The sequence below is a fragment of the Achromobacter sp. SD115 genome (assembly GCF_017355315.1).
GTDB classification, from domain to species: domain Bacteria; phylum Pseudomonadota; class Gammaproteobacteria; order Burkholderiales; family Burkholderiaceae_B; genus Achromobacter; species Achromobacter xylosoxidans_B.
In genome coordinates, this window is sequence record NZ_JADIJM010000018.1 from 112251 (window position 1) to 155660 (window position 43410).

Genomic DNA, 43410 nt, shown 5'->3' on the forward strand with positions numbered 1-43410 from the left:
TCTTCCGCCACCACGAAGCCGCTGGTGGCCAGGCGCGACAGCGCCTCCCGCAACGGGATGGCCCCGCTGTCGTAGCGGTCGCACAGATCCTTGATCCGCAGGCGCGCTCCGGGAGGCAGGCTGCCCGTGATGATGTCGGCGCGGATGTCATTGGCCAGGGCCGATGCCGCAGTCCGGAACGGGGGGGAGGCGGAAGTCATGAGGAACGATAGGGGTTTTGTCTATGAAAATCATAGAGGGAAAACCAGAATATATATATTTAATCTGATTACATATTCTCCGGACAAGCACCATCATCCCAAGCGCTACATGAAGGACGGCGATACGGTCGAGGTCGATATCGAACACATCGGCATGTTGCGCAAGCGCATCCGCGACGAGACGCCCTCAGCCCAGGTTTTTCATCAGGTATCCAGAAATTCCGGCGCCATGCATGGCGCCGCGGCGCACGCCCACGATCCCCTCTTGGAGCTCCAGAAATGCGAATCGCAAGTTGCTTGGTGTACCGATCCGTGACGAACCCCGCCCGGCGCCGTTGGGCCAGGCTGCTGTTGGCCGCGGGCCTGGCGTCCAGCCTGGGCCTGGCGAGCGCCGCGGATTGGCCGGCGAGGCCCGTGAAGATCGTGGTGCCCTTTGCCGCCGGCGGAACCACCGACCTGATTGCGCGGCTGATCGCGACGCCCATGTCGCAGGAACTGGGACAGCCAGTGGTCGTCGAGAACCGTCCGGGCGTAGGCGGCCTGCTGGGCGCCGATGCCGTGGCCAAGGCCGCGCCCGACGGCTATACGGTGCTGATGGCCAATATCTCCTATCCCTTGGCGGCGCTGGTGGCGCAGGGCGCGAAGCGGCTCAACTTCGATCCCCTGGCGGATCTGCGCAGCGTCAGCGTGGTGGCCAACGTGCCCTTGGTCATCACATCCACGCCTTCGGTGCCGGCCCGCAATCTGCGCGAGTTCGCCGAGCTGCTCAAGAAAAATCCTGCCACCCATTACGCCTATGGCTCCACCGGCCCCGGCTCCTACATCCACGTGTTCGGCGTATGGTTCCAGGAACAGACTGGCGCCGCCATGACGCACGTGCCTTTCAAGGGCGCCGCGCCCTTGAAGAGCGAAATGCTGGCGGGCCGCATCCAGATGGGCGGCGACCAGCTGTCTTCTTCGCTAAGCGATATTCGCGCGGGTTCCCTGACCGCGCTGGCTGTCACCTCACCCCAGCGTTCGCCGTCCTTGCCGGATACGCCCACCGCCAGCGAGCTGGGCTTTACCGGCATCGACACCGAGGGATGGAACGGCTTGCTTGCGCCGGCGCAGACGCCTGACGCCGTTGTGGCGCGCATCGGCGGGGCGGTGGCCAAGGCCGTCCAGCAGCCCGCCATTCGTCAGCGTCTTGCCGAGCTGGGCGCTGAACCGAGCGGATCCAGTCCAGCCGACATGAACACCTTGTTGAAGGGACAGTTCGCGCAATTCGGCCCGATGGTGTCGCGGCTTCAATTGGAGTGACGTCGGGGCTCTACCACTTGTACGTCACCCGGCCCAGCACAGTCCGGCTTTCTCCGAAGAAGCAGGCGTACGTGCACGAAGCCACGTAGTCCTTGTTGAACAGGTTGCGCACGGTCAGATCGGCCATCCAGCCCTTGAGCGCAGGGCTGTGTGCGCCGAGGTCATAGCGCAGCGCAGCGTCGAACAGCGTGTAGTCGCCCACCTTGGCGCTGTTGGCGCCGTTGAAGGAGGATCCGATGTAGCGCACGCCGGCTCCAACGTTCAAACCCGCCAGCGCGCCGGATTGCACGGTGTAGTCGGACCAAAGCGAGGCCATGTTGCGCGGCACGGCCTCGGGCGTGCGGCCCAGCGTGTTGGAGTTGCTCTTGGTGATTTCGGCATCCGTGTAGGTGTAGGCCGCGATCAGGTTCCATCCCGGGGTCAGATTGGCGGTAGCGGACAGTTCAAGGCCGCGCGACCGGACCTCGCCTTCCTGCACGTTGTAGATGGAGTTGTCTGGGTCGGTCGTGGGAACGTTGGTACGCGTGAGTTCGAATACGGACGCGGTGATGAAGGAGTTCGAGCCGCTGGGCTGATACTTCACGCCAGCTTCCCATTGTTTTCCCTTGGTGGGGTCGAAAGGGGCAGTGCCGCGCGCGGGCGAGGTAGTGCCTGTCTGAGGCTGGAATGAGGTGGAGTAGCTGACGTACGGAGCCACGCCATTTTCCGCCAGGTAGAGCAAGCCGACGCGGTACGTAAACGCATTGTCGTCAGTGCGTGTGTTGCTGTCATTGAGCTTGTTGAGCGTCTTGCTGTCGGCGCTGTCGTAGCGGCCGCCGAGGACCAGCACCAGTTTGTCGTCGAACTTGATCTGGTCTTGCAAGTACAGGCCGACTTGGCTGCGCTTCTCGCTCGTGTAGGTATTGGGCTCGGCCGGAAGGACCACGGACGACCCATACACGGGATCAAAGAAGTTGATCGGCGTCAGGTTGTTGTAGCCGGCATACTGTTTGCGCGTGAAGGAAGTCTCGGTGTAATCAAGGCCGAACAGCACGTTCTGTTTGAAACGGCCGGTCTCCCACTTTGCCTCGAACTGGTTGTCGACGCTGACGCCATGCGCGTCGTCGTCGCGCCGGTAGGCGCCGCGTTCGGCTGTCGACAAATTGCTGCCGGCCACCCAGGTATTCCAGTACACATGGTTCACCCGGTTGCGGGATTGGGCGTAGTTCAGGTTCTGCCTGAATTGCCATGTTTCGTTGAAGCGGTGCGCGAATTGGTAGCCCACGTTGCCCACTTCCTGGTTCCACTTGCTCCAGTCGGGTTCGCCGGTAAAACGGTCGCGCGAGATGCGGCCGTTGGGATTGGGCAGCACCGACCCTTCCAGCGGATACCCCGCGTTGTTGATGGTCTTGTTCTTCAAGTAGCTCGCAAGCAAGGTCAGGGAGGTGTCGGGCGCAATGCGCCAGGTGAGCGCGGGCGCCAGGTAAAGACGATCATCCGGAATATGGTCGATCATGGTGTCGGCGTCGCGCACCAGGCCGGTCAATCGGTAAGTAAGCCGCCCTGCGTCGTCGAGAGGGCCGCCGAAGTCGCCCGCCAGTTGCTTGTTGTCGTGCGAGCCGCCGCTGAGTTGCAGTTCGTGCAAGGGCGTGTCGGTCGGCCGCTTCGACACCACGTTGACGATCCCGCCTGGCGAGGCTTGGCCATACAGGACCGACGCCGGGCCTTTCACGACTTCAATGCGATCGAGCGCATAGGGCTCGGACATCGCGCTGTAGTGTGGCAGCGGCACTTTCAGGCCGTCGCGGAACATGACGCCTGGGTTGGTGCGGACATCGAAGCCGCGAATGATGAAGGGGTCATCGGTGCGGTTGAAGCCTTCCTGCACCACGATGCCGGGGATGTAGCGCACGGCGTCGCCCAGTGTCTGCGGGTTCTGTTCCCGGATCTGCGCGGCAGTGACTACCGAGATCGATTGCGGCACCTCGATCAGCGGGGTATCCGTCTTGGTGCCGGCCAGTGTGGCCGTGGCCACATAGGTTTCGGCGTCGGGCAAGGTCCCCACGACATTCACTGGCGGCAGCGTGGCCGTGTGGGGCTGCGGGGTCAGCGTAACCGTGTCGTTCTGGATCGAATAGCGGATGCCGCGGCCGTTTATCAGGCGTTCCAACGCTTCCGCTGGCTCCATGCGGCCGCGTACGCCCGGACTGCGCAGGCCTTCGACCAGGTCCTGGCTATACAGGACCTGCAGCCGTGCCTGATTGCCAAGCTCATGCAATGCACGTGACAGGCTCTGGGATGGAATATCGATATCGACCGGCGCTGCTTGCGTGGAGGCGGCGCCTAGCCATGCGCATGCCCCAAACAGCGGCAGGAGGAAACGGCGGGGGATGAGGGGAACAAACGGTGCGCGGGAGGACGCGGTCGATCTGGCTCGCATGGGCTGTCCAAAGGGGATTGAAAATAATTACCGTTATCAATCCCTGAGACGAAATCCGCGGCCCCACTAGGAACGGGAAATTGAAACTAAATGAAACTTCAACGCCGAATAGGCGTCAGCCGGGCGCTATGGAGCCGGGCCGGCCACCAGGGCCAGGCTGCCGTCCGGACGCCGCAAGGAGCGGACGGGAAGAATGTTGGGCAGAGCCTGAGCCAGCTCGGCCACATTGCGTATTTCGTAGGTGCCGCCAAGGCGCAGACCGGCGATGGCGGGGTCGATCGAGGTATAGCGCGCCTCGACGGGCAGGTAGCGATTGATCTGCATGATGGCGTCCCGCAGCGTGGTGTTGTCGAGCACCAGCTTGCCGTTGCGCCAGGCTGTCGACGCCGAGCCGCTGACGGTACGGGTCTGCGGCTCGTTGCGTTCGGTATAGCGCGCCTGCGTCAGCGCTTGCATGCTTACCTTCCTGCCGCCTGTGTCGGTGCGCAAGTCGACGCTGCCTTCGAGCAGGGTGACGACGACGGTATCGCCGGATTTCCAGACATTGAACGCGGTGCCGGTAACGGTGATGGTGCCCCGGCCCGCTTCCACCACGAAAGGTTGGTTGGCGTCGTGCGACACGCGGAAATAGGCCTCGCCGTCGCTCAGGCGTACGCGCCGGGTGTCGCGGTAGTTGCGATACACCATGGAGGTGTCGATGTTCATGTCGACCTCGCTGCCGTCGCCCAGTGTAACGGTGGTCATCTGTGTGCCGCTGGCATACCGATGGTAGGCACTGGGGAGCAGGGCGAACCACCAACCCGCGGCCCAACAACCCAGAGTTAGGGCGCAGGCGCCGAGCGCCCAGCGGGTGTAGGGACGCGGCGTGCGCGATGTCGGGGCGGGAGCCGCTCCGGTCGCGGGAGCCGCCGGCAGTTCCCGGGACAGCAACCACAGATCACGTACCGCTTCGTATTCGCGGGCATGGCGTGGATCTGCCTCGAGCCAGGCCTGTAGAGCGGCGCGATCCCGTTCGGAACAGGATTCGTCGTGTATGCGCACGCACCATTCGACGGCCTGCTCGGTCAGGAGATCATCCTGGTTGCCGGAGAAAGTCGTGGGAGGGACGGCCATGGCAGTTAATATGAATGAGATTTGTTACACTTCGGTCGCGCTGCGGCGCCGAGGGGTGGAACGCATGGAATCAGGTGGGATTATCCAGGATTTCACCCGTCGCGCCTTATTCGGAATCATCGCGGGGGAATGTCCGAATGGAGCAGTACTACAAAGAGTTGCTGCGGTTTCTGGGGCGTAAGCTCGGCGACGCGAACGACGCTGCCGACGTGGCCCAGGAGGCTTATGCGCGCGTGCTGGACCGCAACGCTGATTGCGTCATCGCCCAGCCGCGGGCCTTCCTGTTTCGCGCTGCGCTCAATCTTTGCTCTGATCTGTACCGCAGCCGGCGCGGCATTCAGGCGCTGTCGCTCGATGCCGAAGCGGAAGCCGTGCGATGCGAGGCGCCGCTGCAGGAAGAGCAGCTATACCGCCGTCAGCAATTGACGCGTCTGGAGCGCGCCCTGGATGAATTGCCGTCGGCATGCCGCCGTGCATTCCTGATGCGGCAGGTCGACGGCATGTCTCACGGCGAGATCGCCCGCAAGCTCGACATATCCACCGACATGGTGAACAAGCATCTCACGCGCGCGCTGCGGCATTGCCGCACCCGGATGCGTGCCTGGGAGCACGACGCCGGCGTTTAGGCTTTTCCGGCGTCTGCCTTGGAATCGGTACAACAGCCAGCGGGCAATGAAGCATGGGACATGGCCGCCGGCAACGAGTGATGCTCCAGGCGGGCCGGAATCAGTCCCGGTCCGGCGCGCCCAGCGGGAACAGCGGCCGGTATGGCCGCGCTTCTTCCACGGCCCGCGCGAACGACGGACGCGCCAGCAGGCGCGCCCGATACGCGCGCAACACTGGATACGCCTCGGCGATCCGGTGCGTCCAGTCGCCATAGAACAGCGACGGCGCGGCGGCGCAGTCCGCCAGCGTGAAGTTTTCGCCAGCCGCCCAGGTCCTGCCGGCCAGATGCGTTTCCAGCCAGGCGTAGGCGACTTCCAGTTTTTCCACGGCCAGCGCCAGCGTTTCCCGGCGCTTGGTCTCGTCGCCGGACAGCGCGCCGCCGACCGCATGCTGCGTCCAGCTCATGACATGCAGGTCGAAGAACCGATCCAGGAAGCGCACTTCCAGCGCGGCTTTCGGATCGGCGGGCAGTAGGCGCTGCGGACCGGGATGCTCCAGCTGCAGGTGCTCGATGATGATGCTGGTCTCGGCGACGTTGCGGTCCCCGTCTTCCAGCAGCGGAAACTTGTGCAAGGGCCAGCGCCGCAGCCATTCGGCCGCGTGTTGCGGCGTGTCGGGGCCGATGCAGCGGAACTCGAACGGGGTGCCGTTTTCGTACAGCGCGATCAGCACCTTCTGCGTGTAGGAAGAGAAGGGATGGCCGTAAAGCGCGAGCGACATGGTGGGGTCTCCGGACGGAATCGCCACAGACGATACCCGGCATCACCGGGGCGCGAAACAATCGCAACAAAGAATTTCAAACGGCCGGTGTCGCCGGTTCTGGCGCATCCTGGCGGCGGCCAGGCGCGATGCGCCCGTAGCCCGCGCCATTGCTGGCGTTGCGGCCGCGATTCATGCGCGGCCGCTCGCGCGCGGCCGTAACGGCCCGGGCAAGCCCGCCTGGCGCCATGTTTCAGCTTTCACGCAGGTATTGCGATCCGGCCCCGAGCCAGTAGTATCCGCGCTCAACAGACCCATCTGCTTACACCGAGGACCGCTCCATGACCCTGACGCGCCCGCGACTTGCCCTATCCGCCCTGACGCTCACGCTGGCCCTGTCGGGCTGCGCGCAGCACCCGTTCCTGAGCGCCGAGGGCACCAGGAATGATCCGCGCTATGCCCAGCTGCTGGACCTGATCGACGCGGCGTTGAAGGACGATATGGCCGTGGTGCTGGTGGCCGACATCATGCCGCATCGTTCGCTGGGCGACGCGTTGGAAATGACCAAGTGGACCTCGCACGTCATCTGGATGTTTGAAAAGGATCCGCGGATCACCTTCAGCCGCCGTTTCGAGACTAATGCGCTGCAGCGGGACAAGAACGCGACCTATCTGTTCCAGGCCTTCGAGGTGCATATCCTGCCGCCCGGCAAGTACCTGCTGACCGGCGGCGACGACTATAAGCTGAATGCGCTGCTTGAGCAGGTCGGCGCTCCGGGTGGCAAGGTGGGTTCTGGCCGCGGCGCCAACGGCACTGCCTATCTGTCGCCCGAGCTCTACCGCGAGTTCTATAGGGAAACCAGCTGGCGCGACGCTACCTACGGCACCGAAACCAAGACGCGCAAGGTCTGCACTGCCGTGCACATGGCTTCGGGCGCTTGCGTGAGCTGGGGCGAGCAGCAGTACAGCGAGACCACCCAGCTCGGTGCGGCGGGCTACGTCGAACAGACCGATTCCCGCGACATTCCAGCGATCAAGGTGCAGGCCCGCATCCCGCCGCAGCAGGCGCTGGCAAGCTTCACGCTCAAGGGCGGCCAACTGGTGCTGAGCCAGCGCATGCATTTGAAGACGCCTAGCTACAAGTACCGGCAATCCGCCTGCCGCGCGGTCGATCCCAAGATGATCGAATGCCCGCTCGAAGACCTGACCGTCTACACTCGCCCGGCGCCCATGGAGTTCACGCAGAAGTACATCGAGCGGCTTGCGAACGTGAGCGATGAGCACCGTAAACTCTTGTCGACGATGATACCGATGCAGATCACGCCGCTGGGCAAGCAGGGCATGGAAGATCCGGTGTGGGGTGTGCCGCTGTCGTTGCGCAAGGGCAAATAGACGGCCGGCATCGCGCGGCGCAGCGCTGCCAGGCTGCAACTGACGAGGGCGATCGATTTGAAGAAGATCCGGGACTATTGGTTCGGCATCGCGGTTTCCCTCCTGCTGGCGGTACTGCTGGCATTCCTGGGCGTCGTGCTCGTCTCCACCCCGAATCTCGGTTGGGGCGCGCAGGCGTTGTTGAGCTATGGTGTGCTGATCGGCGGGCCGCTGGCCGTGGCGTTGGCGCTATGTTGGATCGTGTACATGGTGCGCGACAAGGGCCAGGTGCCGGGGCGTGTCCATGCCTTGATGTTCCTGCCTGCGGTGCTTGCCCTGGCCATCGTGCCCGTCAGCGACTCCATCGAGCAGGGCCGGCAGGACCGCTTTCGGGCGTCTCACCCCGCGATCGAGGAGGTCCACGTCAATCTGAGCGGGCGCACCATCTGGACGGACAGGCGGGGCGGAAGCTTGTCTTCCGGCTCGTCGCCGTACCTGGAGCCCGGGTCGGTGGCGCAATACATGTTTTCGCGCTTTCATCGCTATCCGAACCAGGGGTCAGCGGCCAGCGAGAATTTCCCCTACGAGGGCGCGCGCCTGAAGGACGGCGTGGACCACTACGTGTACTCAAGCCAGGACGGAAGCCCGGGCGCATCCGTGCCGTTGAAGCGCCTGCCGTATCCCGATCTGGGCAAGCTGCCCTCGGCGTCCTCGCAGGGCGAGGCTGAGGTGGTGGTCTATCACTACTACCACTATGCCGACCACGTCGAGGTTGCGCCTGGCCTCGCGCGCTTCGCCGGCACGACCGATGAGCGGATGGAGGCGGCGGGGATGCCTGGGTTGGCGATATTCGGCCTGCAGAACCTGACGCCGCGGACCATCGCCAGGGTGGAGATCAACGGCCAGGCCTACGACATGGGTTCGTACGCGACGCGCAGCGTGTTGTCGCGGCCTTGCGACCCGGTGCGTGGCGGCAGCCCGGTACTGCTCGATCTGGAGCAGCCCTTGCGGGTGCGTTGGCAGACGCTGGAAGAGCCCGGGACCTGGCGCGAGGCGACGGTTAATGTGCCGGCCTTCAGCGCGGCGAGCAGCAAGGATCCGGGCAAGGGCCTGTTGCGCGTGCGCCTGTACTTCCTGCCCGATGAGACGGTGGCGGCCGAGCGCTATCGGGAGATCCGCGTGCGCGGCGAACTGTCCGTCCGCGCCACCGGGCTGCCCGCCGCCGCGCAAGCCCATACGGGCTGCGGCGGCGCGTATTTCGGCTACAACCCGCAGACCGTGAAGCTGCTGGGCAACTGAAGCCTGCGTGCGCGCTATACGTCTTCAATGCGCCGCGATGGCGCGAGGGGCGTGCCCAGATCCAGCATGGCGTAGAGCCGCTGGGTGAAACGCTGGCGCCGGGTGGGCCGGCCCATGCGCCAGCGCGTGTCCAGCCACAGCAGGGGCAGGGCGAAGCCTAGCCACACGACGAAGAAGAGCGCCAATAGGAAGACCGCCAGTTCGGGAAAGTCCTGGAACGAGCCATCGTCCGATCCCGCGAAGTACTGCAGGCCGATCACGAACAGCCAGGCCGTCAGCAACAGCGCGCCCATCAGCTTGAGCATGCGCGCGCGCTGGCTCATGCCCACGCGGATGGGGGTGTCCCGGCCTTGTTCGCCGCCGTAATAGCGGTGGCACATATAGCAGCGGCCGTCTTCAAGATTGCGCAGCGCATAGACGACGCGCTGTCCGTCGTGGGCCGGAGCCGCGCGCACCGCCATTTCGACGCGGTCGTTCTCGGCCAGGAAGGGCAGCGCGTCGCCGAACGCTTCCTGGGCGATCATCACAAAGTTCTCGCCATTGACGGCGTAGCGGTAGATGCCATAGTTGGGACCTTTGTGGACCTGGCGCATTTCATGCGTGAGGCCGACGAGATGGCCCCGCACATGTCCGATGGGCGGTTCGCCTTCGTCCTGCGTCGATAGCGGCTCCAGGCGTGGCGGCTTGGGCGGCGGGGCGGGCGTGTTAGCTGCGGGCGGTTGCCCGGGATCGAAGAGCGCCTCGCTCGCCAGTATCAGCGGCCGGTGGCGGCGGTTGTGCCAGAGGCCGTGCAAGGCCGACCCCGTCACTACCAACGCCACCATTGCGACGACCAGCGAAAAGACCATCAGGAAAACGCGCGTGAGGCTGGCGATGCCGAGCAGCCACGCCAGCCATACGAACGCCGCGCCGATCGCGCCGCCGATAGCGGCCTCGCGCCGGCCGCGCCGTTTCAGGGTCTGGTAGTAGCGCGGCGGGATGGGATCTCCGCGCGCTGGAACCGCCCAGGAGAAGACCGCCTGCTCTTCTTCGCCGTCCATCACGCCCATGCGCACGGGGATGCCCTGTTGGTGCAAGCGCTGCAGCTGGTTGATCTGCGGCGCCTCCAGCCCGGCGGCGATCACGGCTTCTGTTCCGATGCGCAGGAACGCATCGTGCCGCACCAGAGGCACCGCGGGGCGGATCTGGTCGATGGTTCCTTCGAGGATGCGGGCGGAGGGCTGCGCCATGACGGGGTGCGGGATGAAAACCGTCAAGGATAGCGTAGCGGCCTCCGTGGACTACCAGGCATCCGGCAAGGTCGCCGGCCCTTGATGCGTGGGGAAATGCGGAAGCACATCCTCAGCCAGCTCCTGCAGCACTTCCGCAGCAGGCCGTTGCGAGAACTGGATCCCGAGCGCGGCGTGATTGACCCCGGCCGCCTGCCATTCCTCCAGCAAGGCGATCAAGCCCTTCCTGCCCGTGCGCAGCACAAAGCCGTTGTGCAAGGGCGTGCGCGGATGGTCGGGGTCATCGGTCAAGTCCAGCCATTCGTTGGTCATGTGCGGGCGGAAGCCGCCGTCGGGTATCAGCGCGCGCCAGGCGCGGATTTTTTCCCCCAGGCGCTGTGGTCCCATCGGGGTATCCGTGGCGTCGGGATAGGTCAGCCAGCCATCGGCGTGTTCGGCAATCCACGGCAATGACTGCCCTGACGAACCGGTGACGATGAGCGGAATGACGCCCGCGGCGGGCTTGGGCAGGAATTCCGCGCGGCTGAAGTGCCCCAGCGACGAATCGATCTCCAGGCGTCCTGGGCGCATGAGCTGGCGGAAGTACGAGACAGCTTCGGCGAAACGCGCTGCGCGCTCGTCATGGTTCAGCCCATAAGCGGGAAATTCGACGGGCCGGTCGCCCGATGCAATCCCCAGCACCAGCCGCCCGCCCGACAGTTGGTCGATGGTGCTCGCCGCCTTGGCCAGATCGATGGGGTGGCGCAGGGAAAAGATCGCGCTGCCCGTCGCCAAGGCAATCTTCTTCGTCTGCGCCGCCAAGAAGGCCAGGTAGGTGAACGGATCGAAGACCTGGCCGGCATCTCCGAAGGAAGGCGAGTACAAGGGCACGTCGCGCACCCAGACGGCAGCGAAGTCCTGCCGGTCGATCTGCCGTACCAGTTCCGCCTGGCCTGCAAGGACCGCCATGCTGCCTTCGTAGAAGCGCAGCGGCAGGAAGATGCCCAGGGTCAGGCGGTCGGGCGCGAACATCCGCCGATAACCGGGATGCGCGGAGAAGGCGAAGTGTGACGCTCCGGTCGTGCCATGGAGCGAGTGAGTGGTATCCATTGCGACTGTCCTCGCTTCTTTCAAGCGCCCGTTGCCGGCGCAGGCAGGGTGATGCCTTTGGCGACCGCAGGCCGGGCCGCCACGCGTTCGTGCCATGCGCTCAGATGCCGGTGATGGCTGAAATCGAAGTCGATGATCCGCGCAATATGGCTCCAGCCGAAATGCGCGATGTCGGCGATGGAGTAGGTGTCGCCAGCCAGGTAGCTATGCCCGGCCAGCCTGCGGTCCAGCACCGCGAGCGCATCTTCGGTCAGGCGCTGGTAGCGTTCCAGCGCGGCAGGATTGCGCGCCTTGTCGAACACTTCGAAGTTCACGCGCTGCCCGATGATGGGGCCGACGCTGCTGGAATGGAATTGCAGCCACTTGATCGCTTCCCAGCGCCCGCGGGTGTCCGAGGGCAGCAGCTTCCCGGTTTTCTCGGCGAGGTATAGCAGTATGGCCGCCGACTCGAACAGCACGACGCCGGTGTCTTCGTCGGCGAGGGCCGGGATGCGGCCATGCGGGTTCAGCGCCAGGAAGTCCGGCTGGCGGTGCTCGCCCTGCGAGATGCGCACATGATGCAGGCGGTAGGGAAGTTCCAGTTCCTCCAGGGCGATGGTGGCCTTGTAGCCGTTGGGAGAACTATCGGTGTATAGATTCAGCATGCGCTCGCTCGTTGAGATAGGCTAAATTTTCAGGATCCGCTTCGATCCGGAAATTCTCCTTCTCCCGCTAGAGCGAGTACAGCGATCATTTCTCACTGTTGGATTTAGAAAATCTAAAATGACGGCGATGTTTCCCTGCAACCACTGCGCGCCTGTTTCTACACCGCGACGGATCCTCCAGTCTCGAAGCGCCGCGCTGCCTGCAATAGCAGGCGCTCGCCGTCCGCGCGGCCCAGCAGTTCCAGGCCGACGGGTATGCCGCTGTCCGTGAAGCCTATGGGCACGCTCAAGGCCGGCAGTCCCGTCACCGCCGCGAGCAGGCCATTGCCGCCGCGCTGCGATTCGCCCAGCAACACCGGCGCGCCGCGCACGCTGGGGTAGGCCAGCAGGTCCAGTTGCTCACGGTCCATGGCGGCCAGCACTTCATCGCGCAGTGTCCTGGCGCGTGCCAGCACCGCCTGGCGCGCGCTGCCGTCCGGATCGCACAGCGCGTCGCGCTCGCGCAGTAGAGGTGCGACTTCCGGGTGAGGATAGCCGCCGTCCAGGATGTCGGTCAGGCTGCGCACGGGCAGGCCGGCCTCGAGCAGGCAGAGTGCCAGCGCATCGCGGAATTCGTAGCCGGTGACGTTGGCGGCAGTCAGGCGCGCGTCTTCCAGCGCCAGCGCGGCCGGCTGGATGTGCGCGCCGTCGGCTTGCCAGGCGGCCAGCGCCGCCCGGACGTGGCGCGATACCTCCTGCTCCGCACCGGCAGAACCGAAGAATGTATCCAGCGTGCCTATGCGCCAGCCCTGGCTTGCATGGCGTGCGCCTTCGCTTTGTCCATCCAGACCTGCCATCACGGGCCACAGTATTTCGAGATCCGCATGGCTGCGGGCCATGGGGCCGACGGTATCCAGTGTTGGCGACAGCGGCACCACGCCGGTGTTGCTGTAGCGCCCGGCCGTGGGCCGCAGCCCCCATACCTGGTTGAAGGCTGCCGGGATGCGGATCGAGCCGCTGGTGTCCGTGCCTATCGCGGCCGCCGCGAAGCTTGAGGCCACCGCGACGGCGCTGCCGCCGCTGGACCCGCCCGGCACGCGCGCGCCATCGTAGGCGTTGCGCGTGCGGCCGGAGAGCGAAGAAACGTTGGTGATGCCGCAGGCCAGTTCATGCAACGTGGTCTTGCCGAGCACGACGGCGCCGGCTGCGCGCAGGCGGCGCACGACCTCGGCATCGCGCTGCGGCTGGCGGTCGGCCAGCGCCAGCGAGCCGGCGGTGGTGGGCATGCCCGCGGTATCGATGTTGTCCTTGAGCAGGATGGGAATCCCGTGCAGGGAGCCCAGCGGCGCGGCGCGTTGCCTCTCTATATCCCGCGTGGCGGCCTCGGCCAGCGCATGGCCGTTCAACGCGAGAACCGCGTTGAGCGCTGGTCCGGCCTGGTCATGAGCCGCGATGCGCGCCAGGTAGGCGCGCACCAGGTCCATGGCGCTCAGGCTGCCGGCCGCCATGGCCGTCCGCAGCTCGGCGATGCCGCGGCCAAAGACCGGGTCGTTGCCCGGTAAAGGGCCTGCCTGCAGGCGCGGCGCGTTCATCGGAAGTGGCACGCCACCCACTGTTGTCCCGCCTCGGGGTCGCCGGACCTTTGCGTCAAGGCAGGCTGTTGCTCCTTGCAGACCGGCTGCGCCAGGGGACAACGCGTATGGAAGCGGCAGCCGCTGGGCGGATTCGCGGGGCTGGGCGGATCGCCTTGCAGCAGCTTGCGCTGCGCCGGCTTGTGGGGATCAGGGACCGGCACCGCGGACAGCAGGATCTCGGTATAGGGGTGCAGCGGACGCGAGAACAGCGTGTCGCGGTCGGCGACCTCGACGATGCGGCCCAGATACATCACCGCGACCCGATGGCTGATGTGGCGCACCACGGCCAGGTCGTGGGCGACGAACAGGTAGGCGATGCCCATCTCTTGCTGCAGGTCCATCAGCAGGTTGATCACCTGCGCCTGCACCGACACGTCCAGCGCGGACACGGGCTCGTCGCACACGATCAGCTTGGGCCGCAAGGCAAGCGCGCGCGCGATGCCCAGGCGCTGCCGTTGGCCGCCGGAGAACTCGTGGGGAAACTTCTTCATCGCCTCCGGACGCAGGCCGACCTTGGAGAACAGCCAGGCGATCTCGTCGCCGCGGGCGCGGCCGCCTGCGACGGGAAAGTTCTGCAGCGGTTCACCGACGATGTCGCCCGCCGTCAGGCGGGGGTTGAGCGACGCGTACGGGTCCTGGAAGATGATCTGCATGTCGCGCCGGCGGCTGCGCATCTGCTCGGCCGAAAGCGCCAGGATCTCTTCGCCTTCCAGCCGCACCGATCCCGAGGTCGGCTGGATCAGCCGCAGCACCGACTTGCCGGTAGTGGTCTTGCCGCAGCCGGACTCGCCCACCAGCGCCAGGGTCTCGCCCTTGGCCACGGAGAAGGACACGCCGTCCACGGCCTGGATGACCTTGCGGCGCGGTTTGAACCAGCCGCCCGCGCCGGGATAGTGCATCTTCAGGTCGCGCACGTCCAGCAAGGGCGTGGCCGGGGCGGCGGGCTCGTTGCGGGCGCTCATGCTTGGACTCCTGTGAAGGCGGCGCCGGGCGCTGCCGAAGCCGCAGCCTGCGGCGCGGGTTGCGCGGCGACGCGCGCCGCTTCGTGGCAGGCCACCACGTGGTCGCTGCCATGTTGCATCAGTTGGGGCGCTTCGGTACGGCAGCGCTCGGTGGCATAGGCGCAGCGCGGCGCAAAGCTGCAGCCTTTGCCCAGCTCGCTGGGCGCGGGCACCATGCCGGGGATCTCGGCCAGCCGCTGCTTCGAGGAGTTCATCGATGGCATCGACGCCATCAGTGCCCGCGTGTATGGGTGCATGGGGCGGTCGAACAATTCGGCGACGGGCGCCTCCTCGACCTTGCGGCCTGCATACATCACGGCCACGCGGTCACAGCATTCGGCCACCACGCCCAGATCGTGGGTGATCAGCACGATGCCCATCCCCAGGCTCTGCTGCAGGCTGCGCAGCAGGTCCACGATCTGCGCCTGGATGGTGACGTCCAGCGCCGTCGTGGGTTCGTCGGCGATCAGCACTTCGGGGTTACAGGCCAGGGCCAGCGCGATCATGACGCGCTGACGCATACCGCCGGACAGCTGGTAGGGATACTCATGCACGCGCCGCTCGGGTTCGGCGATCTGCACCAGGCGTAGCATGTCCTCGGCGCGGCGATAGGCCTCGCGGCGGCCGAGCTTCTGGTGAACCATTACCGTCTCCGCGATCTGCCGGCCGACCGTCAGCACGGGGTTCAGCGAGGTCATCGGCTCCTGGAAGATCATCGAGATCCGGTTGCCGCGGATCTGGCGCATCTGCTTTTCGGTCAGGCCCAGCAGGTCGGTGCCGCGATAGCGGATCTGGCCGCCGGCATAGCGCCCGGGGGGCGTCGGAATCAGCCGCAGGATGGACAGCGCGGTGACGCTCTTGCCGCAGCCGGACTCGCCGACCACGCCCAGCGTGCGGCCTGCCCGCACCTGGTAGGACACGCCGTCCACGGAACGCACGGTGCCGGAAACGGTATCGAAGTAGGTGCGCAGGTTGTCGATTTCGAGCAGCACGTCGCCAGGGGCGACGGCGGCGGGAGAGATTGCCATGACGTGCTCCTAGCGTTGGTTGGTCAGGCGGGGGTCGAGCGCGTCGCGCAGGCCGTCGCCCATCAGGTTGATCGCCAGCACGGTGATGGCCAGCAGGATGCCGGGATACAGGATGGTGTAGAACGCCACCGCCACGTAGTTGCGGGCGTCGGCCATCATGTTGCCCCAGCTGGGAACCTGGGCCGGCACGCCTACGCCCAGGAACGACAGCACGGCCTCGGTGAGCACCGCGGTGGCGGCGATGAAGGTGGCCTGCACCACCAGCGGCGTGACCATGTTGGGCAGCACGTGGCGGCGCAGGATCACAGGCAGGCGTGTACCCACGGCATGGGCGGCCTCGACGTAAAGCTGCTCGCGCAGCGTCAGCGCCAAGGACCGGACCAGGCGCACCACGCGCGGCACTTGCGGAATCGCGATGGCGATGATTACCGTGGTCAGGCTGGCGCGGATCACCGCCATCAGGGCGATGGCCAGCAGGATGTCGGGGATGGCCATCATGCCGTCCATGATGCGCATGATGATGGCGTCGGCCCAGCGCACGAATCCCGCTACCAGGCCCAGCACCACGCCGGCCGCGGTGGCGACCAGAGCCACCACGATGGCGACTACGAGGGACACGCGGCCGCCCCAGACCACGCGGCTGAAGACGTCGCGGCCCAGCGCGTCGGTGCCGAAGTAGTGCTCGGCCGACGGCGGCTTCATGCGTTGCAGCGGATTGATGCTGATGGGGTTGTGCGTGGCGATCCAGGGCGCGGCGAGCGCCAGGCCCGCCACGATCAGCAGCAGCGCCAGGCCCAGGATCAGGGTGGGATGCTTGCGTATCCAGCGCCAGCGGCGGCCGCTGGCGCTCAGCGCTTCGTGCAGCACGATGGGCGGGCTGGTGGAAATCGAACTATCTGACATGATTTCTTCCTGCGGCGGCTCAGTAGCGGATGCGGGGATCGAACAGCCGGTAGCTGAGGTCGATCAACAGATTGATCAGCACGTAGGTGCCGGCAGACAACAGCAGCACGCTCTGGATCACCGGGTAGTCATGGTGCTGGACCGCGTCGATCACCAGCCGGCCGATGCCGGGGATGGCGAACACCGTCTCGGTCACGACCACGCCGCCGATCAGCAGCGCGATGCCCACGCCTACCGTGGTGGCGATGGGAATGGCGGCGTTGCGCAGCGCATGTTCCAGCACCGGCAGCACCGCCAGGCCCTTGGCGCGTGCCGTGCGGATGTAGTCCTCGTGCAGCACTTCGACCACCGTGGCACGGGTCATGCGGGTGATCAGCGCGATGTACACCAGCGCCAGGTTGATACAGGGCAGGGTCAGGTTGCGCAGCCAGGGGACGATGCCCTCGGACAGGCTGACGTAACCCTGCACCGGCAGCCATTGCAGCTTGATGGCGAAGCCGTAGATGAGCAGGTAGCCCACCAGGAACACCGGCACCGAGAACGCCAGCACCGCGAACAGCATGACCAGGCGATCGATCCAGGTGCCGGCCCGGTAGGCGGCCAGCACGCCCAGCGGCACCGCCACGATGATGGACACCAGCATCGTGAGCGCGGCGATCGACAAAGTGGGTTCCACCCGCTGCGCCAGCAGCTGCGTCACGGGCACGTGGGTGAAGATGGACGTTCCCAGATCGCCCTGCAGCAACTTGCCCGCCCACAGCCCGAACTGCCGCCACAGCGGCTCGTCCAGGCCCAGCGCCACGCGCAGTTTGGCGATGTCTTCCGCGGAGGCGAAGTCCCCGGCGATGAGCGCCGCCGGGTCGCCGGGCGACAGGTGGATCAGGAGGAAGACGATCACCGCCACCACTGCCATGACAGGCACGATGGCGAGTACTCGCCGGATGATGTAACCCATGGTGGTCTCGCGTATCGATTGGGCTGGCGGCGGACTACTTGTCCAGCACCCACAGGTTGGGCAGGCTCCAGATCTTGTCCGCGTTCTTCAGGCTGTTGTGCGAGGCGAACGCGCGCGAGTACTGGCCCACCGAGATTGCGGGGAAGGCTTCATAGGCGCGCTCCTGGAACAGGTCGAGCACGCGCTTGCGCTCGTCCGAGCTGGTTGCCGCGATCCACTGGGCGCGCAGTTCGTCCAGCTTCTTGTCGCAAGGCCAGCCCGGCAGGCTGTTGCCGCACACCGCGCCCAGATAGGTGTTGCTGATGGGCGAGTCGACGTTGAACTCGGAAGCGGCCGACAGGAAGATGTTCCAGCCGCCCTTGTCAATGGGCTCCTTGCGGGCGCGACGGGCGGTCAGCGTGGCCCAGTCCATGGACTGGATGTCGAGATTGACGCCGATGTCCTGCAGCGCCTGGATCGCGACCAGCGTGGCGGAGTTCAGGTAGGCCAGGTCCGTGGGCAGCAGGATCGCGAGCGGCTCGCCCTTGTACCCGGCTTCGGCCAGCAGCTTCTTGGCCAGGGCGGGGTCGGGCTTGGCGTAAGGCGCCGCGCCGGCGGCCGTGTCATAAGGCCCGCCGCAGATGAAGACCGTGGCGCAGTACTTCATGCGCAGGTCATCGGGGTAGCCCATGGCGGCGGTGAACTTGTCCTGGTCCACCAGGTGCGCAACGGCCTGGCGCGCCTTCTCGTTGTTGAAGGGCGGCATGGACTGGTTCAGGATGATGTAGCCCTGGGCGCGTTCCATCACGCCGATCTTGACGTTCTTGTTGCCGCGCAAGGCGTCGATGTAGTCCGCTGGCGCCTGCTCGATCATGTCGACTTCACCATTGGTCAGCGCGGCCGTGGCGCTGTTGGAGTCGGGCAGCACGCGCCATTCCACGCGCGGGATGTGCGGGGTCTTGTTGCCCGCCAGGCCGTCAGCCTGCGCCTTGGGGCCGACGTAGTTGGGATTCTGCTCGAACACGATCTTGCTGCCGGGCACCCATTCGGCGCGTTTGAAGACGTAGGGGCCGGAGCCGACGACCTCGGTCAAGGGCCGGTCGGCGGGCAGCGAGGCCAGGCGCTTGGGCAGGATGAACGCGGGGTAGCTGGACACCTTTGCCAAGCCATCGAGCACCAGGTCGAACGGCTGGTCCAGCGTCAGCTTGAAGGTGCCGTCGTCCACGGCTTCCCACTTGCCGCCGGCGCGCGTGATGGCCTGGCCGATGTTGTCGCGCGCGGACCAGCGCTGCAAGGACGCGACCACGTCGGCGGTGGTCAGCGCCTGGCCGTCGCTGAACTTCAGGCCGGGCAGCAGGGTGAAGGTCCAGGTCTTCTTGTCATCGCTGGCCGAGTACTTCTCGACCATCTGCGGCTGCGGCTTGCTGTGCGAGTCCATCGCGAACAGCGTGTCGTACACCATGTAGCCGAAGTTGCGCGTGATGTAAGCGGTGGTGAAGGTCGGGTCCAGCACCTTCAGGTCGGCGTGCGGCACGATGCGCAGGGTCTTGGCCTGCTGCGCATGCGCCGGTGCGGCGCCAAAGGTGAAGGCCAGGCCGAGCGTGGCCGTCGAGAACAGGCAAAGCAGGCGTTTTTTCATCGCGCTAGGCTCCCATCGTGTTGGTGGATGCGCCGGCGTCCGTGCGCCGGCAGGTTCTTAGAGCGGCCACTTGGGCAGCCGGATGTTGCGATACGTGAGCGTCTTCCAGTCGGGCGTGGCGACGCCTTTGCCGCCGACATAAATGATGTGGCGCGCGACTTTCGAGAACGAAGCATGGAAATGCTGGGCTGACTTGACCACCACGATTTTCTTGGAAGCAAGATCGCAGCCCAGCTGCGTGAACAGGTCCATGTTGATGGCCTGGTTGCGCAGCGAGGTCAGCAGGATCTCGATGCCCTGGGTCTCGACCAGCGCGCAGTCGCCCATGGCCGCCGGCGCGCCGGACAGGCCCGTCATGATCATGTCGGCCTTGATGGCTTTGACCGTGCAGCGCAGATCCAGCGGATCGCCGGACAGCGGGCCGACCTTGCCGCCGATGCGCAGGTCCAGCTCCGCGCCGGGGCCGGCGTCGAAGGCGATGCGCGCCGCCACCGGGTCCCACATGGGGCCCAGCGCTGCGTTCGCCACGCCGCGTTCCAGCATGCGGCTCAGGACAAACGTGGCGTCGCCCGGGGCGCCGCTGCCGGGATTGTCCGGGCGGTCGGCCAGCACCACCGGACCCTCGTCGAAGGCCAGCGCTTCATCTAGCGCCTGGTCCACGCTGCGGTAGGGCACCATGAGCTGCTCGCGCATGCCGATGAGTTCATCGGCCAGGCGACGGGCCAGGGCTTGGGCGCGGGCGGCATCGCCATCGGCGTAGACCAGCACCTTGGTGCCCATCTCCGGCACGTCGCCGGTAGCGAAGCCTTGCGCGGCCGAGATCGACAGGATGCCGTCGCGGCCTTCCAGCGCCTTGATGCGGCTGACGAAGCCTTGGGCCGGCTCGCGGGTGGTGTGCATGGGCACGATCATGTCGCAGTCGATCAACGCCGCGACGGGCCGGGTGCGGCCGGCCTGCGCGTCCAGGCACAGCGTCAGCAGGTCTTCCGCGCGTTCGCGGATGTCGGTGTGCGGATATTCCTTGAACAGCACCAGCACCGTGGCCTGTTCCACCATCAGCGGACTCAGATGCGCGTGCGGATCCAGTTCGGCTCCCACCACCACGCCGGGGCCGACGATCTCGCGCACGCGGCGCAGGATGTCGCCTTCGCAGTCGTCGTAGCCGTCGGCCACCATGGCGCCGTGCAGGCCCAGCAGCACCATGTCCACCGGCAGCGCCGCGCGCAGGTCGGCCAGGATCTGGTCGCGCAGCGTCTCATAGGCGGCGCGCGTGGTCGTGCCGCCTGGCTGCGCGGATGTGACCAGGCCTTCGGCCAGCGTCCAGCCGGCCTCGCGGCCGCGCTGGCGCGCCACGTAGAGCGGCGCGCCCGCAAAGGTCACAGTGTCGGGATGCGTTCCCGCCGGATAGTAGTCGCGGTCCTGGAAGGCGGCCAGGCTGGTGGGCATGGGCGCGAAGGTGTTGGTTTCCGTGCCCAGGCCGGCGCTGAAGATCTTCATGCCCGGGCCTCCGGACAGGATGCTGCGTGCGCCGCGACGCGCGCGGCGGTCCAGTACGACGACATAGTTTTCCCCTTGTATGGATCGGATGTCCGTCACTGCCGCCACACCAAAAGGGGCACTGCGCTCCGTACCGCGGATGATCGGCGGCACACCAGCGCGGCACAAATAGCTAACGAGCGCCCATGGATAACCCAAGGTTATGGTGTGGGATTTTTCGGGGGAAATCGCGGCGAAAAGCGCGCAGATCGGCTGCTTTTAAGGGAAAACGATAGGGCGGGCGGAACCCGCCGCGCGCCCATATGAAAGGTTATGGACAGTTCATGATTTGGAATTTGTAGGCTCGCGCAGGCCGGACCAGAATCAGGACTTGAACGGAGCCCATGCCTGGCGCGCGGCCCGCTGCCTTTCAATTCTTCCACCCCCGAACCGCGCGGCGCGCCGCGCCCTGGAGCCGCTTCCATGCGCATATTCACCGGCGCCCTTGCTACGGAAACCAACACCTTTTCGCCCTTGCCTACCGGACTCGCCGCGTTCAAGTCGCGCGAGTACCTGCCCGGCGGTACGCATCCCGATCACATGACGTTCTACGCCGGCCCGCTATGGGCCGCGCGCCGGCGCGCCGCGGACGGCGGGTGGACGCTGATTGAAGGGCTGGTGGCATCCGCGCAGCCTGGCGGCACGACCACGCGCGCCGCCTATGAGACGCTGCGCGACCAGATCCTGGCCGACCTGCGCGCGGCGCTGCCGGTGGACATGGTGCTGCTGGGCCTGCACGGCGCCATGGTGGCCGATGGCTACGACGACTGCGAAGGCGACATCCTGCGCCGCGTGCGCGAGATCGTCGGCCCCGGCGTGGTGGTGGGCGCCGAACTGGACCCGCACGCGCATCTCACACCGCTGATGGTGGAACAGGCCACGGTACTGGTGCTGTTCAAGGAGTATCCGCACACCGATGTGCTGGAGCGCGCCGAGGATCTGCTGACGCTGTGCCTGGACGCGCAGGCCGGCCGCACCCGGCCCGTGGCGGCGTTGATCGACTGCGACATGATCGTGCCCATGCACACCACCCGCGAACCGGCCCAGGGCTTCGTCAGCCGCATCAAGGCGCTGGAAGGCCGCGACGGCATTCTCTCGATCTCGGCGGCGCAAGGCTTTGCCACCGGCGACGTGCCAGAGATGGGCACCAAGGTGCTGGTCTACGCCGATGGGGATGCCGCCCGCGCCCAGGCCCTGGCACGCCGTCTGGCCGATGAACTCATCGGCATGCGCGAACAGCTGATGGTGCCCTACCGCAGCGTGGACCAGGCGCTGGACGAAGCCCTGGCCTTGGGCGGCGGTCCGGTGGTGCTGGCCGACCGTTCGGACAATCCCGGCAGCGGCGCGGCCGGCGACTCGACCTATCTGCTGGCCAGGATGCGCGAGCGCGGCATACGCAATGCCGCCATCGGTCCCCTGTGGGATCCGGTGGCGGCGCGCATCGCCTTCGACGCCGGCCCCGGCGCGGAGCTCGACCTGCGCATCGGCGGCAAGGTCGGGCCCCTGTCCGGCAGCCCGGTGGACGCGCGCTGCCGAGTCGTATCCACGCATGCCGACATGTATATGACGGGAAACTCCGATACCCGCATCGCGCTGGGCGATTGCGCGCTGGTCGACGTGGACGGCATCCTGGTCGCGCTGGTGTCGCTGCGCACCCAGGCCTATCACACCGACCTCTTCACTCAGTTGGGTTGCGACTTGAAGGCGCAACGCCTGATCGTGGTGAAGTCCGCGCATCACTTCCATGCCAGGTATGCGCCGCTGGCCAAGGCGGTGCTGTATGTGGCCGCGCCCGGTTCCGCCAGTCCCGACTGGAGCAGCCTGCCTTACCGCAAGGCGAGGCTGCCGAAGTGGCCGATCGCGTAGCAGCGAAGAAGTGGACCGATTGTCCCTTGCCGCTTGCTGGATAGGCATTGCCGGGAAGCCAATCCCTGCGCCTACCTGATCAGCGGCATGCCGCGCACGCTCTGGCTGTCGGTATCGACGGACTTCTAGCGCGCCGTCTCACCACCTGTGCTGGTAGGTCAGCGTCAGCACGGCTCCCGCGGCAGGGAGCCGGCTGGTGTTGGTGTTGCTGCGCATGAGTTGGCTATATAGCGGGTAGTAGTCGCGGTTGAAGAGGTTTTCGACACCGAGGATGAAGGTATTCCGCGGGTTGGGCTGATAGCGGCCCATGAGATCCACGGTGAAGTAGCTGCTGACGTCCCTGCGGCCGAAGCTCTCCTTGCCATCAAGGCGGTAGTCCTTGGCGCCGAAATAGTTGGCCTGCACGCGGCCGTTCCAGCGTTCGTTTGGCCGGTATTGCAGATAGGCCGTCAGCTTGAGCGGCGGAACGCGGTAGCCGGTCATGCCCTGCCAACTGCCGCCATCCGGCTGCTCGCGGCCCTTCATCCAGGTGAAGGTGCCGCCGGCGCCCCACTTCTCGTCGTCAGTGGTGGTGTCGATGGTGCCTTCGACGCCGTAGATGCGTTCCTCGGTGCGGGTCAGGATCAGTCCGTTGTTGAAGCTCTGCACGTCGCCGAGCTTCGAGGTGGTGTAGAACACGGCCAGGGATGCCGACGTGTTGCCCGCGCCGCCGCGCCAGCCGAGTTCGTAGTTGTTGGTCTTGACCGGCTGCAGGTCCGACGAGCCGATGTCGAAGCCCGGGCGCGCGTTGCGCATCTGGACGCCGATGTCGGGCAGTTGGAAGCCCTGGCTGAAGTTGGCGTAGAGTTCCTGGCCGCGCACCGGGGCGTACGCGACGCCGACGTTCCACAACAAGGCGTCGTAGTTGACGGATCCTCCTTGCACCGAGGCCGGGGAGGGTACGCGCAACTGCGACAGGGGCACGAAATCTCCGAACCTGGCGGACGCGTACTCGTAGCGCGCGCCGCCCTGCACCGACCATTGCTCGTTGAAGCGATGTTCGAGCTGTGCGAACAGGCCCGTGCTGCGTGAGGTCAGTTCGGGCATGTAGGTCAAGCTGCCGATCTTGTTGAACACGCGTCCGCCGCTGCGGTCGTAGGCAGCGGGATCGAAGATATCGATCGGCATGTCGCTGCGTTCCTGATTGAAGTCCGCGCCCCAGAGCACCTTGGATTGCTTGCCCAGCGGCGTGTCCACGGTCAGGCGGCTGCCGAATACCTTGGTGTTCTGCGTAACCTGGTCGACGTTGTTGCCGCGCGTGACGACGGCGCGCGCATCGAAGGGCGTGAACCGGGTGAAGTAGTCGCGGTAGTACATCTGGGCCGTGACCTTGCTGCCCAGCACGTCCAGGTGCTCGTATTCCAGGTTCAACAGCGTGTTGCGGATCTGGTTCTGGTCGGCCAGCTGCAGGCCGTTCATGGGCAGGGCCCGCGCCGATCCCGGCGGCAGGCGGCCCACGGAGGGATCCGAGGTGTAGTCGGAATCCTGGTCCGCGTTGTAGTAGCTGGCGGAGAGCTGCAGGCGCTGCTGCTCGTCGATGCGCAATCCCAGCTTGCCGCCCAGGCTGTAGATGTTGGAGTCGAACAGGTCGCCCTGGCTGGGCTCGGGCGCGATGCGCCTGCCTTTTGCGTCATACGAGGCGCCGTTGTGGCGCGCGCCCAGGTCCAGGGAATAGTCCACCATGCCCTGGCTGCCCGCGAAATACTGCTGCAGCTGTCCGCCCAGACCGTCGGCACGCAGCCGGCTCAAGGGGCTGACGGCCGTCACCGTGGTTTCGGACACCGTCTCGCCGCCGGCCGGCCGGGTGGTGATCGAGACAATGCCGCCGGTAGCCCCGGCGCCGTAGATCGAACTGCTGCCGCGCAGCACCTCGACCCGTTCAATGGTGGCCGGGTTGATGTTCGCCAGGTTGCGCGACGAGTCGCGGTTGGTGTTGAGGGGGATTCCGTCGACCAGCACCAGCACGCCGCGGCCGCGCAGCGTCTGGCCGTAATCCGTCATGGTGCGGCTGGAATCGGCCATGCCGGGTACGGTCTTGGAGAGTATGGTGGCCAGGCTGTCGGAGCCGGTGCGCAGTTCCTGCAGGGCGTCCCGCTCCAGCACGATGGTTTGCTGCACGGGGCTCACCAGATTGCTCGCCGTGCGCGACGCGGAGATTTCGATGGGCGCCATGACCTGCGGCTGGCCGGCGTTTTCCGCTTCGATGATGGTCGCGGCGCCATCCTGGCGCACGCGCAAGGCTTGGCCTTTCAGCAGGGCAGAGAGCGCCTGCTGCGGCGTCATCGTGCCCGAGACGGCTTGCGCCTGCATACCCGCGACCGTCTGCGGCGCATAGAAAATCTGCAAGCCATGGGCCTGGGCCAGGCTGCGCAACGCCTGGTCCAGCGATTGCGCGGGCATGTCGATCGCCACGGGCGCGGCCTGCGCCCAGGCGCCCGCCGATCCCGCCATCAGCAACGCTGCAAGCACCGTATTCCTCAGGCCCTGCATCCGCGCGCGCCTTCCCCATTTTTTGCGATTCACTTCCTGTGCTCCTGAATCATGCTGGCGGGCACCATGCCCGCTTGGTTATCAGGAAGAAGACGCAATACGCGGAAAATACCTGAATGGTCTGGCGGCCTTTTTTGTAACAGAGGGGGCGCGTCAGCGGGCGACGATTTCCACCCGGCCGTCGGACTGGCGGCGAACCTCAACGGGCAGGATGTGCGGCAGCGCCGTCAGAAAGGCATCCGTGTCCGCGGTCTGGAATACGCTGGTCAGGCGCAACTGTTCCAGCCCCTGGCGGGGCGCCAGGACGATGGGATGCTGCCGATAGCGCGAGACGTCGCGCACGGCGCTGGCCAGATCCGTATCGGTGAACACAATCTGGCCCTGGCGCCAAGCCAGGGCGGCCGGCACGGAATCGGCCTGCGCCTGGCCGGCACGTCCGCCGGCGTCGATACGAACCGCAAGGCCGGCCGTGACCGACACGGGGGCGCTGTCCTGCGTACCTGTTACCTCGACCGAGCCGGATTCCACCACCACCCGCACCTGGTCTTGGTCGCGGCGCACGTCGAAGCGGGTGCCGGTCACTTTGGCGCTGCCCAGCCCAGCATCCACCACGAAAGGCCGGGCCGCGTCTTTTTCAACGGCAAACAAGGCTTCTCCCTCTTGCAGGAAGACCCTGCGCAGGGTGCCGTCGAAACGGACCTGTAGCAGGCTGCGGCTGTTCAATTCGGCGATGGATCCGTCCGGCAGCGTGATGGTGCGTCGTTCTCCAGCAGCCGTGCGGTACTCCGTCGCAGGCGTGCCGCGTTGCCAGATTCCTATTGCGATCGCCGCCGCCAGTACGCACAGGCCCAGTCCCAAGGCCTGCCGCCGTGCCGGCCTTGCGGCACGCCGCGGCGGCTCGGCCAGGGCGCGCAAGCGCGCTTCGGGGATGGTGTCGGCCGCCTGCCAGATGGATTCCAGCATCCGGTACTCGGCGGCGTGGCGCGGATCCGCCGCCAGCCAGGCATCGCGCTCTGCCTGCGCGGCGGCATCCCATGCACCGCCGTGCGCGCGCGCAAACCAGCGCGCCGCTTCGTTGCGGACGGGATCGGCGCTGGAGGCGGACGCCGGCAAGGGCGGATTGTCAGTTCGGGGCATAAGCGCCCAGCCGTTCCCGCAGATGCAATGCGGTACGAATCATGTATTTCTCGACCATGTTCTTGCTCAGGCCCATGCGTTGCGCGATCTCGGCCTGTGTCAGGCCTTCCAGGCGCTGCCAGACGAACACCTGGCGGCACTTGAGCGGAAGCTCGGCCAGCGCCGCTTCCAAGGCCTGGCTCAATTGCCCGGTGCGGACCTGGGCCAGCGGATCCCCGAGGGTACTGGGATGGCCGGCTATGGTATCAAGCGGGACCCATTCGTGCCCGTCGGTCCGCCGGAAGTTGTCGACGGCCATGTTGCGCGCCGCCTGATGCAGGTAGGCGCGCGGCTGCGTCACGCGATCGGGGTCGGTCTCCAGGCATTTCACCAGGGCGTCGTGAGCGAGATCGCGCGCGGCATCGCGACAGCCCAGCTTCCGGGTCCAGACCGCAAGCAGCTCTTCGTAGTAGGCCAGGAAGCCTTGCGAACGGGGGGGACGTGATGACATGGCGCGGGGTCGGCTGGGCTTGCATGGTAATGCTTTTTATTTGCATTGCAAAGCGAGCCGACCGCGGCGCCCCGGCCTGGCAGCCGGATGCCAGGTTTGCGACGATGCTTACCCGGGACCCTGTGGCGCCCGCTCAAGCTCCAGCATGGCCAGCAAGCCGATGATCAGCGCCTGCATGCCCTGATCCAGTTCCTCTTCCATCTCGGATTCTTCCGCCGCCCGGTCCGCGTCAACCACCGGCTCCAGCCCGGCGACTGAATACACCGTGTCGGCGACCGCCATGCCGTGGAAGGCCACGGTCGCCAGCAGGATGCGGGACTGCTCCCGGGAAATGCCGTAGGCATCGGCGATATGGCGCTGTTGCCCGGTGATTTTCGCGAGCATGGACGGGGTGGCCGCCAGCCTGCGGATCACATAGGGCGTCACGCCTGGATGCGCCTTGACGAATTCCCGCACGGACGCGGCGAACAGGGTCAGGTACTGCTTCAATTCGCCGCGCTCGTTGCTACAGGCTTGCGGAATCTGCCAGCGGCTGAAGATCTCTTCGGCGACCAGGCGCTTGAGTTCTTCGAGGCTGGGCACGTGCTTGTACAGCGCCATATGGCTGACGCCGAGCGCCGCCGCGAGTCCGACGAAGGTGATGTTCGGCAGGCCCATCGCAATGCCGGCGTCGGCAATCCGCTCCCGGGTGATGGTGGGAGGGCGTCCCCGCGCCGGGCGGCGCTCTGGCGGTGTCATGGCTGTTCCTGGTTCCGTGGGGTCATTCATTCCACACTTTAACCCGGCCCGATTTATTTAGTTTATTGGTATGCAACTAATTTGAGAAATTAGTTTATAGTGATGCAAATAATTATCACCAACATCTGAGCACTTCGATTTCATGAGCAGTTCTGGAGCAGCCGCGGCCAAGCCTGCAAAGCCCGGCCCGCTAGGCCTGGTGCTGGCCCCCATACGCGGGCAATTAATGGCGGCCGCAGCGCTGGCCGCAGTGGGCACCATGCTCACGTTGGTGCCGCTGGCAGGGATTGCGCACATCGCCAGAGTCGTCTTCGCCGGCCTCGGCGCCGGGGACTCCGCATCCGCGCAAGCCTGGACCGATATCGGATGGACGGTCATCGCCAGCGTCGCGTGCATGTTCGCGGGCATGGGGCTGATCTCGGCAGGCGAGCTGACCGCCCATCTGGCCGACAACCGCCTCACGCACCGCCTGCGCATGGCCGCGGCGCAGCGGCTGGCCCGGGTGCCGCTGGGCTGGTTCACCAGCAAGGCGTCGGGCGAGGTCAAGCAGGCGATGCAGGACGACATTGGCACGCTGCACAGCTTGACCGCCCATTTTTATACGGCAGTGGGACGCGCCGCGGGCGCCATCGTCATTTCGGTTGCTTACCTGTTCGCGCAGGACTGGCGCATGGCGCTTGCGGCACTGTTGCCATTTCCCGGCTTCTTCCTGTTCCTGCGCCGGGCCATGAAGGCCGGAGGGGCGAACATGCAGGAGTTCGTCGAGCGGCTTGGGCGCCTGAACGGGGCAACGGTGGAGTTCGTAGGCGGCATTCCCGTGGTCAAGGCGTTCGGCGACGCGGGCAAGGCGCATCGCGGCTATCGCGAGGCCGTCGATGCTTTTGCCGAAGCCTTCGCCAGCTTTACCCGTCCGCTGGTGGCGGCGATGGGCCATGCCCACGCCATGATCGCGCCGGTCACGGTACTGGGCGTGGTACTGGGCTTTGGCACCTTGTTCGTCGGCGTGGGCTGGATGGCGCCCGTGGACCTGTTGCCGTTCGCGCTGGTGGCGCCGGGAATATGTGCTCCGCTGTTGTTGCTGCACACGCTGCTGCACGACCTGGGTAGCGCCGCGGGCGCGGCACAGCGCGTGCAGGCCCTGCTGGAGACTCCCGTGCTGGAACCGCTGGCGTCCGGGCAGGCGCAAATCCCCGAGGGCCATGAAGTCCGGTTCGAGAACGTGGGCTACTCCTATGGCGGGGAGCGCCGGACGCTGTCCAACATCAATTTCACGCTGGAGCCCGGCACGGTCACGGCCATCGTCGGTCCCTCAGGCGCGGGCAAATCCACCCTGGCGCGCCTGCTGCTGAGATTCTTCGACCCCGATGAAGGGCGCATCACGCTGGGCGGCGCCGACCTGAGGCGGATCGAGAGCGCGCAGCTCTACCGGCGCATCGGCTTCGTGCTGCAAGAGGTGCGCCTGATTCATGCCAGCGTGCGCGACAACATCGCGCTGGGCCGGCCGTCCGCCACCCAGCAAGAGATCGAGGACGCCGCGCGAACCGCCAATATCCATGAACGCATCCTGGCGTTGCCGCGCGGCTACGATTCGGTGATCGGGGAGGACGCGCAGCTCTCCGGCGGCGAACTCCAGCGCGCCAGCATCGCGCGCGCCGTGCTGCTGGATCCTCCCGTGCTGGTGCTGGACGAGGCCACGGCGGCGGCCGACGCCGGCAACGAGATGGCGGTCCAGGGCGCGCTGTCGCGCTTCGCCCGGGGGCGCACGGTGATGGTGATTGCGCACCGGCTGGACACGGTGATGCACGCCGACCGGATCCTCGTGGTCGAGGACGGCGTCATCGTCGAGCAAGGCAGGCATGAACAATTGCTGGCGCAAGGCGGCTGCTATGCCCGGCTGTGGGCGCAGGGCGGCTATGCATCCTCCGAAGTAAGCGGGGAGGCGTCATGCTGAAGACCTTCATGCTGCTGCTCGGCAAGGATGCGTACGTCCTGCGCCGTTACGTCTGGATGGCCATCGCCTACGGCGTGTTGTGCGGACTGACGATTACGGCGCTGGTGCCGCTGCTCACGCATCTGCTTGAAGGAAACGTGAAGGCGGCCGCGCCGTGGCTGGCCGCGCTGTTGGCCGGAGTGGCGCTGTGCTGGGGCCTGCGCCGCCGTGTGGAGCGGGCCGGCGTGCGGGTCGGCGTCGCCATTCTGCAGGACGCCCGCCATCGTCTTGGCGACCATGTGGCAAGCCTGCCGGTGGGCTGGTTCACGGCGGCGAACACGGCGCGCCTCGGGCATCTCGTGACGCAGGGCATGATGTCCCTGGCCCAGCTTCCCGCGCACGTCTTCACTCCCGTCATCGCCGGCGTGGTGACGCCCGCGGTGCTGGTCGCGGCACTGTTTGCGCAGCACTGGCTGCTGGGACTGATCGCCCTGGCGGCGCTGCCGCTACTGGCTGGCGTCCTGCAGTTCACGGCTAGGTTGGCGCGGCGCGCCGATGACGCCTTTCAGCGGCGCTTCGCCGACGCCAGCCAACGCATGGTCGAGTTTGCCCAGGCCCAGTCGGTGCTGCGCGCCTTCAATGGCGAGGGCGGCGGCACGCGCCTGCTCGAACAGGCCGTCGAGCAGCAGCGCCAGTCGGGTGCGCGCCTGATCTGGTTGTCGGCCGGGGCGGCCGTGCTCAACGTCTGGGCCATGCAGGCCGTCTTCGCTGTTCTGCTGATCGCCGCCGCTTGGTGGATCGACGGCATCCTGGGCAGTCCCTTGGCGGCGGGACAGATCGTGGCCGCGATCGTGTCGCTGCTGCTGGCGGTCCGCTATATCGATGCGCTGCTGGAGGTGGCCGGCTATGGCGAGGTGCTGCGCGGCGCGCGCGGCCAACTCGACGCCGTGGACGCGCTGTACGCCGTCCAGCCGTTGCCGGAGCCCGCAGCGCCGCAGGAGCCGCGCGATGCGTCGATCGAGCTGCGGGATGTGCATTTCCGCTATGCCGAGGATCAGCCCGAGGTGCTGCGCGGGGTCGATTTGCGCGTCGAACCGGGCAGCATGACCGCCCTGGTCGGCGCATCCGGCTCCGGCAAGACCACGTTGGCGCGGCTGATCGCGCGCTTCTTCGACGCGAGCCAGGGCAGCGTGCTGGTCGGCGGCGTGGATGTGCGGCAGATTTCCAGTGCGCGGCTGGCAGGCCAGATCAGCCAGGTCTTCCAGGACAACTACCTGTTCACGGGCTCCATTGCCGACAACATCCGCGCCGGCAAGCCTGGCTGCAGCGATGCCGAACTGATGCAGGCCGCCAACCAGGCGGGCTTGGCGGGCATCGCCGAGCGCCTGCCGCAAGGGCTGGACACGCCGGTGGGCGAGGGCGGTGCGCGCCTGTCCGGCGGCGAGCGCCAGCGCATCGCCGTCGCCCGCGCGCTGCTGAACCAGGCGCCGATCCTGCTTCTCGACGAGGCCACAGCGGCGCTGGACGCTGAGAATCAGGCCATCATCACTGAGACGCTGGCTCGGCTGCGCGGCCAGTGCACGCTGGTGGTGATCGCTCATCAGCTCTCCACGGTGGCGATGGCCGACCAGATCGTGGTGCTGGAGGACGGGCGGGTCGTCGAGCAGGGCACGCCCATGGCATTGCGCGCGCGCCAGGGGCGATACGCGCAATTCCTGGCGCAGCGGCAAGCCGCCAAGGGCTGGCGTATCGCCGGGGCGCGTTACTGATGCGCGCAAGCTTGTTCGGCCTGTTCATCGTGCTTTGCGGCGCGTCGCTGCTGGTGGGCGCGCGCCAGATCGCATGGCCGCAGCTGTTCTCGCTGTCGGGCGACGCCTGGCTGACACTGACGGCGAGCCGGCTGCCGCGTCTGGCGGCGGTGGTGCTGACGGGCATCGGCCTGGCCGTCTGCGGCGTGATCCTCCAGCACATCGTGCGCAACAAGTTCGTTGAACCCGCAACCTCGGGCGGACTGGACGCGGCCAAGCTCGGCATCCTGGCATCGATGCTGCTCATGCCCGCCGCCGGGACGGCGGGCCGCATGCTGTTCGCATTGGGCTTCTGCTTAGCGGCCAGCCTGCTGTTCGTGGCCATCGTCCGCCGCGTCAAATTCAAGAACACGGTGCTGGTGCCGGTGATCGGCCTGATGTACGGCGGCGTGTTGAGCGCCATGGCGGAGTTCTACGCCTATCGCAACAACATCATGCAGAGCATGCAGGGCTGGCTGCTGGGCGATTTTTCCAAGATCGTGCAGGGCAACTACGAGATCATCTACCTGATCCTGCCCATCGTCGCGCTGACCTATCTGTACGCGCACCGCTTCACCGTGCTTGGCATGGGTGAAGGCATGGCCGCAAGCCTGGGCCTGAACTATCCAGCCACCGTGGCGCTGGGGCTGCTGCTGGTGGCCGTCACCGTGTCCGCCACGGTGATCACGGTCGGCGCCATTCCTTTCGTGGGACTGGTCATTCCGAATCTGGTCGCGCTGCGCTACGGCGACAACCTGGGCCGCACCCTGCCCATCGTGGCGCTGGGCGGCGCCTCGCTGCTGCTGGCCTGCGACATCCTTGGCCGCCTGCTGATCTACCCGTTCGAAGTGCCTATCGGCCTGACCGCGGGCGGGGTGGGAGGCGTGCTGTTCCTCCTGCTGATCTTCTGGAGGCACAGGTGATGCTTGCAGCCTCCCGGCGAGCGGTGTGGATGGCGGTCATTGCATTGGCCCTGGCTTTCCTGTTCTTCCGCTCCAACTTCGACTTCGGCTACATCATCCCCAAGCGGCTCGCGCGCTTGGCGGCCATGCTCATCGGCGGCGTCTGCATTGCCTGGTCGTCCATCGTGTTCCAGACCCTTGCCGGCAACCGGATCCTGACGCCGGCCATCATGGGATACGAGGCTGTCTACCTGCTGTTCCAGTCCCTCATGATCCTGGCCATGGGAGCGCAGAGCCTGGCCCTGCTCGGCGCGAACGGCAACTTCTTCCTGTCGGTGCTGCTGATGCTGGCCTACTCGTGGATCATCCATCGCTGGCTGTTCCGCGATGGCAGGCAGAACGTGTACTTCCTGCTGCTGGTGGGGTTGGTGCTGACGATGGTGATCGGCACCTTCACGCAGTTCGTGCAGCTGAAGACCAGTCCAGGCGAGTTCTCCATGCTGCTGGGCTTCACCCAGGCCTCTTTCAACAAGGCAGAGCCCGGGCAACTGCTCGTGTCCGCCCTGATCGTCGCGGGCGTGTGCCTGGCGGGCGTCAAGAGCTTGCCGACGCTGGACGTGATCTCCCTGGGGCGCGACCAGGCCGTCTCCCTGGGCGTGGATTATCCGCGTGTCCTGCGACTGCATCTGGCGCTGATTGCGGTGCTGGTTGCAGTGTCGACCAGCCTGCTCGGACCCACGGCGTTCATGGGCATCTTCGTCGCCAACACGGCCTATGCCTTGACGCGTACGCGCAGGCACGGGGCCACGTTGTCCACCGGCTGCGCCATCGCCATTGCCATCTTCATCCTGGCGCAAATCGCGGTCGAACATCTCTTCAACTACCGCACCAGCGTAGGCATCCTGGTCAATCTGGTGTGCGGCGCGTGGTTCCTGGCGCTGATGGCGCGCTCGCGAGAAACGGCATGATCACGATCCGGAATCTCTCGAAAAGCTATGGTCCGAAGACCGTGCTGCGCGATGTGAGCCTGCAGTTTCCTGCTGGGCGGTTGACCTCGCTAATCGGTCCCAACGGCGCGGGCAAGACGACCTTGCTGATGATGGCCGCCCGCCTGCTGGAACCCAGCCAGGGCGAGGTCCTGATCGAGGGCGCCAGGGTGTCGGATATCCGCATCGGCGTTTACGCCAAGCGTGTCGCCACCCTGCGCCAGTCGCCGGACTTCAATTTGCGCCTGACGGTGGAAGAGCTCGTTGCTTTCGGGCGGTTTCCCTACAGCCGCGGCGCGTTGACGCAGGAGGACCGCCGCCTGATCGACGAGGCCATCGCATTCCTCTCGCTGCAGCCGCTGCGCGCGTCCTATCTCGACGAACTCAGCGGGGGGCAGCGGCAGATGGCGTTCCTGGCCATGACGATCGCCCAGCAGACGGATTGCCTGTTGCTGGACGAACCGCTCAACAACCTTGACATCAAGCATGCGGTCCAGATCATGCGCGCCTTGCGCCGCCTGTGCGACGAGCACGGCCGCACCGTGATCCTGGTGGTGCACGACATCAATTTCGCGGCCAGCTATTCCGACCACATCGTCGCGATGAAGGGCGGGTCGGTGCATAGCGCCGGCAGCGTGGCGCAGGTCGTGACCGAGGAGCGGCTGCGCGAGCTCTATGGGCTGGACTTCGAGATCACTCAAGGCGCGCGCGGACGTCTGTGCAACTACTTCAATCCATCAGGAGAACTGACATGATCCTCAAGCACGGACGCCGGGCATGGGCGCTTGCCCTGCTGGCCGCCGCGGCGGCCGCGATGCAGGGCTGCGGCCAGGAAGCGGCCGAATCGCCGAAGGCGGCGGCACAGCCGGCCGCCGCCAGCCCATCGGCGCCGCGCGCCTACGAAACCGTCACGGTACAGCACAAGCTGGGGACCACCGTGATCAACAAGTTGCCACAGCGCGTGGTGGCCCTGGATATGAACGAGGTGGACTTCCTCGACCAGTTGGGCGTGCCGGTCGCCGGCATGCCGAAGGACTTCGTGCCGAATTTTCTTGCCAAGTACAAGGATGCACCGGACGTGCTGGACGTGGGCGCTATCGTCCAGCCCAATCTGGAACGGGTGCACGCGGCCAAGCCGGACCTGATCCTGATCACCTCGCTGCAGGCCAACCACTACAAGGAATTGAGCGAGATCGCTCCGACCATCCACTTCGACGTGGACTACCGGGACAGCGAGGCCAATCACATCGCGATCATCAAGGACCACCTCATGACGCTGGGGCGGATCTTTGAAAAGGAAAGCCTGGCCCGCGACAAGTCCGCCGAACTCGACGCCAAGGTCCAGGAGGCGAAGCGCCTCATCCAGGACCGTCCCGAAAGAGCGCTCATCGTGCTGCACAACAACGGCGCCTTCAGTTCATTCGGCATGCAGTCGCGCTACGGCTTCATTTTCAAGGCCCTGGGCGTGAAGCCCGCCAGCCCCACCGCCGAGGCCGGCCTGCACGGCCAGCCCATCTCCAGCGAGTTCATCCAGCAAGCCAATCCCGACATCCTCTACGTGGTGGATCGCACCGCGGTGATGGAGCGCGGACCCACCTTGAACGCCGGGACCTTGACCAATCCGCTCTTGCGCCAGACCGCCGCCTTCCAGCACGGCCGTGTGGTCTTCGCCGATGCGCAAGCCTGGTACGTCATGGCCGCCAGCGTGAACTCGCTGAAGCTCATGATCGACGACGTCATCAAGGCCTACCAGAACTGAAGCCGTCCACGGATCGGGGCAAGTTGCCGGTTCATATGTAAATGATTCCCAGTCGCCTGATATCGAAGGCGACCCAAAGCTCAACTGAACGGAGCATTCCATGAGCAAACGTCGCCATAGCGGCCGCGTCGCACGTCCTTCCTTGCACGCCAGGTACGCAACCCCCGTCTTTTCCCTCAACCATCTGACCGCGGCATTGTTCGGACTGACCCTGGGCGCTGCTCCGGCAGCATGGGCCCAGCAGGCTGTCGAGGCCGGGGTGAAAACGCTGCCGGCCGTGACGGTGACCGGCCAGGCCGATGCGCCGGCCACGCCCTACGCCGGCGGGCAGGTGACCTATGGCGGCCGCGCAGGCTTTCTGGGCGACCGCGATTTCATGGATACGCCGTTCTCCGTCATCAGCTACACGGGGAAGTACATCGAGGACCTGCAAGCCCAAGACATCACCGATGTGATCGCCAGGACCGATCCTTCGGTGTTCAGCAATGGCGTGACCGGCGCCTGGAGCGAGAACTACTCGATCCGCGGCTTCAGCTCCGCCACCACCGACATCTCGTTTGGCGGCTTGTTCGGCATGGCGCCGTACTACCGGACTTCGCCGGAAATGTTCGAGCGCATCGAAGTCCTGAAAGGGCCGTCCGCCTTGCTCAACGGCATGCCGCCCGGAGGTTCTGTAGGCGGCACCGTCAACCTGGTGCCCAAGCGCGCAGGCGCGGAGCCTCTGACGCGCCTGACCGCGACCTACATGTCCGATTCGCAGTTCGGCGGACACATAGACCTGGGACGGCGTTTTGGCGAGAACCAGCAGTTCGGCTTGCGCTTCAACGGCATGTACAGGGACGGCGACGGTCCGGTCGACAACCAGAAAAAGAAGGCGCAGCTGGCCGCGCTGGGCCTGGACTGGCGCGGTGAACGCGCGCGCGTTTCCATCGATATGTATGACAGCGATGAGCGCGTGGACGGCGTGACCCGCGGTATCAACCTGGCGCCGGGCATAGGCGTGCCCAAGCCGCCCAGGCCCGAAACCCTGCTGAATCCGGACTGGGCCTACGTGAAGAACCAGGACAAGGCGGCCATGATCCGCGGCGAATTCGACGTGAGCGACAAGCTGATGGCCTACGCCGCCGTAGGCACGAGCCGGTCCGAGTACACCTACAACGGCGCCATGGTGGCGCAGGTGTTCAACGAGGCGGGCGACTATCGCACCTCGATGGGCCAGCTGAATATGAACGTGAAGAAAACATCGGGAGAGGCTGGCTTGCGGGGCAAGCTGCAGACTGGCGGCATCAAGCACCAGTGGGTGCTGAATGCCACGTACTACTCGGACAACCAGCGCGACTACGGCCGCCGGACGGTGCCTGGAGCCGACTGGGTCACCAACATCTACCACCCGGTTTGGGGGCCGGCGCCGGCCACCAGTTGGCCCCCGATTCTGCATAGCAAGACGCGCATGGTCAGCTATGGCCTGGCGGATACTTTGTCCTTCGCGGAGGACCGGGTGCAACTGACGCTGGGCGCGCGGCGGCAGGAGGTGCGGACCGACAACTACAGTGTCGCGACCGGGGCGCGGACCAGCCGCTACGACGCCAGCGCCACCACGCCCGCCGCCGCGCTGCTGATCAAGGCGACCGACAACATTTCCGTGTACGCCAACTACATCGAAGGCTTGAGCAAGGGCCAGACGGCGCCGGCCACCGCCGCCAACGCCGGGCAGCTGTTCCCCCCCTACAAGACCAAGCAGACGGAGGTTGGCATCAAGGTCGATCTGGGAGATTTCACCCATACCGTCAGCCTGTTCGAGATAAAGCGGCCCAGCAGCTATACGGACCCCGTCACCAACGTCTTCTCGTTTGGCGGCGAGCAGCGCAACCAGGGTGTGGAATGGGGCTTCTTCGGCGAGCCGATGCGCGGCTTGCGATTGATGGGCGGGGTAGCGTACATCGACCCCAAGGTCACCAAAACCGCCGTCGCCGCCAACGAAGGCAAGCAGGCCACCGGCGTTCCCAAGCTCCAGGGCAAGTTGGGCGTGGAATGGGACGTGCCGGCGCTGCAAGGCCTGACGCTGACGGCCAATGCGACTGCGGTTTCCAAGCAGTACATCAGCGCCGACAACTCGCTGTCGGTGGCGGGACGGACGACCTACGACGTGGGCGCGCGCTACGCCACCAGAGTGGCCGACCGCCCGATCGTGCTGCGAGCCGCCATCAACAATCTGACGAACAAAGCCTATTGGGGCATGCCGCAATTGTCGAGCCTGGCCCTGGGCGCGCCGCGCACCTTCATGCTTTCCGCCTCGATGGAGTTTTGACGGGGCGGGCTTCAGGCGGCCTTCGTCGCGATATCCCCGGCCTGGCGTGCAGTTTCAGCCGGGGACGCTGCTCACAGCTCATACCTGTGGTCCTGCAGCGGCACGGTGGCGTGCCAGCTGAGTTCGCGTTCGATGCGCTCGCGCAAGGCCTCGGAGGCCTCGGGCTCGCCATGGACGATAAAGACGCGCCGCGGCGCTTCATGAAAGCCGGACAGCCAGCGCATCAGTTCATCGCTGTCGGCGTGGGCCGACAGCATGGGCAGTTCGGCGACTTCGGCCTTGATGGGCGTCCACTGGCCGTAGATCCTGGTTTCGGTGGCGCCGTCGAGCAGCTTGCGGCCGCGCGTGCCGGCGGCCTGGAAGCCGGAAAAGAGCAGGGTGTTGCGGTGGTCGGTGCCAAAGGCGGCGATATGGTGCAGCACCCGCCCGCCCGTGGCCATGCCGCTGGCCGAGATGATGACCTTGGGGTAGCGGTTGGCCGACAGCGCCTTGGATTCCTCGACATCCCGCACGTAGGTTACGGCGGCGCAGGCGGCTTCGTACTCGCGCGGGGACAGCTTGTGTTCCCCTGCATGGCGGTCCAGCAGTTCGGTGGCGCTGGTCGCCATGGGGCTGTCCAGATAGACCGGGACGTTCCGCAGCCGGCCGGCCTGGCGCAGCGTCCACAGTGCGTGGATCAGGGTCTGCGCCCGCCCCACGGCGAAGGCCGGGATGACCACCGTGCCGCCGCGCTGCACGGTGCGTTCGATGACGGCGCCCAGGGCTTCGACCGGATCGGCGGGATCATGGCGCCGGTTGCCGTAGGTGGATTCGATGACGATGTAGTCGGCGCGCGGCACGGGTTCGGGATCGTGCATCACCGGATCGTCGTAGCGGCCCAGGTCGCCGGAGAACACCACGCGCATGCCGCCGATGTCGATCTGTGCGGTGGTCGCGCCCAGGATGTGGCCGGCGCGGCGCAAGGTCAGCGTCGCGCCGCCGGGCAGGGCGGTCTCCTGGTGCAGCGCCACGTCGGCAAAGCGCGTCAGCGCGCGCTCGGCGTCGACCACGCGGTAAAGCGGCAGCGCGGGTTGGTGCTTGGAAAAGCCCTTGCGGTTGGCGAAGTCCGCATCCTTTTCCTGCAGGTTGGCGCTGTCCAGCAGGATCAGCTCGGCGACGTCGCGGGTCGCGGGCGTGGCGTGGATCTTGCCCTTGAAGCCCTCTGCCACCAGCCGCGGCAGGTAGCCGCAATGATCGAGGTGGGCATGCGTCAGCACCACCGCATCGATGTCGGCCGGTGACAGGGGCAAGCTCTGCCAGTTGAGTTCCCGCAGGTTCTTCAGGCCCTGGAACAGGCCGCAATCGATCAGCAGGCGGGTGTCGGCGTGGCTTAGCAGGTGCTTGGAGCCGGTGACGGTACCGGCGCCGCCCAGGCAGGTCAGTGTGAGCATAGTGTCCTTGTGCGGCATCAAGAGGGGGTGGCGAGGTCGGCGGGATCGCCCCTGCCGTCGATGGCTTGCAGTCGCGGCGCATCCAGCACGTCCTCGCGGCGCCAGCCGGCCACGGCGGCAGCAGCGTCGACTGCGTGCGCCCAGGTGCAGCGGTTGGCGAACAGCATGCCGGGCACGTCCAGCGTGCCGCCGCGGCTGATATAGCCCAGCGCGTGGGTGCGCGTCGGGCCGTCGTCCAGCCGGCGCAGCACGCCCAGCATGGGTTCGGGGCGCGTGTGGCACAGCAGCACGCGCGGCAGGCCGGGCGGGAAGAGCGCGTGAACGGCCTCGTCGGACAGTACGAAAGCGGTTTCCAGTTCGTCGCGCGGCGCTCGCAGGCGGCCGGGCTCCAGCACCACGGACACGCAGCATTCATGGCCCAGCCGCGCCAGATGGGCGCGCGCCTTCAGGGCCTCTTCGAGCTGGTAGGCGCCGATGGCGACAAATTGCAGCGCGCTGCTCTGCGGGTCGCCCGCGACGTGGGCCGCGCCCTGTTCGACCAGCGCCTGCGCGGCCTGCGCGTCGAAGCGCTGCGCGCCGTCGCGCTTGGACACGACCATGCAGGCCACTTGGGCGCGTTGCGCATAGACGGCGCGCAGCGCCGCCGCGGCGCTGTTGCCGTCCACCGGGAACAGCACGCGGGAGGTGTCGGACATTTCGCCCAGCAAGGCTTCGCCTATGGTGGGGTCCTGGTGCGATTGCTCGTTCTTGGCGTTCTCCCAGGTGTGGGAGGTGACCACCAGCGGCACCGAGAGCCACCCCGGTGCCTGCACCAGCTCCTTCTGGCGGCGCGCGAAGATGATCTCCTGGCGCAGCAGGCCCAGCATCTTCACCGCGAAGGCCTCGTAGCTGACGATGAGGTTCAGGCCGCCCTTGTTCGCGAGCGCGGCGGCGGCCACGGCTTCCTCGTTCAAGGCGGTGATGACGGCGCCGTGCTGGTCCTCGGCGACGCCGGCCTCCGGATGGTCGACGCGGTGCTTCAACAAGGCCAGCGTGCCGCCCATCTTGTTGCTGGCCAGCTCGTCCGGATTGCCGATGCGCACGCGCAGGCCCGGGTTGGCCCGCACCAGTGCCACGAACCAGCGGTCCAGTGCGGCCATGGCGCTGCCCTGGTTGCCGGTGGCTTCCCAGGCAGGTTCGGGCAGAGCGGGGGCGTCGGGATGCCGGTGCGCCATGGGGTGCCCGCTTTCCAGCTGGCGTTGCTGCGCTTTGTGATTGGCCAGTGCGGCCAGCGCCGCGTCCAATTCCGCTCCCGGCACGAACAGCCGCGCGGCGCTGGCGTTGAAAGCATCGCGCGCCGCGCTGTCGGTGTGCGGGTTGCCGCCCAGCGGCAGGTTGTGCGCGGCATTGGTGCCGGCGCCGGGAAAGCCGAATCCCTTCTCGGTCTCGGCGATGACATAGGGCAGCCGGGCGGGATACTGGAAGTCCGGCGCCGCCAGGTTCGCGGCCAGCGCTTCCTCGGCCGCCAGGATGGCCCAGGCGATCGCCGCCGGATCGCGGCCGTCCACGATCAGCGGGTCGAAGCCGTTGTGGCTCAGGTCCTCGGCCAGCCAATGCGCGCCGCCTTCCTGGACGATTTGCGTGCGCTGCTCGATGCGGCGGCCATTGAGGATCATGACGGGCACGGCCTGGCCGCAATCCTCGGCGCGCCACCAGCGCGTGGCCCAGTCGGAGCCGCGTTGTTCCTCGAAGGCGCCGTCGCTCAGGAAGGCCACCAGGCTTTCTCCCGGCAGGGGCATGTGCACATACTGCAGGCCGGCGAAGCCGAGGTAGCCGCCTTCGGACACCGCGCCCGCCGTGTTGGGGCCGGCGTGGCTGCCCAGCGGCACGGCGGGCAATCCCCGCGCGTCGATGGCGTAGGAATAGAAATCCGTGATCAGGCGTCCCAGTCCGGCTTCGCTGCGGTCATAGCGGCCGCGCTGCGCCGGCGACACGTCGCCAGTCAGCGCGTTGACGGCTTCGATGGCGGCCACGCAATGGCCCTGGCCCATCAGCCAGCCGCGGGTCTTGCCGCTGAGCGCATTGGCCAGCAGATAGGCGACGAAGGCGGGCGCCATATTCAGCGAGCCGCCCGTATGGCCCTCGGGATGGGGCTTGAAGTCCTCGGCGCCCAGCGGCGCGCCGTTCAGGTCGATGCGGCGGGCATAGGTCATATGCGCCACCACGTTCATCGCCGCGCAGCTGATGCGGTCGGCCGCGGCCAGCATGGCGTAGGCATCGTCCGGGCTGGCGACCTGGCCGCTGGCCGCCAGGCGCTGCACCAGCGCGTCGACGCGGTCCACGGTTTCGGCGCGGTGTTGGATGGGGCCATGGCCGGATAGCCAATACTCGCGGAGTTTCATCGCGGGTTCCTTTGAAGTTCGCCTTGGAACAGGGCGGCAAGGCGCTTCGCGTATCCTTCGTTGCCGGGTAGCGGGAGGATAAGTCTTTGCATGATTGCCGGGTCCGCCAGATCGAGGTGAGGGAAACCGAAGAGGCTGGGTGAGCCTCGCGCGGCCCATGCGGGACCGCGGCATTTTGATTATGGCGCAGAGGGAGCGTCGTCCGGCGTTGTGCGCCGGTCAAACCTTGATGTAACTCAAAGGTTTTATCTGCGCCGTTGTGCCAGCCAGATGTTCGCGCCGCCGCAGGTCTTGTCGGCTTCGACGTGGCGTATCACTTCGAAGCCGGTCTGGCGCAACAGTTCGCGATACTCCGCGGTGTCCAGGCTGCCGTGATAGAGCGGCTGGCCTTCGAATTGGCCGATGGCTTCCCCCAGATGGGTGCCGCTGGTGAACATCAGCGCCGCGCCCGGAGCGGCCAGGCGCTCGAAGGCGTCGAACATGGGGCGCTGGTCTTCCGGCCGCAGGTGAAAGAAGCTGTGCCAGGCGATCAGCCCCTGGAATGGGCGCAAGGGCGGCAGGCTGCGCATGTCCGCTTCAATCCAGCTGTGTTCAGGGAACGAGGCTCTTGCCCGCGCAAGCAGCGCGTCCGAGGCATCCACGCCGGTCAGCCTGCAGCCGCGTTCGATCAGATGGCGGGCGATGGGGATGCCGGTGCCGCAGCCTATGTCCAGCACCTCGGGAGCGGGGCCGGGCAGCAGGTCCAGGAACGCCGCCAGCCAGGCGCGTTCTACCAGCTGCGTGCCGCGCAATTTCTCGAAGGCGTCGGCGTGTTCCCGATACAGCGAAATCACATTGTCGGCGGGCGAGGTGGACATGTCGGTGTTCCCAGAGAGTTGCGATTTTCCCATGCCCGGGCAATCCAGAGCTGGTGGCGGCCATCCGCCGCTCATCAGCCAGGATGGTTGATTCGTCATCCCAGACTTGTGGAGCGGGCGGGGAACGGCGATTTTCTCTATCTGCCCTATTTTCGCCGCCGCCGCCATGACCCTACAACAAGACATTCCAAAGCCCGGCCGCAACGGCCTGCGGCTTACCTGGCTGGCGTTGTGCTTGCAGGCAGGCATCTCCACCGTGTACCTCTTCGGGCGGCCGGCCTGGGCGCAGACGGCGCCGCTGGCCTATCAGTTTCGCGGCGCCGACGGCACCTGCTGTTCCAGCGGCGAACACCCCAATAATGGCCATGACGGGCAATGGGGCCAGCGTGACTTCGTCCAGACCGACAGCAACCAGCGCATCAGCGCCAGTGCGACCGGTCAGACCGGCATCCTGATCGACGTCAGCGGAGGCAAGGGCGGCAACGGCAGGGACGCCGACGTGAACCATTGGGGCGGCAATGGCGGCGGCGGGCGGATCATCGATTACACCTTGTCGGCCAGCACGGTCAATGCCGCGGGCCGGGGAATAGACCTGTACTCGGCGGGCGGCAACGGCGGCCTGTGGGGCAATGCGGACGGACCCAACGGCGGCTACGGCATCGGCGGCGACGGGCATCAGGCGCGCATCACGCTCAACAACGCCACCATCGCCGGCACGGGCTTTGGCATCGCGGTCCAATCCTGGGGCGGCGCGGGGACCGACAGCGCCATCGCCAATGGCTTCGACAGTGCCTACACGTCCGGCCATGGCGGCAGCGCAGGCTTGGCATCCGTGATCCTGCAAGGCGCGAGCTCGGTGACCGCGCGCGGGCCGGGACCGGACGGCGTCAGCGCCGGGGTTGGACTGATATCGTCGGGCGGGCAGGCCGGGGCGGCCGAGCATACGGGGGACTTCGGCGGGCATAGCGATGCCGGGCGGGGCGGCGACGCCTCGGCTGTTACGTTCATGTCCTCGGCCGGGACTGCGGTCAACGGCCATGGCGACGGCGTGTATGGCGTGATCGCCCGTTCCATCGGCGGCAATGCGTCGACCGCCAACGATACCGACACCAAGGCCGCGGCGGGGGGCAATGCCGGCCAGGTCAGCGTCAGCAACGGCGGCGCCATCAAGACCGACGGCAACCGGGGTATCGGCGTCTACGCGCTGACCCAGGGCGGCAATGGCGGCAACGGCGGCAACGGCTCCTGGTTCGATGGCCACAATGGCGGCGCGGGCGGCGCGCCCGGCGCCATCGTCATCACCAATACCGGCACGATCACGACCGGCGCCAACGCTACTGTCGGCGCGAAGGGCGTCATGGCCAGCGTGCTGGGCGGGGAAGGCGGCCCGGCGGGCGCCAACGGCGCATTCGGACAAGGCGGCAATGGCGGCGCCGGCGCGGTCGCGGGCCAGGCGATCACCATCACCAATGCGGGCCGCATCAGCACCTACGGCAACGATGCGGCCGCCGTCATCGCCAACAGCGCGGGCGGCGGCGGCGGGTTGGCGTCGTCCAGCAACGGCATCATCGCCGTGGGCGGCGGGCATGGCGGAACCGGCGGCGCGGGCGGCGGCATTGCCATGGCCAA

General features: G+C 66.5%; 34 protein-coding genes and 1 pseudogene (1 of these 35 cut by a window edge). 14 read left to right on the forward strand and 21 right to left on the reverse strand.

Annotation, left to right across the window (positions count from 1 at the left end):
* Positions 1-200: the 5' end (the start) of a GntR family transcriptional regulator gene (locus IPU70_RS23265; protein WP_207470741.1), read on the reverse strand. 508 nt of this gene lie to the left of the window's left edge; only the first 200 of its 708 coding nucleotides appear in the window; its start codon is at positions 198-200; the stop codon falls past the left edge of the window.
* Positions 201-309: 109 nt separating this feature from the next.
* Here IPU70_RS23265 and IPU70_RS32845 point away from each other — a divergent pair, with 109 nt between their 5' ends.
* Positions 310-516, forward strand: a complete 207-nt coding sequence (locus IPU70_RS32845; RefSeq protein ID WP_242702660.1) for a fumarylacetoacetate hydrolase family protein — start codon at positions 310-312, stop codon at positions 514-516.
* Positions 513-1499: a tripartite tricarboxylate transporter substrate-binding protein gene (locus IPU70_RS23275; RefSeq protein ID WP_207470743.1), complete on the forward strand. Its 987-nt coding sequence runs from the start codon at positions 513-515 to the stop codon at positions 1497-1499. The genes IPU70_RS32845 and IPU70_RS23275 overlap by 4 nt, the downstream gene beginning before the upstream one ends.
* A gap of 10 nt (positions 1500-1509) precedes the next feature.
* On the opposite strand, the gene IPU70_RS23280 is transcribed toward IPU70_RS23275, so the two are convergent.
* A complete protein-coding gene (locus tag IPU70_RS23280; protein ID WP_207470745.1) occupies positions 1510-3918 on the reverse strand; it encodes a TonB-dependent siderophore receptor in 2409 nt (802 codons plus the stop codon).
* A 126-nt stretch (positions 3919-4044) separates the two neighbouring features.
* Positions 4045-5031: a FecR family protein gene (locus IPU70_RS23285; protein ID WP_207470752.1), complete on the reverse strand. Its 987-nt coding sequence runs from the start codon at positions 5029-5031 to the stop codon at positions 4045-4047.
* A gap of 137 nt (positions 5032-5168) precedes the next feature.
* Between IPU70_RS23285 and IPU70_RS23290 the strand changes: the two genes are divergently transcribed.
* Entirely contained in the window at positions 5169-5657 is a 489-nt protein-coding gene (locus tag IPU70_RS23290) for a sigma-70 family RNA polymerase sigma factor (RefSeq protein ID WP_207470754.1), read from the forward strand.
* A gap of 100 nt (positions 5658-5757) precedes the next feature.
* On the opposite strand, the gene IPU70_RS23295 is transcribed toward IPU70_RS23290, so the two are convergent.
* Positions 5758-6417, reverse strand: a complete 660-nt coding sequence (locus IPU70_RS23295; RefSeq protein ID WP_207470756.1) for a glutathione S-transferase family protein — start codon at positions 6415-6417, stop codon at positions 5758-5760.
* 320 nt (positions 6418-6737) lie between these two features.
* Here IPU70_RS23295 and IPU70_RS23300 point away from each other — a divergent pair, with 320 nt between their 5' ends.
* Both IPU70_RS23300 and IPU70_RS23305 read left to right on the forward strand, forming a co-directional pair.
* Entirely contained in the window at positions 6738-7787 is a 1050-nt protein-coding gene (locus tag IPU70_RS23300; RefSeq protein ID WP_207470757.1) for a hypothetical protein, read from the forward strand.
* Positions 7788-7844: 57 nt separating this feature from the next.
* Positions 7845-9065, forward strand: coding sequence for a hypothetical protein (locus IPU70_RS23305; RefSeq protein WP_207470766.1), 1221 nt, complete (start codon positions 7845-7847; stop codon positions 9063-9065).
* A gap of 14 nt (positions 9066-9079) precedes the next feature.
* Here the strand turns inward: IPU70_RS23305 and IPU70_RS23310 are convergent, their stop codons facing one another.
* The 10 genes from IPU70_RS23310 to IPU70_RS23355 all read right to left on the reverse strand — a co-directional run bounded on the left by IPU70_RS23310 (position 9080) and on the right by IPU70_RS23355 (position 20642).
* A complete protein-coding gene (locus tag IPU70_RS23310) occupies positions 9080-10294 on the reverse strand; it encodes a hypothetical protein (protein WP_207470767.1) in 1215 nt (404 codons plus the stop codon).
* Between the two features lie 51 nt (positions 10295-10345).
* Positions 10346-11305: an LLM class oxidoreductase gene (locus IPU70_RS23315; protein WP_207470872.1), complete on the reverse strand. Its 960-nt coding sequence runs from the start codon at positions 11303-11305 to the stop codon at positions 10346-10348.
* Positions 11306-11403: 98 nt separating this feature from the next.
* Positions 11404-12027: a glutathione S-transferase family protein gene (locus tag IPU70_RS23320; RefSeq protein ID WP_207470769.1), complete on the reverse strand. Its 624-nt coding sequence runs from the start codon at positions 12025-12027 to the stop codon at positions 11404-11406.
* 158 nt (positions 12028-12185) lie between these two features.
* On the reverse strand, positions 12186-13598 hold the full coding sequence (locus tag IPU70_RS23325) for an amidase (RefSeq protein ID WP_207470771.1): 1413 nt from the start codon (positions 13596-13598) through the stop codon (positions 12186-12188).
* Positions 13595-14602 carry an ABC transporter ATP-binding protein gene (locus tag IPU70_RS23330; RefSeq protein WP_207470780.1) on the reverse strand — a complete coding sequence of 336 codons (1008 nt, stop codon included), beginning with the start codon at positions 14600-14602 and terminating at the stop codon, positions 13595-13597. The genes IPU70_RS23325 and IPU70_RS23330 overlap by 4 nt, the downstream gene beginning before the upstream one ends.
* Positions 14599-15669, reverse strand: a complete 1071-nt coding sequence (locus IPU70_RS23335; protein ID WP_207470781.1) for an ABC transporter ATP-binding protein — start codon at positions 15667-15669, stop codon at positions 14599-14601. The genes IPU70_RS23330 and IPU70_RS23335 overlap by 4 nt, the downstream gene beginning before the upstream one ends.
* 9 nt (positions 15670-15678) lie before the next feature.
* Entirely contained in the window at positions 15679-16572 is an 894-nt protein-coding gene (locus tag IPU70_RS23340) for an ABC transporter permease (RefSeq protein WP_207470783.1), read from the reverse strand.
* A 19-nt stretch (positions 16573-16591) separates the two neighbouring features.
* A complete protein-coding gene (locus tag IPU70_RS23345; protein WP_207470785.1) occupies positions 16592-17527 on the reverse strand; it encodes an ABC transporter permease in 936 nt (311 codons plus the stop codon).
* A gap of 34 nt (positions 17528-17561) precedes the next feature.
* The gene (locus tag IPU70_RS23350) at positions 17562-19145 is read right to left on the reverse strand and encodes an ABC transporter substrate-binding protein (RefSeq protein WP_207470792.1); all 1584 of its coding nucleotides are present in this window, start codon (positions 19143-19145) and stop codon (positions 17562-17564) included.
* Between the two features lie 57 nt (positions 19146-19202).
* Positions 19203-20642, reverse strand: a complete 1440-nt coding sequence (locus IPU70_RS23355) for a M81 family metallopeptidase (RefSeq protein ID WP_207470794.1) — start codon at positions 20640-20642, stop codon at positions 19203-19205.
* Between the two features lie 462 nt (positions 20643-21104).
* Here IPU70_RS23355 and IPU70_RS23360 point away from each other — a divergent pair, with 462 nt between their 5' ends.
* Positions 21105-22547: a M81 family metallopeptidase gene (locus IPU70_RS23360; RefSeq protein ID WP_207470796.1), complete on the forward strand. Its 1443-nt coding sequence runs from the start codon at positions 21105-21107 to the stop codon at positions 22545-22547.
* Positions 22548-22685: 138 nt separating this feature from the next.
* On the opposite strand, the gene IPU70_RS23365 is transcribed toward IPU70_RS23360, so the two are convergent.
* The 4 genes from IPU70_RS23365 to IPU70_RS23380 all read right to left on the reverse strand — a co-directional run bounded on the left by IPU70_RS23365 (position 22686) and on the right by IPU70_RS23380 (position 27441).
* Positions 22686-25076 (reverse strand): TonB-dependent receptor, encoded by a 2391-nt coding sequence (locus tag IPU70_RS23365; RefSeq protein ID WP_207470874.1) that lies wholly within the window; start codon positions 25074-25076, stop codon positions 22686-22688.
* A gap of 153 nt (positions 25077-25229) precedes the next feature.
* Positions 25230-26213: a FecR domain-containing protein gene (locus IPU70_RS23370; protein ID WP_207470798.1), complete on the reverse strand. Its 984-nt coding sequence runs from the start codon at positions 26211-26213 to the stop codon at positions 25230-25232.
* Positions 26200-26703 carry a sigma-70 family RNA polymerase sigma factor gene (locus IPU70_RS23375; RefSeq protein ID WP_207470800.1) on the reverse strand — a complete coding sequence of 168 codons (504 nt, stop codon included), beginning with the start codon at positions 26701-26703 and terminating at the stop codon, positions 26200-26202. The genes IPU70_RS23370 and IPU70_RS23375 overlap by 14 nt, the downstream gene beginning before the upstream one ends.
* 108 nt (positions 26704-26811) lie before the next feature.
* On the reverse strand, positions 26812-27441 hold the full coding sequence (locus IPU70_RS23380) for a TetR/AcrR family transcriptional regulator (protein ID WP_207470801.1): 630 nt from the start codon (positions 27439-27441) through the stop codon (positions 26812-26814).
* A 142-nt stretch (positions 27442-27583) separates the two neighbouring features.
* Between IPU70_RS23380 and IPU70_RS23385 the strand changes: the two genes are divergently transcribed.
* The 7 genes from IPU70_RS23385 to IPU70_RS23415 all read left to right on the forward strand — a co-directional run bounded on the left by IPU70_RS23385 (position 27584) and on the right by IPU70_RS23415 (position 37113).
* Positions 27584-29392: an ABC transporter ATP-binding protein gene (locus IPU70_RS23385; RefSeq protein WP_207470803.1), complete on the forward strand. Its 1809-nt coding sequence runs from the start codon at positions 27584-27586 to the stop codon at positions 29390-29392.
* Positions 29386-31140: an ABC transporter ATP-binding protein gene (locus IPU70_RS23390; RefSeq protein ID WP_207470811.1), complete on the forward strand. Its 1755-nt coding sequence runs from the start codon at positions 29386-29388 to the stop codon at positions 31138-31140. The genes IPU70_RS23385 and IPU70_RS23390 overlap by 7 nt, the downstream gene beginning before the upstream one ends.
* Positions 31140-32081, forward strand: a complete 942-nt coding sequence (locus IPU70_RS23395) for an ABC transporter permease (protein WP_013396062.1) — start codon at positions 31140-31142, stop codon at positions 32079-32081. The genes IPU70_RS23390 and IPU70_RS23395 overlap by 1 nt, the downstream gene beginning before the upstream one ends.
* On the forward strand, positions 32081-33028 hold the full coding sequence (locus tag IPU70_RS23400) for an iron chelate uptake ABC transporter family permease subunit (protein ID WP_207470819.1): 948 nt from the start codon (positions 32081-32083) through the stop codon (positions 33026-33028). Before IPU70_RS23395 ends, IPU70_RS23400 begins: the two co-directional genes overlap by 1 nt.
* The gene (locus tag IPU70_RS23405) at positions 33025-33801 is read left to right on the forward strand and encodes an ABC transporter ATP-binding protein (RefSeq protein ID WP_207470822.1); all 777 of its coding nucleotides are present in this window, start codon (positions 33025-33027) and stop codon (positions 33799-33801) included. Before IPU70_RS23400 ends, IPU70_RS23405 begins: the two co-directional genes overlap by 4 nt.
* Complete coding sequence (locus tag IPU70_RS23410) at positions 33798-34805, forward strand: siderophore ABC transporter substrate-binding protein (protein WP_207470823.1); 1008 nt, start codon at positions 33798-33800, stop codon at positions 34803-34805. The genes IPU70_RS23405 and IPU70_RS23410 overlap by 4 nt, the downstream gene beginning before the upstream one ends.
* Before the next feature lie 100 nt (positions 34806-34905).
* Complete coding sequence (locus IPU70_RS23415; protein WP_207470824.1) at positions 34906-37113, forward strand: TonB-dependent siderophore receptor; 2208 nt, start codon at positions 34906-34908, stop codon at positions 37111-37113.
* Between the two features lie 71 nt (positions 37114-37184).
* Here the strand turns inward: IPU70_RS23415 and IPU70_RS23420 are convergent, their stop codons facing one another.
* From IPU70_RS23420 to IPU70_RS23430, 3 genes are all read right to left on the reverse strand, one after another.
* Positions 37185-38543: an MBL fold metallo-hydrolase RNA specificity domain-containing protein gene (locus IPU70_RS23420; RefSeq protein ID WP_207470831.1), complete on the reverse strand. Its 1359-nt coding sequence runs from the start codon at positions 38541-38543 to the stop codon at positions 37185-37187.
* Between the two features lie 17 nt (positions 38544-38560).
* The gene (locus tag IPU70_RS23425; RefSeq protein WP_207470833.1) at positions 38561-40924 is read right to left on the reverse strand and encodes a xylulose 5-phosphate 3-epimerase; all 2364 of its coding nucleotides are present in this window, start codon (positions 40922-40924) and stop codon (positions 38561-38563) included.
* Positions 40925-41169: 245 nt separating this feature from the next.
* Positions 41170-41781, reverse strand: coding sequence for a class I SAM-dependent methyltransferase (locus IPU70_RS23430; RefSeq protein ID WP_207470836.1), 612 nt, complete (start codon positions 41779-41781; stop codon positions 41170-41172).
* Positions 41782-41947: 166 nt separating this feature from the next.
* On the opposite strand from IPU70_RS23430, the pseudogene IPU70_RS23435 reads away from it, so the two are divergent.
* Positions 41948-43410, forward strand: a pseudogene (locus IPU70_RS23435) (autotransporter outer membrane beta-barrel domain-containing protein); the annotation flags it as partial.

Coding starts and splice junctions, on each gene's coding strand:
- IPU70_RS23430 (WP_207470836.1), bottom strand. CDS start 41,781: ATGTCCACCTCGCCCGCCGACAATGTGATTTCGCTGTATCGGGAACAC.
- IPU70_RS23295 (WP_207470756.1), bottom strand. CDS start 6,417: ATGTCGCTCGCGCTTTACGGCCATCCCTTCTCTTCCTACACGCAGAAG.
- IPU70_RS23330 (WP_207470780.1), bottom strand. CDS start 14,602: ATGAGCGCCCGCAACGAGCCCGCCGCCCCGGCCACGCCCTTGCTGGAC.
- IPU70_RS23405 (WP_207470822.1), top strand. CDS start 33,025: ATGATCACGATCCGGAATCTCTCGAAAAGCTATGGTCCGAAGACCGTG.
- IPU70_RS23350 (WP_207470792.1), bottom strand. CDS start 19,145: ATGAAAAAACGCCTGCTTTGCCTGTTCTCGACGGCCACGCTCGGCCTG.
- IPU70_RS23315 (WP_207470872.1), bottom strand. CDS start 11,305: ATGTTCGCGCCCGACCGCCTGACCCTGGGCATCTTCCTGCCGCTGCGC.
- IPU70_RS23400 (WP_207470819.1), top strand. CDS start 32,081: ATGCTTGCAGCCTCCCGGCGAGCGGTGTGGATGGCGGTCATTGCATTG.
- IPU70_RS23425 (WP_207470833.1), bottom strand. CDS start 40,924: ATGAAACTCCGCGAGTATTGGCTATCCGGCCATGGCCCCATCCAACAC.
- IPU70_RS23360 (WP_207470796.1), top strand. CDS start 21,105: ATGCGCATATTCACCGGCGCCCTTGCTACGGAAACCAACACCTTTTCG.
- IPU70_RS23340 (WP_207470783.1), bottom strand. CDS start 16,572: ATGTCAGATAGTTCGATTTCCACCAGCCCGCCCATCGTGCTGCACGAA.
- IPU70_RS23365 (WP_207470874.1), bottom strand. CDS start 25,076: ATGCAGGGCCTGAGGAATACGGTGCTTGCAGCGTTGCTGATGGCGGGA.
- IPU70_RS23390 (WP_207470811.1), top strand. CDS start 29,386: ATGCTGAAGACCTTCATGCTGCTGCTCGGCAAGGATGCGTACGTCCTG.
- IPU70_RS23290 (WP_207470754.1), top strand. CDS start 5,169: ATGGAGCAGTACTACAAAGAGTTGCTGCGGTTTCTGGGGCGTAAGCTC.
- IPU70_RS32845 (WP_242702660.1), top strand. CDS start 310: ATGAAGGACGGCGATACGGTCGAGGTCGATATCGAACACATCGGCATG.
- IPU70_RS23300 (WP_207470757.1), top strand. CDS start 6,738: ATGACCCTGACGCGCCCGCGACTTGCCCTATCCGCCCTGACGCTCACG.
- IPU70_RS23310 (WP_207470767.1), bottom strand. CDS start 10,294: ATGGCGCAGCCCTCCGCCCGCATCCTCGAAGGAACCATCGACCAGATC.
- IPU70_RS23375 (WP_207470800.1), bottom strand. CDS start 26,703: ATGTCATCACGTCCCCCCCGTTCGCAAGGCTTCCTGGCCTACTACGAA.
- IPU70_RS23415 (WP_207470824.1), top strand. CDS start 34,906: ATGAGCAAACGTCGCCATAGCGGCCGCGTCGCACGTCCTTCCTTGCAC.
- IPU70_RS23385 (WP_207470803.1), top strand. CDS start 27,584: ATGAGCAGTTCTGGAGCAGCCGCGGCCAAGCCTGCAAAGCCCGGCCCG.
- IPU70_RS23345 (WP_207470785.1), bottom strand. CDS start 17,527: ATGGGTTACATCATCCGGCGAGTACTCGCCATCGTGCCTGTCATGGCA.
- IPU70_RS23420 (WP_207470831.1), bottom strand. CDS start 38,543: ATGCTCACACTGACCTGCCTGGGCGGCGCCGGTACCGTCACCGGCTCC.
- IPU70_RS23325 (WP_207470771.1), bottom strand. CDS start 13,598: ATGAACGCGCCGCGCCTGCAGGCAGGCCCTTTACCGGGCAACGACCCG.
- IPU70_RS23395 (WP_013396062.1), top strand. CDS start 31,140: ATGCGCGCAAGCTTGTTCGGCCTGTTCATCGTGCTTTGCGGCGCGTCG.
- IPU70_RS23335 (WP_207470781.1), bottom strand. CDS start 15,669: ATGGCAATCTCTCCCGCCGCCGTCGCCCCTGGCGACGTGCTGCTCGAA.
- IPU70_RS23370 (WP_207470798.1), bottom strand. CDS start 26,213: ATGCCCCGAACTGACAATCCGCCCTTGCCGGCGTCCGCCTCCAGCGCC.
- IPU70_RS23355 (WP_207470794.1), bottom strand. CDS start 20,642: ATGAAGATCTTCAGCGCCGGCCTGGGCACGGAAACCAACACCTTCGCG.
- IPU70_RS23380 (WP_207470801.1), bottom strand. CDS start 27,441: ATGACACCGCCAGAGCGCCGCCCGGCGCGGGGACGCCCTCCCACCATC.
- IPU70_RS23280 (WP_207470745.1), bottom strand. CDS start 3,918: ATGCGAGCCAGATCGACCGCGTCCTCCCGCGCACCGTTTGTTCCCCTC.
- IPU70_RS23285 (WP_207470752.1), bottom strand. CDS start 5,031: ATGGCCGTCCCTCCCACGACTTTCTCCGGCAACCAGGATGATCTCCTG.
- IPU70_RS23320 (WP_207470769.1), bottom strand. CDS start 12,027: ATGCTGAATCTATACACCGATAGTTCTCCCAACGGCTACAAGGCCACC.
- IPU70_RS23410 (WP_207470823.1), top strand. CDS start 33,798: ATGATCCTCAAGCACGGACGCCGGGCATGGGCGCTTGCCCTGCTGGCC.